Below are 47,669 nucleotides of genomic sequence, written 5' to 3'. Positions count from 1 at the left end.
GGTTCGATTCCCTTCACCCGCTCCAAACGGAAAGGGCCGCCTCATGTCGGCCTTTTTGGTTTGGCGTGGTTGGAGGTCATGGATTGGCCCCTCCGGTTCGACGTCTCGCCGTATACGGCGAGCGGACGTCGCCCTGGCGACGGTCCCGCGCTTGCGCGGGATGCCTCTGGCACATTCCCTTCACCCGCTCCAAAACAGCCTTGTGGTAAGGGCGTGAGGTGAACACAGGCATTTTACCTTTACTGTCACCTCTCCCCTGATCGCGGATTCGATAGGCCCCTTAATGTCTCTGAAAGGCAGGGTCAAGCTGGGTCTGGCAATGCGTTTTGGCCGAACCATTCGAGAATATCGTCACGTTGTTTCTCGGTGTGCGGATGCGCCAGAAGCCCTTCCACCAGAAAGGTTGCCACTGTAGCCAATATTCTGGCCTGTTCAGTACTAATGCCTTTTGCTTTCAACGTGTGGACCACTGCAGATTCCAGAGCGCGGTGAAAACGCTCGTGCCAGTCACGAATCAATGCCGACTGACTCAGCTTGCCGTGTACCGTATTCACCAGCGCACGGCTTTGTTCAAACTCTTGTAGCGCCCAGGATATCTGCTCTTTGGGGGAGGATCCCATTATTGGAGGCAACTGCTTCAGACTGTCTGATAGCAGGCGATTGAGCACCCCAACCAGGAGTTCATCTTTGCTGGCGTAGTACCAATATAGGGTATTGGGGGTAACTCCCAGCTCTTGGGCGATTCGGCTCATGGAAGTCGCTTCGTACCCACAGGTCATGAACAGCCGGGCTGCTGTTTCTTCCAGCGCCTTCTTTTTTACGTCCAGATCAATGTCACGCTTATTTTTGGCCATCTTGCCTGCTCCTGGGGTCGCTCAGGTCATTCTTGAATGAAATTCAAGAATGCTAAGATTGCATCTTGAATGCCATACAAGATAATTCTACCTCTGGAGCCACGCCATGGAAAAACTCAGACATAGCCCTGACAATCTTACGTGCCACAGTGAACGGGCAGGCTTCTATTCTGAGGGTGTCTGGTGTGCAGCCACGCTGCACCAGCCGGCAAATGATAGTCAGAATGCAAGGCCAGCCATTCTTATGCTGCACGGATGGGGCGGCATCCAGAACGCACTGACTGTGCCCTTCTACGAAGAGTTCACTCGGGCCGGGTATGCGGTCATGACTTTCGACTACCGCGGCTGGGGCGAGAGTGCGGGGCTTCCCCGGCAGACCATTTCGGTCCGTCAGCGCATGCGGGACGCAGATGCCGCTCTCGCATTCCTCAAGTCCCGTCGAGACATTGATCCCGCCAGAATCGTGGTTTGGGGGTCTTCGCTCGGCGGTGGTCATGCGGTAGAGCTTGCCGCTGATCACCCCGAGCTGGCTGGGGTGATTGCCCAGGTTCCGATGCTGGATGGCAGGGCCGCGGTACAGGCTGTGCCTGCCATCCGCTTAATGAGATTCGCACTTTGCAGTTTGGCCGATCTGGTTAAACCAGGGCGCCCGGTTTATATCCCGGTTGTCAGCGAATCCGGGGCCTTCTCTTCAATGGATAAGGACAATGCCAATACGGCGCTGCAATTGGCCGAGCGTAGTGTGGGACGTAAGTATGATAACCGTGTCGCTGCACGCTCCCTGATGACAATGGGCCCCTATCGTCCGCTCAAACGATTGAAGGATATTCAGGTGCCTACGTTATTGCTGGGAGCCACTGACGACACGGTGGCCCCTTTTGTGGGGTCGGCAATTCGCAAAGTGAACAACTCCTACATCACAGTAGAAACGGTCAAAGCCAACCATTTCGAACCTTACTTTGAACCTGTCTTCAGCGAGATCATACGCAAGGAACTGGAATTTCTGCAAAGCCTGGAATAGCGGGCTGAACAGCATTTTCTTCTTTTCAACCAGATCAAGAGGCACGGTTTATTTCGCCTCCCTCGGGCCGAAAGCGCTATTGACGGCGTTTTGGATCTGGTGTGGTTGGAGGCCATGATGCGCGCCACCAATAGGGTGGAACGGGCCCCGTCAGGATGCGGTATCCTTTCTTCCTGGAAAGCGACTCATGAAACCAATGGATGAAGGACGCGATATGAGGAAGTGGTTCTGGGGAGTGGCGGCGCTCTTCTTGCTCGCCGGTTGTGGTGGCAATGATCTGACGGCGGTCACGCTGGACAAGTTCACGGTGATGTTGATCGACGGCAAGGAGAGGAAGGCCGCGATCTGTCTCAGGAAGCTCAATGCCCAGGGTGATGGCATGATTGCCGGCTGTGGTGAGTGGACGCCGATCAATGTGGTGCATAAGACGCTTTAGTCGCGCGCTGGCAGTTCTGGCCGAACTTATCCGCATTTTCTCCCTTTTCCATGTTTGCCTCTCTTATAGTAACAATTGATGTTACAATAAGGCGAAACGGCATCCCTGGAAGCTTCCATGTCCTCTTTTTCCGATCCCCAATCCGTTGTCCGGTACGCCGATGGTCCGGTCAGACAGGTGCCGGGTTTCCATGCGCTGCAGAGAATGGCGGAATTGCTGCTGGCGGAACGCGTTCCCGAACAGGGGCATGTTCTGGTGTTGGGCGCTGGTGGTGGCCTGGAGCTAAAGGCCTTCGCGCAAGCCCGGTCCGGGTGGCGTTTTCTGGGCGTTGATCCCTCGGCGCGGATGCTGACGCTGGCGACGGATACGCTGGGCCCGCTCGCGGAACGTGTGGAGCTTCTCGAGGGCTATATCGACCAGGCGCCGGACATGGCCTTTGACGGTGCGACCTGTCTGTTGACCTTGCACTTTCTATCGATGGCGCAGCGCCGGCACACGCTCGAAGCGCTGCGGCGCCGCTTGAAACCCGGGGCGCCGCTGGTGGTGGCCCATCACAGTTTTCCCCAGGACGAGGATGAGAAACGGCGCTGGCTGAAGCGTTACGCTGCTTTTGCGGCGTCGTCCGGGGTTGCCGGAGTCGATGCCGAAAGAGCCATCGAAGCCATTGGCGCCCGGCTGCCCTTACTTGCCCCGGAGCAGGAGGAAGCTCTCCTGCGGGAAGCGGGCTTTGAAGGGGCTGAGCTGTTTTACGCCGGATTCACCTTCAAGGGCTGGGTTGCTTACGCTCCTTGAAGCCGGTTAGAGCCGGAATGCCTCCAGCCGTTCCACCTGCAAGCGCAGTCCGTTTTCACCCAGGTAGTGTGCGAGTTTGCCCTGTCTCACCTTTTCCAAACTCGTACGCAATGACGTCAACAGTGCTTGTTTTTGTTCCGGCAGGGTGGCGCGCTGCTGTACGGACAGCTGTTCGGCGATGCAGTGGGCACCGTCGGGGACACCATGGAGGACGCAGCGCAGTGTTGCCTGTACCGAGGCCTGATTGGGGTGGGTCAGCAGGCGGGCCACCAGTGCCTTGGGAACGGGACCATTAACGTCGTCCAGCAGCTGTTCGGGGAGCGGCGGATTTCGATCAAGCAGGGCCTGAAAGGCTGACCAGGCATTGTTAATGACGGCCAGGGAAAGCGGGCCCATGTCGCCGCGTAGCGGAATATCCGGCGCGACACCGCGGTCGAGCAATTGCGTGAGCAGGGCGGCATCGTCCTGTTGAATAGCGTGACTCAGAGCCAGCGTGGCAAGAAGAGGATTGTCGCTCAGGGTGCCGGCTTCGAGCGCGCCCCGCCAATCCAGCACGGCTTGCCGGTAAAAGTCGATCACCTTATCGGCCAGAGCGGCGGGCAAGTCATGATCCTGCCGGCGGCAATCCAGATACTCCAATAGTTCCAGACCTGTATCGGCGCTGTCGTCGGAGACAGGATCTTTTTCCAGCCCGAGGCATTGGAAAGCATCCCGCAGGGTCGGCGCGATGGTGGCCAGGCCGTCTTCGTGCATGGCGTGGCGCCAGGCTGGCGGCAAGCCCATTTTCCAAGCCAGGGTGTGGCCGTAATCCAGGGCGTTATGGTCGGTGACCACATAGATGCGGTCGCAGTATTCGAAGCCGCCGATGGGCAGGGCTTCAATTTTGCCGTCCCAATTATGTCCACGCGCCTCGGCGGCTTCTTCAGCAAGCGCCTGTTCGTGCTCGATCCAGCCGGGCAGATCACGATAGCCATCGCTGTCGTGATAAAACAGCTCGCCCCAGGAAATCGCTTCCTGATTGCCGTGCATGGTCAAGCGCAGATCGTAGTCCAGACGGCCGCCGGCGGTGAGCCGCCAGAGCGACAGCAGGTCTTCGGGCAGGGAGCCACGAATGCGCTGGCGAATGTCCCGCAACGCATCCTCGCTGATGGGAGGCTGCGCTTCAAAGATGACGCGGTCGGCCCAGATCACGATATCGTGCTTACGCAGTTGCTGAAGTTCATCCCGGGTGAAAGTGTCGGAGAGATCCATTCCGGTTCGGTGCGGTGTCCAATGGGAAAGTCAGCTTACCATAGCCCGGGCCAGGGTTTGCTGACCATGGCGGGGGGAGTTACAAGCCCGTCAAAAAGCCGAAGCCCGCGCGAACACGGACTTCGGTTGTTCAGGTCGCCGCTCTGACAGAGGGCGAAACGGTTCAGCTGGTTTTCGGCTGCTTGACCATGCGCAGGTAGGGCTTTTTCTCGTCCCAGCCTTCGGGGAACAGCTTTTGCGCGTCCTCGTTGCTGAGTGAAGGAACGATGATGACGTCGTCGCCGTCGTTCCAGTTCACCGGCGTCGCCACTTTGTAGCCATCGGTGAGTTGCAGGCTGTCGATGACCCGCAGAATCTCGTCGAAGTTGCGGCCGGTGCTGGCCGGGTAGGTAATGGTGAGACGGATCTTCTTGTTCGGGTCGATGACAAACACGCTACGCACGGTCAGGGTGTCGTTGGCGTTGGGATGGATCATGCCATACAGATTGGCGACCTTGCGGTCGGCGTCGGCCAGCAGCGGGAAGTTCAGAGCCTGTCCCTGAGTTTCCTCGATGTCGCCGCACCAGGCATTGTGATCATCGAGCGGGTCCACTGACAGACCGATGACCTTGGCGTTGCGTTTCTCGAATTCCGGTTTCAGCCGGGCCACTTCTCCCAGCTCGGTGGTGCACACCGGGGTGAAATCCTTGGGATGGGAAAACAGCACCACCCAGTTGTCCCCGGCCCATTGGTGGAAGGAAATCGGACCGTCGGTGGACTCCTGGTTGAAGTCCGGCGCGGTATCACCCAATTGCAGTGCCATGCTAAGCCTCCTTTTTATTTGGCTGATAGCTATGTTGGCTGACAGTTATGTTGGTTGACAGCTCCAGAGAACATAGAGGTTCATGATGACGCTTTAAAGGGGGGAGGCAAGACGGAATTGCGCTAAGCATCTTCTTCGCGCTTATAGGCATGGATGGGGAGGCGCTGAATTGGGGGCTTCTCAGGTCAAACGCCATCCCAGCATCGCCGCCGTGACCACCATGGCGATGGCCGCGCCCAGGCCAATCAGACACCAGGTAATGGTGTTCGATCGGCCGTGGTCCGTGCCATGGGCGCGCAGTACCATTCTCAAGCCACAGGCCAGATGGGCCAGTAGCAGAAAGACTCCCAACGAGTAGTGGGGGAGCAGCCGGATGTTCCAGGCATCGGCCAGCAGGCCGGCCGGTGCTCCCACTGCCCAGGCGTAGTCCGTTTCCACGCCGAAGTAGCGGGCCAGGGTGAATACGGAGTTGGCGTGGGTGGGAATGAACAGGGCCAGATAGGCCCCGGAACCGAGCTGGAGAGCGCCGAGCAGATCGAGTCGTCGCGGGTTCTTGCGAGTGAACAGCACCAGTCCACTGAGAATCTGGAACAACAGCACGGTCAGTAATACCGGCTCGACCAGCGGGTACCGGTAAAAGCCCCGCAGAACTTCCATCACCGCCTTGTGGGTATCGAAGCCGAAGACGCCGAGCAGGTGATTGACCAGATGCGGGCCGAGGAAGACCAACAACAGCAGTAACGCGGTGATGCCGTGCAGGGTTCTCAATATTTTGAGACGCGGGTTGGCCGGGCCGACTGGCTCACGGCCGGGCGTCGAGGTGGTGCCGGCCATCACGCTGATCGCGGCCACGGCCAACCATAGCACTGTCCATACGGCGATATCGGCGCCCTCGATGCGCATCAAATACAGCAACACTCCGACCAGGGTGAAGGCCGGAGGCGTGGCCAACGCCAGACAGGACAGGCGACCAGCGAGGAGAGGCCGGGCGACGGGAGCGGGGACGCCGACGCTGCCATATAAGCACAGGAAAGCTATGGCGGGGACGGCGTAGGCGGTGATCAGCCAGGTCACCGCGATGGTAACCCCGGACTCCTCGGTATAGGCGTGGTTGGCGAATCGCAGCGCCCAGGGGTAGTACAGCGAGCCAATCACCGGCGGCACCCAGATCCAGTTTAGTATGAGCTCCGGGCGGAACAGCAAGGGGCGTCGTAGCGTGGCGTCGGGGAGGGCATCGTGGTTCGAGATCGGCATGGCGGATCATCCATCGTGTCGGTCAGTTGGAGCGCGACACCATCCGGTCCCGGCTTCCTGGCGAAACGGTGATCGCCGTACCTGGGGGGCGGCGATCCAGTTTGGTGTTCAGCCTAGAAACAGGACGGCATAATGCGAAGGGCCATAAAATGACATTTGCATTGGGCCATGAGTATGACGCGTTTTGACAGGCTGGCTCCGCTGGAACCGGGTGCCGATGAACCGTTGTATCGCCAGTTGTATGACCGGTTCCGCCATGCGATCTCCACCGGCGTTTTGAAACCGGGCGACCGCATCCCCTCCACTCGTGCTTTGACCAGGGAGCTGGGGCTGGCCAGGGGCACTATCGAAGCGGCGTACGCATTGCTTGCGGCTGAGGGTTACGTGCAACCCCGAGGCCAGGCGGGCACTGTGGTGACACCGGGGCTGGCGTTGCCTGTGCCGCCGCCGGATCCTGTCCCGCCGATGTTGGATTCGGAGCAGACGTTTCCTGCGCCGCTGCCATTGCGGCCACCGTCGATCGTGCCATTGCAGATGGGATTGCCGGCGCTGGATGCGTTCCCCCGCAAGATCTGGGCGCGACTGGGGGCCCGTCATTGGCGTGCCGCCCAGGCCGATGATATGGCGTACCCCGCCGCCGCCGGCTTGCCATTGCTACGCAGTGAGATTGCCGCTTATCTTCAGGTTTCCCGTGGCATCGCCTGTTCGCCGGAGCAGGTTTTTGTCACCGCTGGATATCGGCAAACCCTGGCGATGATTCTGCGTGCCTTGTTCCAAACATCACAGCGCGTCTGGCTCGAGGATCCCGGGTACCCGCCTACTGTTGATGTGCTGCGGGCGGCGCGAATGGATGCGGTTTCGGTACCCGTGGACCAGGATGGCGTGGTGGTGTCCGCCGGCATCGAGGCGGCGGCGGACGCCAAGGGCGTCATCGTCACACCAGCGCATCAAAGCCCGCTGGGGGTGTCGTTGTCGCTGCCACGGCGGCTGGCCCTGCTGGACTGGGCCACTCGTGCCGGCGCCTGGATTATCGAAGACGATTATGACGGCGAGTTCCGTTACGTGGGGCGGCCTTTGCCGGCATTGAAGAGTCTCGATCACAGCGGTCGCGTGCTCTATGCGGGCTCATTCAGTAAGGTGCTGTTTCCGGGGCTGCGGCTGGCGTATGTGGTGGTTCCGGAAAGCGAAATTGAAACGTTCCGTCGCGTCAGCCAAATCTTTGGCGGCGATCCCCCGCATCATTCCCAGGCCGTAGTCACCGACTTCATCAAGCAAGGACACTTCGGACGTCATATCCAGCGCATGCGCAAGCTGTATGGTGAACGCCGGAGCACCACCGTGGCGGCGTTCGAGGCGGTGCTGGGCGGACAGGTCCGCATCGCGCCGCAGCCCGGCGGCATGCATCTGGTCGCGTATCTGAATGCTCCGCTTCAGGATACCGTCATCGCGGATCGCCTGTGGGCCAGCGGGCTTTACGCTCAGGCGCTGAGCCGCTGGAGCCGCACCGGGCGCGGGGAGTCCGCGCTGCTATTGAGCTTTACCAATGTGGCTTCCCGGGATGAGGCTGTACGGCTGGCCCGGCGCATTCGTGAGCTGCTCTGATCGCGCCGGGCCGTCGGGTGGGCCGTGTCAGTGCGACAGATCGTTGGCGCTGACGCGGCTGTGCTCCGGGTCGTCGGGGGAGTACGCCAGCTGCAGCCGGTTGAGAGTGCGCTCCTCCAATTGATCCAGCCGTTGGCGGCAGGCCAGGAAGGTCCGGCTGATGCGGGTGGAGTTGCCGATCATGTCGAGTTTCGGCCAGGTGGTGCGTTCGCCCAGACTGATGAAGTTGCGCACATCGTCCATGCTGGGGTTGCGCAATATGCGCAGCAGATTCAGCGGTTGGCGTGGCGGGATCAGATTGATGTCGCCGATGTAGCGTTGCTTGACCACGTTTTGCGCCTTGCTGATCAGCAGCCCCAGATCGTTGGAGCGCACCCGCCGTTGCGCCAGTTCCAGTGCGTAGTTCAGGTTCATGGACAGGTTGCGCACGCCCCAATCGGCCAGGGTGCTGAAGCTGGAATCGGTGCTCTCGCTGCGTGACAGGAAAGGCACTACGTGAGGATTGGTCTGGCTGACGATGGAGTGGTTGACGCCGAACAGACGCGCCAGGCGCCGTACAGGCAGGTCATCCTGGATCGAGCCGTCGACGAATTTGCGCCCGGGAATGTAAGGCACCCGCTCGCCGTCGATGTTCTTGGCCCACAGGCTCACTGGAGGGTAGATACCGGGAATCGCACAGCTGGCCAGGGAAGCCTTGCGGATCAAAACGTTGGGTGAGGTGCGCCAGTTCAGCAGCCGGCTATGTTGGTTGCGGTCATAGGGGCTGACGGTGATGTTGATCTCGCGGCCGGTCTTGCGATAGGCCTCCTCGAAGGTGAGGTCGGGAATGTTCTCTTCCAGGCAGGCTTCCAGATGATCGCCGTCCAGTACCGGCGTGCCGCGTACCAGGCCCTTCCAGCCGGCGGCTCGGAATGCTTCCAGGTAAAGGCTCTCCGGGCGCAGTTTTTCCGCCAGTTCGTCATTGTTGTGCGTGCCGACCACCGACGCGACGATACTGCCGGCACTGGAGCCGGAGATCACGCACGGTAACAGGCCCTGTTCCCACAGGCTTTTCACCACGCCCACATGGAACAGCCCGAGGGCGGCGCCGCCGGACAACATCAGGCCGCTCTGGCCGAACGCCTGGCCGGTGGTTTCGAAGAAATCCAGTTTCTGTTTCAGGCCGAATTGGTCGAAGGACTCGTCGCACAGATAGTTCAGGGCGGCGCAGACTTCGTCCAGATAGCGCTCGATCAGATGTTTGGTGCCGACCCGGCTGTGGCGGTACAGCGCCGGGTTGGAAATGTTGCCGAGATTGCCGTGCAGGCCCTCGTGGAGGTGGAACACCAGCTTGTTGACATTGTGCCGCTCGCGGGCCTGGCGGATCTGCCAGAGCCGGTTGCGGATCAGTTCGTAATCGTAGTGCGGGGAGCGGTCGATGTCCTTCCATTCATCGGCGCCGGATATCCGGTCGTGTTCCAGACTGGCTTCCATCCACGCCGGATAGGTGGTGGCGTTGGCGATGTCGCGCTCGAGCTGCTTGAGCGTCCGATTCATGCGGATCTCCCTGGCTGACGACCGGCCCGTGATTGGGCCGCCGATCTCGCTGCCGGCCCATCGACGGACCGGAGATATTTATTGTTGAGTGTTCCGTGTTGAGTACTTCGTGTTGAGTATTCCGTGGTTACGCCAATACATGATTAGCACAACCGGATTGCGATTCAGTGTAGCCGTCCCTTCCGGCGGCATCGCTTCTGGATTGTCGGACAATACCTTAAAAAGTGACATTGACCGATGGCAGGGTGAATGGCGGCGCCCCGGCCTGGCGGGAAGCCCCGGATCGTGTTCCCGCGCCGCCGGCGGCGCGGCTTATGCCTCGTCGAGAATAAGCGCCATGATGCGCTGGGCCATGGGCGATGGCGTGCGGTCCCGCAGGGCGACGATACCGAATGTGGCCTGCATCTCGGGGACGTCCCGCACCCGTAGCGGTACCAGGGTGCCGTCACGCAGGTCCGTGGCCACGGCTGCCTCGGTGGCGATCAGCACGGTGTCGGTGGTCAGGGCGACGGCGCGCAATACAGCGAAGTCATCGCATTCCAGGGCCAGGCCAGGGCCTTGCCCGCTCTTCAGCGGTAGTTGTTCGATAAAGCGGTCGCGGGTTTGCGCCGAGACGCTGACGGACCCCAGACCATATCGCCACACATTGGACAGGGTATTGTCACTGTTCGCCAGAGGATGACCGGAACGGACGTAGAAGCGAACGTCGCGATGGGGCAAGGGAGTAATCTCAAGAGTCGGCCCCGGCTTCAGGTGGCTGATGTCGGCAATGAAGAACTCAATGTCCTCACCCTGCAAATGGGTCAGTAACTGGGTGGTGTGACTCTGCTCGATGCGGAAAGTCGCGAGAGGGTGGCATCGCCGCAGTTCGCTCAATACCGGCGCCAGCATGGTGGCCGAGGCCATTGCCCCCACGCCGAAGGCGGTATCGCCCAACTGGTTGTCCCGGTAGAGATCCACTTCCCATTCCAGACTGCGCGCGTCAAACAGCAGCTTCCGTGCTCTCTCGATAACGAACCTTCCCGCCGGAGTAACGCGGACGCCGTCCGTGTCCCGGTCGAACAAGCGCATGCCAAGATCGTTCTCCATCGCCTGGATACTGCGGCTGAAGGCGGACTGGCTCAAATGCACGCGGGCCGAGGCCCGGGCGAAATGCAATTCGTCGGCCAGGGCGACCAGATGGGAAAGTCGGCGCAGATTCATGGCTTTGATGTTCCGAACTCTGTTGCATAAAACACAATAAAGTAAAGCATACTATGCATTGGACGCATTATGGGGCCAGTCAATACATTGATTTCCAGGGCCGGGCATTCGCCCACCAGCGGCTCCCGGCCGGAATTCATATGGAGATAGTCAAGGAGACCATCCATGAGCCTTTCCACGGCAGCCCCTGATATCACAACGGGGGAGCATGCATCCGAACAAGAACACCTGCCGTTCCGGATCAAACCGCTGTCCCCCACCATCGGTGTCGAGATCGAGGGCATCGACTTGCGGCAATCGCTGGACGAAGACACCTATAAAGCAATGCGGACGGCGCTGATCCGCCACAAATTGCTGGTGTTTCGCGACCAGGACATCACGCCGGCGCAACACGTGCGATTGGCCGCCCGCTTCGGCGAACTGGAAGTGCATCCGGTGTTTAAGCATCATCCGGATCACCCTGAATTGGTACTGCTTGGCGGCGATCAGAAGGTCAAAGCCCGGGAAAATATTTTTCACACCGACGTGTCCTGGCGGGAATGTCCTTCGATGGGGTCCATGTTGCGGTGTATTGAATGCCCCGAGGTAGGTGGCGATACCCTGTGGGTGAACATGGCCGCCGCTTACGCCAATTTACCGGAAGACGTGAAGGAGAGGCTGGCCGGGCTGTACGCGGTTCATGATGTGATGCCAGCATTCGGCGCGCGAATGACGCCGCAAGAGTGTGAAGTCAACCGCCACAAGTTCCCGCCGGCGATGCATCCGGTGGTCAGAACCCATCCGGAAAGCGGCGAGAAGATTCTCTATGTCAACGAGGCGTTCGTCACCCATCTGGCCAATTACAACCAGGTGGCGGAGGTGCGAATGGGCTTTGACTTCCGGCTTGGCGAGATGGACCTGCTCCAGTACCTGTATCGGCAGGCCGCGACGCCGGAGTATCAGGTCCGCCTACGCTGGCGTCCGAATACCATTGCGTTCTGGGATAACCGTTCAACGCAGCACTACGCCATTCAGGATTATTTCCCGGCGGTGCGCCGGATGATGCGGGCGACGATCATCGGTGACCGGCCGCGCTGACCGGGCCGTCGGCGGGGACGGTGACAACGCCGCCTTGCCAGGCGGCATTGTCACGGATGGGGTATCGATCAACGCAGTTGGAAGGTAACCATCACCTGAGCGCTCAGGTCCTGTTCGCCGGGGCGATAGCTTTCCTGTACCGCGTCCTTGGCCATGGCGGCACGCATCATCGGTACCGGATGGCTCTGGCTCTGCACATTGATGGTAATGGCCGGGCCCAGCTTGCGGTCCGCTGCCTTGGCGACGATTTCAGCCTTGGCGCGGGCGTCTTCCACCGCCGCTTCCAGCGCCTGCTGATTCAGTTCGGCGGCGTTGCTGATATCGGTGCCGGCCGGGGAAATGTCCTTCAGGCCCAGTTTGGTCAGGCCGTCGGCCAGTTCCGCATAGACCTCGATGCCCTTGACCTGGAAGCGCACTTCCCGCGCCACCTCATGGCCGATCAGCTTGCGTTCCGGCTGGTACTGCCACTGCGGGGTAACGCGAATATCGGTGGCGGTGACGTCCTTCTCCTCGATATCCAGGGAATCGGCCAGATCCAGCATGGCCTTGACCTGATCGTCCACGCGATCCTTCATGGTGGCGATGTCGTCACCGGTCTCCCGGGCCGTTGCCTGCAGATTGAAAATATCCGGCTGACCGCTGACTTTACCCTCGCCGGACACGGTGATGGTGTCGCGCTCGCCGGTGGCGGTGCCGCTGTCCGTGCCGCAGGCGCTCAGCCCCAGCACGGCCAGAGCGACGACGAAAAGAGCCGGTTTGTTGCGCATGGTGATACTCCCTTATTCATTGGTTATGAGGTAATTCCGGTTGCGACCTTGGTTGTGTTCCCGGGGAACTTTATCATTCCTGGTTCATCATCAGGAGGTTCCATGGCGGAAGTCGAACAGGCGGTTAGACAGGTTCTTGGCGATTTGATCCCGGAAGATTTGCAAACCGACCTGATCAGCGCCGGCGCCCTGTCGGCGCTGCGGGTGGATCAGGATCAGGTGCGGCTGGAGATTATCCTGGGCTACCCGTGCGCATCGGTGTTGCCGGCGCTGCGCGAGCGTATTCGCAGCGCGGTGGAAGCGGTAATCGAAGGCCGCCGTTTGCTGCTGGCGGTGACCGTGGCGATCAAGCCGCACCGCGCCCAGGGCGGCATGCCGGCCATGGCCCAGGTGACCAATGTGATCGCGGTGGCGTCCGGCAAGGGCGGGGTGGGCAAATCCACCACCGCGGTGAATCTGGCTCTGGCGCTGAGCCGGGAAGGCGCCCGCGTCGGTATTCTCGACGCGGACATCTTCGGCCCCAGTCAGCCACTGATGTTGGGGCTGCCGGAGGGCACGCGGCCACAGGTGCGTGACGGCAATCGGTTCGTGCCGGTGGAGGCCCACGGTCTGCAAAGCATGTCCATGGGCTACCTGATCACCGAGCAAACGCCGGTGGTCTGGCGTGGCCCCAAGGCCAGCGGCGCGCTGACGCAAATGATGCAGCAGACGTTGTGGCACCAACTGGATTATCTGATCGTCGATCTGCCGCCGGGCACCGGTGATATCGTACTGACGCTGGCGCAGAAGGTGCCGGTGGCCGGTGCCGTGGTGGTGACCACGCCCCAGGACATTGCCTTGCTGGACGCCACAAAAGGGGTGGAGATGTTCCGTAAGGTGGATGTGCGGGTATTGGGCATCATCGAGAACATGGCGGTGCATGTGTGCAGCCAGTGCGGTCATCAGGAACATGTGTTCGGGGAAGGCGGCGCGCGGCGGCTGGCGGACCGTTATCACACCGAGGTGCTGGGGGCATTGCCGTTGTCGCTGAAGATCCGCGAGCAGGCCGACGCTGGCCAGCCCACCGTGGCGGCCGAGCCCGACGGCCCGGAGGCCGCGCTGTATCTGGCGGCGGCCCGGCGTCTGGCGGCGCGGTTGTCGCTCACCGAGGAAGGCAAACGAGGTTTCCCGAAAGTGGTTACCCAGCATTAGTGGTCACCCAGCATTGAGGCCGAAGGGGCTCCTTCTGTACCATTGGCCGATTCACCCCATCACTGGACAAGGCTTGTCATGAGTATTAAATCCGATCGCTGGATCTCCCGCATGGCCCGCGAGCAGGGCATGATCGAACCGTTCGAGGCCGAGCAGGTGCGCGTCGACGGCGAGGGCAACAAGCTGATTTCTTATGGCGTGTCCAGTTATGGCTACGACGTGCGCTGCGCCGACGAATTCAAGGTCTTCACCAACATCCATTCGGCCACGGTGGACCCGAAGCACTTCGACGAGAAGAGCTTCGTCGATATCAAGGGCGATTCCTGCATCATTCCGCCCAACTCCTTCGCGCTGGCGCGGACGGTGGAGTATTTCCGCATTCCCCGCAATGTGCTGACCATCTGCCTGGGCAAATCCACCTATGCCCGGTGCGGCATCATCGTCAACGTCACACCGCTGGAACCGGAGTGGGAAGGGCACGTGACCCTGGAGTTTTCCAACACCACCACGCTGCCGGCGAAAATCTACGCCAACGAAGGCGTGGCGCAGATGCTGTTCCTGGAATCCGACGAGGAATGCGCGGTGTCCTACATGGACCGTGGCGGCAAGTATCAGGGCCAGCGCGGCGTGACGCTGCCTAAGGCCTAAAGCATTGCGGTCCACGGACCATTGCTGTCCCGTAGTTTGAGGCCGGCACGCTACACGCTAACACGCCTTATTCGCGAGCAAGCTCGCTTCCCACAGGGGGTCTACGAAGTCGCTGTGGGAAGCGAGCTTGCTCGCGAATACAGTGCGAATTCAGGCGCAAACGGGCCAAGGATTTGGCGTGCCAGCGAGTTGTGGGACACCAGTGGTCAACGGACCGCGCTGCTCTTCAATTCCCGTAGTCGATCATGATCAGCTCGCCGCGCAGCAGCGTGCTTTCGATATGGCGGGCTTTAACCACCATGTAGTCCTTGGCCGGTGCCACCCAGAACAGGGTGCGGCGTTTCTCCTTGCGGTCGCCTTTGCGGCGCTTTTCCACGATCAGCGTGTCCAGTTCCCCCATGGGGGTGTCCAGGGTTTCCCGGTCGATGACGATGAAATGATGCTGGCGGACACGATCGCCGTAGACGCTGGTGGCGGTGTATTCCTTGTCGCCGGTGGCGAACACGCAACGGGCCCGCAGCAACATGGTCAGCTCGTCCAGGGCATCGGCGGGAATATCGAAACTCTCCTTGCCCTCCTTACTGTCGCTGTTGACCGCCTTGGGCGGCGACCAGGAAAAGTCGGTGTGGTGATAGCGGTGCTTGCCGAACCCCTGGAACTCATGCACGTAACGTTCGGTGCGTGGCTCACAGTCGTTCCATTGGAACCAGCTCTCCTCGGTATTGGTGAGCATGAACGAGTCCGCTTCGAACAGCATGCGGTAACGGTCTTCTCCCGGCGCGGGTTCCAGTACCAGAGTCGCCTTGATCGGCGTTGGAATCTTGTTGACGTGAATGCGGTATTCGGCGGCGAACGGTGCCAGTGGCTCGGCCGCCAGAGCGGCACCGCCAGGTAACGCCAGAGCCAGTGCCAGGAGCGCGCCGCGCATCACGGTAATGCTCCCTGCAGCGTCATCACATGGCGGCCGTCCTCATTTTCCTGCACCAATTGCACCAGCGTGTAGCCGTATTCCGGTGCGAACCACAGCCAGGTCTGGCGGGGGCTGTTACCACTGCGGTCGCGGCGTACCTTCACCGTGGTGATCGGCTTGCCGTCGATGCTCAGGGTTTCCTCGCCCTCGACCAGATAATGCTGGCTTTCCAGTTCCCGCTCATCGGCCACATGCAAGGTCAGATCCCGCTCGCCCCGGGCCAGCCGGCACTGCAGGGCCAGGGTCAGGGAAATCTTGTCGGTGACCGCGGCCGCCGGCACCGGGTATTGGCGATCCGCCTTGCCGCTGCGTTTGGCGGTGGCGGTGGCGCCGCCCGCCGGAATGCTTACTTCCGCTTCCTTGAGCTGGCCGAGTCCCTTGCGCCGGTAACCGTAGAAGCGGCTCACCGGCGTGCACCCGTTCCAGACGAAACGGGAGGTCTCGCGAATTTCGCCGAGCACGTTGCTGGCCACCACTTCCATCTGCCATTGTCCGTCGCCGAGGGCTTTCAGCGTCCGGTTGGCGGTGACCGCGAAGGGAATGCCCTGGGCCTTGAGCCGGTATTGCAGTTGGAACGGGGTAATCGGTGGTTCGGCTGCGAGGGCCGGGGCCGTCGCCAGGGTCAGCAGCGCCAACAGGGCGCTAGTGAGAAACCGCCGGCGCCCATTGCCGGCCTTGTGGGGGTAGGATTTCGCCATCCAGTGCCACTCCCTGTGTGGTCAGACGCAGACGCCCGGCGGCCCGCCATTGCAGGACCTCCGGATAAAGTCCGTGCTCGCATTCCTGTACCCGTTTGGACAGGGTTTCCGGAGTATCGTTCGTCAGTATCGGTAAGCGCGCCTGAGCAATCAACGGGCCGCCGTCCAGTTCCTCGGTGACGAAGTGGATCGAACAGCCGTGTTCACGATCGCCGGCTTCCAGCGCCCGGGCATGGGTGTGGAGGCCGCGATGCAGCGGCAGTAGTGAAGGATGGATGTTGATCAGCCGGCCGTCATAGTGCCGCACGAAGTCACTGGAGAGGATGCGCATGAAGCCGGCGAGGACCACGGTATCGGCGCCATGGGCATCAAGCTCGCCGATCATGGCGTGATCAAACGCGGGCCGGTCCGGGTAGTCGCGATGGTCGATCACCGCCGTGTTCACGCCGGCCCGGTGCGCCCGCTGCAGGCCGCCGGCATCGGCCCGGTTACTCAACACCAGAGTAACGCGGGCGTCCAGGGAACCGTCATCGATGGCATCCAGAATGGCTTGCAGGTTGGTGCCGGAACCGCTGATCAGCACGGCCAGACGGTGGGTCACGGAGTGAGCCCCTCCATCACCACTTCCGGAGCGCCGTCGTGGGAACGGATATCGCCGATCAGAATCGGCTGTTCGCCGGCGGCTTCCAGCTCGGCCACCGCCTGATCCACGTGGTCGGCGGGCACCACCACCACCATGCCGATGCCGCAGTTGAAGGTGCGGTACATCTCCATTTCCGGTACCTGGCCCTGTTCCCGCAGCCACTGGAATACCGGCGGCCAGGTCCAGGTATTGGTGTCCACCACCGCGCGCGTGCTGTCCGGCAGCACCCGCGGCAGGTTTTCCGGCAGGCCGCCGCCGGTGATGTGCGCCAGAGCGTGCACCGGCACGGACTTGATCAGAGCCAGCAGGCTCTTCACATAAATGCGAGTGGGTTCCAGCAGATGCTCGATCACCGGCTTGCCGTCCAGATCGGCGTTGGCGTCACCTTGTTCGAGAATGCGGCGCACCAGGGAGTAGCCGTTGGAATGGGGACCGGAGCTGGCCAGACCGATCAGTTTGTCGCCGGCCTGGACGCGGCTGCCGTCGATGACACCGTCGCGCTCCACCACGCCGACGCAAAAGCCGGCCAGGTCGTAATCCTCGCCCTGGTACATGCCGGGCATTTCCGCGGTTTCGCCGCCCACCAGGGCGCAACCGGCCTGCACGCAGCCTTCGCCGATGCCTTCCACCACCCGGGCGGCGGTGTCCACATCCAGCTTGCCGGTGGCGTAGTAGTCAAGAAACATCAGCGGTTCGGCGCCGCCCACCACCAGATCATTCACGCACATCGCCACCAGGTCGATGCCGACGCTGTCATGGCGGTCGTGATCCATGGCCAGACGCAATTTGGTGCCGACGCCGTCGGTGCCGGCCACCAGCACCGGGTTCCGGTACCCTTCCGGCAGAGCGCAAAGAGCGCCGAAGCCTCCCAGACCGCCCATCACTTCGGGCCGGCCGGTGCGCTTGGCCACCGGTTTGATTCGTTTTACCAGCTCATTGCCGGCATCGATGTCCACGCCGGCGTCGCGGTAGGTCAGCGGCCGTTTCTGTTCGCTCATGGGGCACTCCAGATGGTGAAGGCGCGTATTCTAGCAATCGCGGACCAGGAGTGGAAACGGGCCGACGGACGGTTCGCCAGCAGCGTTCGGATAGGGGATAATGGCGCGCCCAATCGAGGCCCGCTGGACCGAACTGATGACCCGATTACTGTGCTGCGTACTGTTATTGCTGGCCCTGGCGCCGGGCGCGGGGGCCGATACCCTGGGGCAGGTGTCGCTGCCCGTGAACGATGGGCCCGGCGGCGAGGCGCCCGGCGACGAGGCGCTCCGTGAAGGGCTGGAAAGACTGACTCGGCGCCTGACCGGCCGGGCCGAGGTGGCCGACCTGCCTGGCGTGGCCGGAGCTCTGGCCGCGCCGGATCGCTGGCTGCAGGCTTACCGCTATCAGCAGGAGGGCGATGCCACCCGGCTGGAACTGGAATTTGACGGTGCCGCTCTGCGCCGTTACCTGGCCAACCAAGGCGCGCCGGTGTGGCGGGGAGAGCCGCCCACGGTGCTGGTGTGGATGGTGGCGGGCAGCGGGCGCGGCAGCGTGGTCAGTGCCGGCGATGACCTCGCCGATGCGATGGCGGACGTGGCGGCGCAACGCGGCGTGACGTTGCGCTTCCCGGCCTGGGACGAACAGGACCGAGAGGGACTCACGGTGGCGGACATCCGTGGCCGTTTCGATGAACCGGTGCTGGCGGCGTCGCGCCGTTACGGCAGTGATTGGGTGGCCACCGCGGTGTTGTACGACGGCCGTCAGGAGACCCTCAACTGGCGTTTGATGGAAGGCCGCGAAACGGTGACGCAGGATCGTGATAACGGGGAACGTGGGGCATTGCTCTCCGGTATGGTGACGGCGGTGGCTGATACTCTCAATGAGCGCTATAGCAATGAAGTCCGCTCCGCCGACGGCCAGCGGACGGGCCCATCGCCCGCGCCGCCTGCCACGTCCGTCGGCACCGGGCCGGTGATGGCCGATGGCTCGGCGCCGTCCGCCAGTGGGCCGGACAGTTTCGACGACATGACGTTGCTGGCGGTACGCGGTGTCAGCTCCCTGCGTGACCTGACCGCTTTGCGTCAGGCGCTGTCCCAGGCACCCGGCGTGGCGTCGGTGGAGGTTCGCTCCCTCGACGGCGATCAGGTGTTGATCCAATTGAGCCCCGCGGGGCTGACGCCGGCCCGTGATGTGGCCGGCCTCAGCGAATGCGGGGAGAGTCAGGGGCGCTCCCTGTATTGCTGGCAACCATGAGCAACCAGTTACCGCTGGCCCTGCAATTGCGTGAAGGGCATGACCTGGACAATTTTCACGCCGGTGACAATGGCCTGGCCCTGGCCTCGGTGAAAGCCGCGGCCCAGGGCGAGGAACATCAGATATTGCTGTGGGGCGGCGAGGGCCAGGGCAAGAGCCATCTGTTGGAAGGCGCGGTGCGTCATGCCCAGGCGCTGGGCCGTTCCGCCTGTCTGCTGCCGGCCAAGGAGTTGTTGCCGCTGGTGCCCGATGTCTTTGACGGCATGGAGCAATTCGCTCTGCTGGCGCTGGACGACGTCGACCATTTCGCCGGCCAGCCGCGCTGGGAAGAAGCCCTGTTCCACCTCTATAACCGCGTCATGGCCGGCGGCGGCGTACTGTTGTTTACCGCTTCCGCTTCACCGGCGGCAACGCCCTGGCAACTGCCGGATCTGGCCACGCGGCTGGCGGCGGGACCGGTGATCCGGCTACAACCCCTGGATGAGCAGGCGCTGACGGAACTGGTGGTAAGGCGCGCCGGTGAGCGAGGTTTGCGAATCAATGGTGAAGCCGCCCGTTATCTGGCCATGCGCAGCGAGCGCTCACCGGCGGCGCTGCTGGAGCGGCTGGCCACGCTGGATCATATGGCGTTGGCCCGTCAGCGTGCGCTAACCATCCCTTTCATCAAGGATGTTTTTGATTGGTGACCCCGGCGAGGATCCGCCTTTTTTCCTATACTAGCGAAACAGCACCGAACACCCTCGCGTGATCTCGTGATCACCACCAAGTCGATAAGGAGACGCTATGGATATCAGTTCCGGTTGGGATCTAGTCATCATCGGCAGTGGACCGGCGGGGGAGGCGGCGGCGATGCAGGCGGCCAAGGGCGGTCTGCGCGTTGCCATGATCGAGAGCCAGAACCGGGTTGGCGGTAACTGCACGCATTGGGGCACGATCCCCTCCAAGGCGCTGCGTCACCAGGTGCGTCAGGTGATCCGCTCGCAACGCAATCCGTTGCTGCGTGGTCTGATCAATCCGCGTCAGGTGCAGTGGCAGGACCTGATCCGCCGCAGCGGGGAAGTGATCGACTCCCAGGTGCAAGTGCGCACCGACTTCTATATTCGTAACCGGGTACGTTTATTTTCCGGGCTCGGTTATATCCAGGGGCCGGGCGAAGTGCGCGTGGATGATCCGGTTGGCCGTCAGTGGCTATTGCGGACCCGTAATATTCTCATCGCCACCGGCTCGCGGCCTTATCATCCGGCGGACGTGGACTTTGACCATCCGCGCATATACGACTCCGACACCATCCTCAACATGGCGCATACACCCCGCAACATCATCGTCTATGGCGCTGGCGTGATCGGCTGCGAGTATGGCTGCATGTTCACCGGCCTGGGCATGCGCGTGGACCTGGTCAATAACCGGCAGCATCTGCTGGATTTCCTCGACACGGAAATTTCCGATGCGCTCAGCTACCACCTGCGGGATCAGGGGGCCACGATCCGTCACAGCGAGGAATACTCGCGGATCATCGCTGACGACGACGGCGTTACTCTGGAATTGCAGTCCGGTAAACGGCTGCGCGCGGATGCGCTGCTATGGTGTAACGGCCGCTCCGGCAACACCCAGGATCTGGGTATCGAGAATCTGGGGCTGGAAGCCAACAGCCGGGGGCAGTTGAGTGTGGATGAGCGCTACTGCACGGCGGCGGAGAACGTTTACGCGGTGGGCGATGTAGTCGGCTGGCCGTCCCTGGCCAGCGCCTCCTACGACCAGGGACGGTTCTGTGCCGAGGGTATCGTCACCGGCGGCCCGGTGAAGCAGGTGGAAAATGTGCCCACCGGTATTTACACCATCCCCGGTATCAGTTCGGTGGGGCAGACCGAGCAGGAACTCACGGAATCGAAGGTGCCCTACGAAGTGGGGCAGGCGTTCTTCAAGAATCTGGCCCGGGCGCAGATCACCGGTGAGCGGGTCGGCATGCTGAAAATTCTGTTCCACCGCGAGACCCTGGCGGTGTTGGGGATTCACTGTTTCGGTTACCAGGCGATGGAAATCGTGCATGTGGGGCAGGCGGTGATGCGCCAGCCGGCGCCGAACAACACCTTGCATTATTTCGTCGACACCACCTTCAACTATCCCACCATGGCCGAAGCCTACCGGGTGGCGGCGATCAACGGTCTGAACCGGGTAAGGCGGTGAAAAAAGCCGGAGGATTTTGGGGTGCTCATGGCGGTTTAGGCGGAACTGGCATTGCCCTCCATCGTGGACAGCGGAGCCGCTAAGCGCGGGAGTCGTGCCGACCGCTGGTATCTCACAATCGTTGTTACGTTAAAGCCCAAGCTTGTTGCGGGCTTTGGAGAGGTAAATTCGGAGGACACTACGAAGCCGCTGTGGGAGCTTGCCTGCAAGCGAATCTTGGGGCCCGGAAGCTCATTCGCTTGCAGGCAAGCTCCCACAGCGGCTTCGTAGCTCCTTCTGTGCCCGCCGCGGCTACCTCTGCGCGCGGCTGCGCTCGTAGAAAAACTCCCGGTTTTTCTGTCGCGCGTCGCTGCTTTTCTTCAACAGCGCCAGGGTGACGCCGGCGCCGCCCTGATTCTGCGGCGCGCTATGGAAGGCCAGCACTTCCGGATACTCGGCCAGCCAGTGCAGCACGTAGCTTTTCAGCAGGCCGGGGCGTTCGCTGTGCTGGCCCTTGCCATGGCTGATTTGCACGGTGCGTAACCCCTGCGCCTGAGCCTCCTGGAGAAAGCGGAATACCTGCTCGCGGGCATCGAGCAAACGAACCCGGTGCAGGTCCAGATGGGCCTGAGTTTCGTACTTGCCCAACCGTAGTTTCCGGAACACCCCTTCCTGCACGCCGTTTTTCTTCTGCCCGACGATGTCGTGGGGGCCGGCTTCCCGAACAAACTCCGGCAAGGTTAGCGGATTGCCGTCCCGGGCGGCCCGGGCGGTGGCGGCGGCGCGGCGTTGCTGCTGGGCCAGGCTGGGGGGCTGAGGGCGGCTGAGGCGCACGCGGCCATCGTCCTTGAGCGGTGCCACACCGGTCATTTCTTTGCGAAATAAGTCATCGCGAAACAGATCGTCGTCATGGTCGTTCATGGCACCCTCCGGACACGGAACTTTATGGGGATAGTACACAAAGTAGGGGGCCGTGGCAGTGGCTGGATGGTCGTCGGCGATGGAGGCGCGTAGGGCGGAATTCGGGGAAAAGCACCACAGGGGGTATGCGAGCATACCCCTTGAGGACCGGGAGAAAAGGTCGATCAGTGCGAGGGACGCGGTGATCGGGGGCGACCGGGGGCTTCCAGAGCCTCGTCATCGGTTTGATGGCGATGCTTCTTGGCGTCCCGCTTGCGACGTTCCTTCGCTACCCGACTATGCTCTTCTTGCCATTCTTTGGCGTCGTAGTCATCAAAGTGGCGACGACTCATGTTCTGTACTCTCAAAAAAGATCCGTAATACAAACACTCGTAGTAACAGGCGCGGCAAAGCCGCAACACCTATATATCACTGAACCCGGCGGCGGAGAAGAGGCGCAACGCAATATTCATACGACCCTGTTCATACTGCCCGGGGCGCGGTATCGGGTTCCTGGTAGGCGTAATCCAGGTATTCCAGGATCGAAGCCGATTCATAACGCTCCTCGCCGGTGTTCGGATCCACCAGATACGGGATCGCCACCATGTCGGTGATGGTGATCAGACGCCGCCGGTTGCGCTGGCTGGGCCGGTAATTCAGGTTCAGGCGGTCGCGTACCGCCGGCAGCACCCAGTCCATCCACTGGTCCCGGCCGCACTGCCGGATCAGATACGGCAGTTGCATCTCACACAGCCGTTCCCGCACCAGGCGCGCGAACGGGCTGGCCTCGAAGGAGTACAACTCCAGCGGCCGTTCCGCCAGGCCCGCCGGGCGGGCGCGCAGTCCACGGCGGCCTCGGGGCACCGATGCGGTGAACGACGACACGAGTCGCAAGCGGGAGGCCAGCCCGCGCCCGGGCGGCAGGCGGTCGCCGTATTCCCGGTGCAGGTAATCGATAATATCCTCGGACTCATAGAGCGCCGCGCCGGTGTTTGGATCCATCAGGAACGGGAAGCGGGTTTGTCCGCCGAGATTTTCCACCAGAGGTCGGTAACGGTTGCCGCCTTTGGGACAAGGGAAAATCAGTACGTCCAGATCCAGCTCGGTGAGCGTTTCACGCACCAGCCGGCAATAGGGACAGGCTTCGATGTCGTACAATTCCAAAGGCTCTTCCGGCTGCTTGTCACGCGGGCGGGTGGCAATGCCCCGGCCATTTTGCGCGGCGCTGGAAGCCAGTGAGCGGACGATATCCAGATATGACATAAGGCTCCTCCTTGTTCCGCTCTACCTTGGCCATGACGCCACGGCGGAACAATGGCCCTGGCGCCGGTAGGATCATGAACAGGCTAAGGGGCGCCAGGAGCGATGCCGCCATCAGGCCGATTGTTGCCGCGGTGCCTGGGTCAGCGCTTCTTCGTACAGCCGGTTCACGTAGGGCCAGTTGACCACTTTCCACCAGGCGTCGATGTAGTCCGGGCGCTTGTTCATGTAGGTGAGATAGTAGGCATGCTCCCACACATCACAACCCAGAATCGGCGCACCGCGCACCTCGGCGGTGTCCATCAGCGGGTTGTCCTGATTACCGGTGGCGCTGATCGCCAGGTCCCCCTCCCTGGTAACCAAAAGCCAGGCAAACCCGGAGCCGAACTGATTGATGCCGGCGTTGGCGAAAGCCGTTTTGAACTCGTCGAAGGAACCGTACTTGGCCAGCAGAGCGTTCGCCAGCGCGCCCACCGGATCGCCGCCGCCATCCGGTGACATCACATTCCAGTACAGGGTGTGGTTGTAATAGCCGCCGCCGTTGTTGCGCACCGCCGGCGGGTGTTGGGAAACGCGGGCGAAAATGGTCTCCATTGGTTGTTGTTCCAGGTCGCTGCCACGAATGGCGGCGACGAACTTATCGTAGTAAGTACGATGGTGGCGGGTGTGGTGCACGCGCATGGTGGTCTCGTCGATCACCGGTTCCAAGGCGTCGTAGGCGTACGGTAAGTCCGGAAACTCATGAATCATGGTAACTACCTTCTAACGTTAAAAGACGTGTGGCGTCCTCCAGCGCCTGCTGCTGATGTGGATCGAGCGATCCGGCGCCGGATTGATGCAAAGCCAGCAACCGCATCCTCAGCCGGCCAAACTCGCCCAGCGCGCAGCCGCCGGTACCCCGCGACAACGCTCCGTTCATCCACAGGGCCAGATGCAGACAGCCTTCCAGCAGGACATCCCGGATCAACTCCGGCCGTTCGCGCCGGGCGTGGGTGTCCGCGAGGTTCTGAATGGCGATGGAATACAGGATCAGGGCGTCGGTGTCGGCGGGGCGCCGGCATTGGAGGGCGGTTGCCAGGGCGCTGATGGCCTGGCGGTAGCGGTCCTGAGCTTCGGCGTAGCGTTGCGTGGCGAAGGCTTCGTTACCTAGCCGGAGCAGGGCTTTGCTGTCCATTCCGTTAATCGTAATGCGAATTACTATTATTTAAAAGGGAGGCAAGAGACGGAATGCTGTCTTTTTCGCTCAGTATCCGTGATCGCTCCCGTCATTGTGGCCGTTTCGGCCCTGGGGCACTCTGTTCGCCTCAATATCTGTTCACCTCAATAATTATCGTTACCCCGGAACGCCGAGCCTGCTCAGGCCGCGAGGGCGAGAGGAACGCTTACATGACCGAAGCCTATATTTATGATGCCATCCGCACCCCCCGTGGGCGCGGCAAGAAGGATGGCTCCCTGCATACCGTCAAACCTCTGGATCTGGTGGTGGGTCTGATCGACGAACTGCGTGATCGCTTCCCCAACATGGACGTCAACCGCATCGACGATGTGTTGCTCGGCGTGGTCTCGCCGGTGGGGGACCAGGGCGCCTGTATCGCCAAAACCGCGGCCCTGGCCGCTGGTCTGCCGGAAACGGTGGCGGGCTATCAACTGAACCGGTTCTGTGCGTCCGGCCTGGAAGCGGTTAATACGGCGGCCCAGAAAGTGGCGTCCGGTTGGGATGATCTGATTCTGGCCGGCGGTGTTGAAGCCATGAGCCGGGTGCCGATGGGCTCCGACGGCGGCGCCTGGGCCATGGATCCGATCACCAACTACGAAACCGGCTTCGTGCCTCAGGGTATCGGCGCCGATCTGATCGCCACCATCGAAGGCTTTTCCCGTCGCGATGTGGACGAATTCGCCGCCGAATCCCAGGCCCGTGCCGCCAATGCCTGGGAAAAAGGCTATTTCCAGCGCTCCGTGGTGCCGGTGAAGGACCGCAATGGCCTGGTGGTGCTGGACCGGGACGAGCATGTGCGCGCGGGCACTACCGCCGATGTGCTTGGCAACTTGAATCCGTCGTTTGCCGTCATGGGCGAAATGGGCGGCTTCGACGCCGTGGCGCTGCAGAAATACCACTGGGTGGAGAAGATCGATCACGTGCACACCGGTGGCAACTCCTCCGGCATTGTCGATGGCGCTTCGCTGGTGGCCATCGGTAACGCCCAGGTGGGCAAGGATTTCGGCATGACGCCGAGAGGGCGGGTGGTGGCCACCGCCATCAGCGGCGCTGATCCCACCATCATGCTCACCGGCCCGGCGCCGGCCTGCCGCAAGGTACTGAAGAAAGCCGGCATGACCATCGATCAGATCGACCTGGTGGAAATCAACGAGGCCTTCGCCTCCGTGGCCATGCGTTTCATGAAGGACATGGGCCTGAGTCACGACAAAGTGAACGTCAACGGCGGTGCCATCGCCATGGGCCACCCGCTGGGGGCCACCGGTGCCATGATCATGGGCACCGTGCTGGATGAGCTGGAACGCCGTGACCAGAAGTACGGACTGTGCACCCTCTGCGTGGGCGGTGGCATGGGGATCGCCACCATCATCGAGCGCCTGTGAGCCGGACGGAGAGAAAAGAATCATGAATGAGCAAACCTCTAACGACAAAGAAAGCACCATCCGCTGGGAACAGGGCGCGGACAATATCGTCACCCTGGTCCTGGATGATCCCAAGCAATCCGCCAATACCATGAACGAGCGCTACATGCGTTCCATGGCCGCCACCGTCGAGCGGCTGGAAAAAGAAAAGGACAACATCACCGGGGTGATCATTACCTCGGCGAAGAGCACCTTCTTCGCCGGCGGCGATCTGAACGATCTGATCCAGGTAACGCCGGAGCGGGCGGCGGAATTTTCCGCCGGTGTGGAAACCGCCAAAGCACAGCTGCGCACCCTGGAAACCCTGGGGATTCCGGTGGTGGCCGCGTTGAACGGCACCGCCCTGGGCGGTGGTCTGGAAATCGCCCTGGCCTGTCATCGCCGTATCGCACTGAACAATCCCAAGGCGGTATTCGGGCTGCCGGAAGTCACTCTTGGGCTGCTGCCCGGCGGCGGCGGTGTGGTACGCACCGTGCGCATGCTGGGGATTCAGAACGCCCTGATGCAGGTTCTGCTGCAAGGCCAGCGCCACAAGGTGGACAAGGCCAAGGCACTGGGGCTGATCGACGAAGTCGTGGATACCCCGGAAGCGATGCTGGAACAGGCCCGTGCCTGGATCAAAGCCAATCCCAAAGCCAAACAACCCTGGGACGAGAAGGGCTACAAGATTCCCGGCGGGGCGCCGAACAACCCCGGTTTCGCGCAGAACCTGCCGGCCTTCCCGGCCAATCTGCGCAAGCAGCTCAAAGGCGCCAATTATCCGGCACCGCGCAATATTCTGGCGGCGGCGGTGGAAGGCGCCCAAGTGGACTTCGACAACGCCATCAAGATCGAGGGCCGTTACTTCGTTGAGCTGGCCTGTGGTCAGGTAGCGAAGAACATGACCACCGCCTTCTTTTTCAATCTGCAGGCCATCAACGCCGGCGCCAGCCGTCCCAAGGATGTGCCGAAATACACAGCGCGGAAAGTGGCGGTGCTGGGTGCCGGCATGATGGGCGCGGGGATCGCCTACGTCACCGCCCGTTCCGGTGCCGAGGTGGTACTCAAGGATGTCTCTTTGGAGAACGCGGAGAAAGGCAAGGCGTACTCCGAGAATCTGCTGGACAAGGTGGTATCCAAGGGCAAGATGAGCAAGGAAAAGAAAGAAGAAATCCTTGCCCGTATTACGCCCTCCGCTGACGTTAAAGATCTGCAAGACGTGGACTTCGTTATCGAAGCGGTGTTTGAAAACACCGAACTGAAGCACAAGGTGTTCCAGGAAATCGAGGACGTGGTCAATGCGGACGCGGTGCTGGGCTCCAACACTTCGACGCTGCCGATCACCGGCCTGGCGAAAGGGGTGAAGAAACAGGACAACTTTATCGGCATCCATTTCTTCAGCCCGGTGGACAAAATGCCGCTGGTGGAAATCATCCGTGGCGAGAACACCAGCGACGAAGTGCTGGCCAAGGTGTTCGATTACACACTGCAAATCAACAAGACGCCGATCGTGGTCAACGATTCCCGCGGCTTCTTCACCAGCCGGGTGATCGGCACCTTCATCAACGAGGCCATCGCCATGGTCGGCGAAGGGCAGAACGCCAACTCCATCGAGCAGGCCGCCACCCAGGCGGGCTATCCGGTGGGCGCGCTCAAGCTGATCGATGAGATCAACATGAAGCTGTCCCTGAAGATTGCCGGTGAGTACAAGCAGGCGGCGCAGGAGCAGGGCGGCAGCCCCCAGGCCCATCCCGCGCTGGCGGTGATGGAGAAAATGGTCAACCAACTGGATCGCCCCGGCAAGCTGGATGGCAAGGGCTTTTATGAATACCCGGATAATGGCAAGGCGCACCTTTGGGCCGGTTTGAAGGAGCAGTTTCCGGCCCGGGAAGCGATTCCGTTCCAGGATATGCAGGAGAGGATGCTGTTCGCCGAAGCCCTGGAAACGGTCAAGTGCTTCCAGGAAGGGGTGATCGAGTCCGTTGGCGATACCAACATTGGTTCCATCTTTGGCATTGGCTTTCCGGCCTGGTCCGGCGGTGTAGTGCAGTACATGAACCAGTACGAGGGTGGTCTGCGCGGCTTCGTGGCCCGTGCCGAGGAACTGGCTGATCGCTACGGTGAGCGTTTCAATCCGCCGCCGCTGCTGGTGGAAAAAGCGGAGAAGGGCGAGATCTTCAAATAGCCCGCCGCTTTCGTTGGAAACGCTGAAGCCCGGGTCGTTTGGTCCGGGCTTTTTTATTGAGGCGCCGGCACGCTGACACGCAATACGCTTGCACGCGAATGAGGGGGTGGCCACTTCATGGCCGCGCTGATGTCTATTGGAACGGCCATTGACGGGATGGCGGTGCATGGCAACCCTTTTGTTTGCGTGTTGCGTGTTGCGTGTTGCGTGTTGCGTGTTGCGTGTTGCGTGTCAGTATTCGATAACCATTCTGGTTGCGATTCGTTATTCCGCTAGCTGTTCTCTAACTCCTTGAATTAAATGATAAAATATTCGCCAGGACTGGCGTGTCGCGACAGGGCGCGTCATACTGCGCACGTTGTCCGGTTATCTGTAATTCGAGGAGTTTTTCCATGAAGGGCCATCCTGATGTGATCAAGTGTTTGCAGGAGCTGCTGCGCGGCGAACTGGCCGCCCGTGACCAGTATTTTCTGCATTCACGCCAGTACGAGGATCAGGGCTATGGCCGCCTCTACGAGCGCATCAACCACGAGATGCAGGAAGAGACCGAACACGCGGATGCCATTCTGCGGCGGCTATTGTTCCTGGAAGGCGTGCCGGATATGACGCCCCATGCCATGTCTCCGGGCCGCACCGTCATGGAGATGTTGGAGGCGGATCTGCGTCTCGAATACAAAGTGCGGGAGGATCTGGCCAGAGCCATGGCATTGTGCGAGTCGGTGGGGGATTACGTGACCCGCGAAATGCTGCGCCAGCAGTTGCAGGACACGGAAGAGGATCATACCCACTGGCTGGAACAACAGCTGCGTTTGATCAAGCACATCGGCGAGGAAAACTACCGCCAGTCGCAAATGTCCTGATGGGACTTCATCGGATCGCCGGGCGGCGCCACGGCGATCACTCCTTTCCTCATATTTGCACAAAGTCGGCACAGTGCTTGCGCATTACCGGCGCATCCTGGTTCCATCAAGACGAAACAGGAGCCGACTATGAAAGGCCGCAAAACTCTCGCTCTCGCCCTTGTTGGCAGCTTGCTGCTGTCGTCTTCTCTGGCCTGGTCGCAGCCGGGGAAAGGGCCTGACCAGCGATCCTCCGCGGGCAATCACGGGCCGGCTCAGCAGGCCCATCAAGGTCCTTCCCATGGTGGTGAGCATCGTCCGCACCATGCCGACTGGAAGGGAAAGCCGTTGCCCAAGCGTTATCGGGAACCTCGTTACGTGGTGAAAGAATACGGCCGTTATGGGTTGCCGGCACCGAAGCCGGGCCACCACTGGGTGAAAGTGGATAATGACTTTCTGCTCACCGCCATCGCTACCGGCGTCATTGTCTCCATCATCGCCGGCTCGTAAGGGCCGGTTTGTCACCACTCCCCTGTTAATGGAATGATGTTAGTATGGTTCCATTAACTTGTGTTGAGGGTGGAGAAGGATGGCGGCAGCAAGGAAACCCACGCGTCGTAAGAAGAGCAAGGCGGAAGAGATCTCCGGAACCAAATTGGAGCTGACTCTGGCGGCGGAGAAGGTTTTTGCCATGAATGGGGTGCAGGGGGCTTCTCTGCGCCAGATTCGTGAGGAAGCCGGGCAGAAAAACGAATCGGCGATTCACTATTACTTTGGTTCCCGGGAAGCGATCATTGAGTCCATTCTGGCGATGCGCTCCAAGCCGATAGACGCGGATCGCCATGCCATGTTCGAGGAGGCCCGCCGACAGTCGGCCGGTAAGCCTCTGTCCACGGAACAGATTATGCGCTGCGGGATGATGCCCCTGGCCCGTTATTTGTTTGGCACACAGGAACCCGGATATTACCTGCGTTTTTTGGTGCAATTGCGCATGGAGCGGAGTACCTGGCTTCACTTTAACGCAATGTATGGCGCGGGTATGGAAAAGTGTTTGGATGCGCTTAAGGAGGCCAAACCCTATTTGCCCAAGGCGATTGTAGAGCAACGTTTCCTCAGTATGTTATTCATGCACACCAATGGCATGGCGACGATCGAGCGGATTCAGTCGGAAAAAGGCGAGAGCTTTCGTCGCGAGGAGGCCTGGATTCGGATTGAGGACATCATTGCCTGCAGCGCTGCCATGTACGATGCGCCGTTATCGCCGGAAACACTGGAAGCGATTCGTGGAGCCTCCGAGTTGTATGACCTGCCTTCCTATACGGACATCGCCATGCTACAGAAAGCCGGCACCGGCGGCGATTAATAACGCCGCCGGTATCCCAACCCGTCTCAACCAATACCAACCCGGCGGCCGGGATAACCCGGGTCACCATCGTCGCCCAGTGCCTTTAGTGAGGCATTGGCGGCATCGGTAAAAATGCCTCTGGCCATCAGCGAGGTCTCCGCTTTTGCCCGTGCCTGATTCACTGCCGCGTGGACCCGGTGAGCCTCCTGATCATCCGGTTCCGCACGCACCGCCATTTCACTGAAGTGGCCAGCCAGGCGCAGATCACCCTGGTCAAGGTATCTGGCCGCGGCTTGCGTCAGCGCCTGTGCTCCGCCACAGAGCTCCGCCAGGGCACCGCTTAGCGCGTCCGGGTGTGCCGGCTTCAAGTGCGCTGGATTGCCGTCATACCAGCCACCGTACAAACGCCAGACATTGCGAATCAGAAACTCGGGGTCGTCGTAAGTGGGATGCAGGTAGGGTCTGTCAAGCAGGCCCTCGGGCAGAGTAACCTGTTGCACGATATCGGCCAGGGGCAAGCCCTGGTTCATGCCCTCCAGAGTCTGGTCATGGATGGTCTCCAGAAAAGTGGCGGTGTCGTCCAGTAACGTGGCGACACGGTCGGCACCGAATACCGCCGGTCCGTGGCCGGGCACCAGCACTTCCGGCTTCTTTGCCGCCATGGCGCGCAAGGCCTGCGCCCATTGGTGGGCAAAGCGCTGAACCTTTTGTGGGTTGCCGGCATTGGGCGCCGCCCAGATGATGAAATCCCCGGTGATAACGGTGCGGTCCTCTGCAATCCAGCTCCAGGTGTGGTCGTCGGTTTCACCCATGCCGTGGTTGAGCTCCACCTGGCTGTCGCCGCATTCCAGAATCATCTGTTCTTCATAGAAGCGGTCCGGGTAACGGTACTCCTCCGGCCAGTGGAAGCCCGCCACCTTGAACTGCCGGCCGTTGATGCGTGCATTCCATCCGGCGCTGCTCTGATAGCGCTCGAAACGGCGGCGGATATTGGCCTGGCCGATGACCTCGGGTTTGGGCTCTCCGGCCTGTTGCGCTTCCTGGTCGAACAGTGGTGTGCCAAAGGCGTGGTCCAGATGGCCGTGGGTATAGACGACATGACGGATGGGCTGGTCCGACCAGGCTCGGATCGCCTTATGAATGGCGGCGGCGGTATTGCGGCTGCCGCTGTCGAACACCACCAGGCCCTTTCCTGTATTGAGGACGGTAACGTTGCCCACCACGCCTTTGGACGCGATGTAAGCCAGGTGGTCGTTGATCGGTATGACCTGACTGCCATGCAGATGACGGTTCCAGTCGCGGCCGAAATCAAACCGCTCCCAGCAGGCATCGCCTATGGTTCTGAGTTCTTCGTTGATCACTTGGGGTCTCCTCCGAGGGTGAAAATCAGGAACAGAGTGTTACCTAAAGTAATGTCGTTGCATTAGAAAAGATAGATGAAATTCATGTTATCGCATTACTTTTTAGGAAAATCATGTTTGGTTCAGAGATGGATCTGGCGAGTCGAAGTTCTTTTGTTGTGAGATTCCGCACGCCGACATCTGTGCGTTTTTTGCATCTCATTTGAATATTAAGTCAAATAAATACAAGGAGTTATGGATTTTTTGGGATAAAAATTTACGTCTTGAACGAATGTTCACCTATGCCTTTGTGGACGGTGTTGGGCAATGAATAAATTGTCATGGCATTTTGGGTATTGATAACAATCTAATTGACAGTCATTAAATTGGCATGATCTGATGAGCGCACAAAAAAACCAAGGTGGACTTCGATGTCCGCGGGAGAGGGAGAGTGCTCACAGATTCAAGTCGTCGGCTTGGCCTGGCGATTGCCGTGGTTCTGGCCGCCATCAGTATTTATACGTCTCTTTTCGGGATCTTTGACCCGAGCTATCAGCGTCCGCTGACGTTCGCTGCTTGTATTCTCGTCGCCGTACTGGTCAAACCGCTGGTGGTGGTGAATCCGCCACGTACCGCATTGATTCGCACCTTGTTCTGGCTCATCGACCTGGTCCTGGTCGGTGCGATTCTGTTGGCGGTTGCCCGTTTCCTGGCCTTCGCCGGTGATATGGAAAACATGCTGGTTGACTACAGCCGCACCGATCAGTTGATCGCACTGGTGGGCGTAGTGGCGGTAATTGAACTGACCCGCCGGGAGTTCGGCCTCGGACTGTCCTTGTTCGCCGGTGTGACCCTGTTGTATTGCCTGTGGGGTGACCTGTTGCCTGACGCCTTGCGCCACGCCGGTTTTTCCCTGGATCAGATCATGCAGGGAATGTGGTACGGCTTCAGCGGCGTATTCGGCACGCCGGTGGCGGTGATGATCGAGTTGCTGTTCATCTACATCATCTTCGGCGTCATGCTTGAGGCTACCGGCGCCGGACCGGCGCTGGTGCGTATGTCCATTCGTGTCACCGGCCGTCTGCCCGGTGGTCCGGCCCACGCCGCGATCTTTGCCAGCATGCTGTTCGGCACCATGTCAGGCAGTGTTACCGCCAACGTGGCGGGGACCGGCGCTTTCACCATTCCGATGATCAAGAAACGCGGTTTCAGCCCCGCCTTCGCCGGTGCCGTTGAAGCCGCCGCGTCCACCGGTGGGCAGGTGATTCCGCCGGTAATGGGCGCCGCCGCGTTCATGATGGCGCAGCTTACCGGCACGCCTTATCTGCTGATTTGCGTGGCGGCGTTATTGCCGGCGGCGTTCTACGTGATCGCTCTGTTCGCGGCGGTGTACTACGAGGCTCGCCGGCTTGGTATCAAACCCACTCCGGAGCATGAATTGCCGGTCCTGACCAAGGACGACTGGCTGCGTTCGCTAATGTTCGTGGCACCGGTTTTGACGGTGATTCTGGTGCTGGCCGCGGGCCGCTCGCCGGCCATGGCCGGGGTGTGGGCGACGCTGGTGGCAATGGCCTTTGGTTTTCTCAATCCGGAAATTCGCCGCCGTCCCTGGGCGTTGATCGGCGCTTTGGCAAAAGGCGGCGTGGCCGGCTCGCGCATCATGATCGCGGTGGGGGCCATTGGTATCGTCATCGCCGGCATGGACCTCACAGGTCTGGGACTGAGCTTCGCGCAAGCGGTGGCCGGGCTGGGCGAGAGCAGCTTGCTATTGAGTCTGATATTGACCGCGCTGGGCTGCCTGGTTCTCGGTATGGGCATGCCGACTTTGCCGGCCTACCTGATCATCGTTTTGGTCATGGGGCCGGCGCTGACCAGCTTTGATGTGCCGCTGCTTTCCGTGCATCTGTTCGTTCTTTATTTCGGGGTGCTATCCGCCATCACGCCGCCCGTGGCCCTGGCGGCCTTTGCAGCGGCGCCATTGGCCGAGGCCAACCCGATGAAAGTGGCCATGCTCTCCGTACGTCTGACTCTGGTCGGATTTCTGGTGCCGTTCCTGTTCGTATTCAATCCGTCGCTGCTGTTGATCGTGGAGGGCTTTGATCCATTGGATCTGGCCTGGGGCGTGGTGCGCCTGACTCTGGTGGTGTGGGCGGTAACCACGGGATTCGCCGGGTTTGGCGGTGAGCGGCTGGGCATGCTGGCGCGGATTCTGAGACTGGTGGTAGCGGCATTGCTGATGGCGCGCGGCACCTCGGTGGAACTGGTCGGTCTGGCTCTGGCGCTGCTTATCCTGCTGTTCGATTTCATGCCGCACCGCAGGCCGCGTTGGCTTGGTTGCGCACCGGCGGATAAGTGAAAGACAGATAAGTAGAAGAGAGAGGGGCTCGGAGTCCCTGGAAGTAAGGGGCTCAGCAGAGCCCCCAAAAGGAGAAAAGAATGTTTGGATTGAGAACGATAAAACGGGCGGCCTGTGTACTGACCGCCACCCTGGCGCTGGGCCAAGCCGCTCAGGCGCAGGAGAGTCATCTGCGAATGCAGACTGCCACGCCCGGCTCGGGATACTACGTTTTCTCCGTTACCTTGCAGTCGATTCTGCAGAAGAAACTGCCGGTGAAGATCAATATGACGGCCGGTGTCACCGGGCCGCGCTCGCCCCTGGATGCCGCGCGCGGACAAACGGATCTGTTCATCAGCAGCCCGTCCATCAATCATTTCATGCGCTCCGGCACGGGCATGTTCGCGAAAATGAAAACGGCCCCGGAGCTGTACAAGAACGTCAGGCAGATCATGACGTTCCCGGCCGGACCCTACCATATCGTGGTGCACGAAAAGTCCGGTATTCGTTCCCTTGAGGACATCAAAGGGCGGCGCATCTTTCTCGGCGCCCCGGGCGGGGCGGCGACTCTGGTGGCCATCTCCATCGTCGAAGGCGCTACAGGCTATAAAGCCGGCCAGGACTACGAGCTGGCGAAACTGGATTGGAATTCCGGCCTGCAGGCTTTCCAGGATGGCCATGTGGACATGCTGGTGATGCCCACGCAACTGCCGTCCGCCTCAATGGAACAGATGGCGTTGCTCGAGAAGGTGCGCTTTCTGGGGATTCCCGATGCGGCCTTCGAGTCCGATCAGATGAAAGAAATCATGGCTCTGCCGGGAAGAACCCAGGCCACTATTCCGGCCGGTATCTACGGCGGCAATCAAACCAATGAAACGGATGTAAGAACGATTGGCTCCTGGGCCGGCCTCGGTACCCGCAAGGATCTCGATGAAGAGTTGGTGTACCAGATCACCAAGACCCTGTTCGAGAATCTGGATGCCTTCCACAGTGCCGCGAAGTTCATGAAGGAGATCACCCTGGAGAATGCTCTGACCGAGATGAGGACGCCGCTGCACGCCGGCGCGGTTCGTTACTATCGGGAGGCCGGCGTTGACCTTCCGGATCATCTGATTCCACCGGAGGCACGCTAATGAATGCGGCATCAGAACACGCCATTGAGGATCTGGATCGTCTCTTTCGACCCCGCTCGGTGGCGGTCATCGGCGCCAGCGCCACGCCGACGAAAATCGGCGGCCTGCCGATCGCGTTCCTGCTCGCCCAAGGCTTCGAAGGCCCCATCTTTCCGATCAACCCGAAGGCCTCGGAAGTGCAGGGGCTTAAGGCCTACGCCCGCATCGGTGAAGTAGCCGGGCAAGTGGATCTGGCCATCGTCGCGGTGCCGGCGGCGCTGGTCGATCAGGCTGTGGACGAAGCCATTGCCGCCGACGTCAAAGGTATTGTCCTGTTTTCATCCGGCTTCGCGGAGATCAGCGAGGAAGGGCGCCTGGCACAGGAAGCCCTGATGGCTCGTGCCCGCGCGGCCGGTGTTCGTATTCTTGGACCGAACTGTCTCGGTTTCATGAATCTTTCCGAGAAAGTGTTCGCGACGTTCTCACCCGTGGTGGGGCAAGGCGTGACGCCAAAAGGGCGTATCGGCCTGATCAGTCAGAGCGGTGCCTATGGCGCCTATGCCTTTACCTTGGCCCGTCAACGCGGTTTGGGGTTGAGCTACTGGATCACCACCGGCAACGAAGGCAACGTGGATTTCGCCGATTGCCTGAGCTGGCTGGCGCGGGATCCGGACACCGATGTGATCCTGGGCTATATGGAAGGTTGCCGCGACGGCCGGAAACTGGAAGCCGCCCTGGGCGAGGCCCGCGCCGCTGGCAAGCCGGTGGTGATGACCAAAGTGGGGCGCACCGATATCGGTGCCCAGGCCGCCGCGTCTCATACCGCCGCGCTGGCCGGCGAAGATGCGGTCTTTGATGCGGTGTTCCGCCAGTACGGCGTGTATCGGGCTTATTCCATCGAAGAGTTTTTCGATGTGGGCTACGCCTTTTCCGTGGCGGGTATCCCGGGCGGGGAAAACCTCGGTGTGTTCACGGTGTCCGGCGGTGCCGGCGTGCTGATGGCGGACGCCGCCGCCGATGAGGGGCTGGCTCTGCCGGAACTGAATCAGCAAGCGCAGGACCGCATCCGGGAATTGGTTCCGTTCGCCGCGCCACGTAATCCGGTGGACATCACCGGGCAGATCACCAACGACATCGGTCTGTTCGAGACCAGCCTCGACATCATGCTCGAGCAGGGTGATTACCACCTGGTCGCCGCCTTCCTGGCCGCGGCCGGTCAAGGTCCCATGGGGGAGCACATCGCCGAGCAGATCGGCCGGGTTCGCGACCGGTATCCGGATCGGGTGTTCTGTGCCGTATCGGTATTCAAGGAGCCGGTGCGCGCCTTGCTGGAACGTAATCGCTGTCTTGCCTTCGAGGACCCGACCCGTGCGATTCGCGCGCTGTCCGCCCTGGCCTGGTTTGCCCGGCAACAGCAAAAACCGGCGGTGCCGGTGGATTCGCGCGGGGCCGGCGTAACGTTGCGCACCGGCAGTTATTCGGAGGCGGACAGCTTCCAACTGCTGGCCGACTTCGGAGTGCCGGTGCCGGAATCCCATCTGGTCGCCGATGGGGCCGAGGCCCAGGTCCGTGTCGCACAAGACTCCCGCGTCTGGGTGGCGAAAATCGCTTCCCCCGACATTCTGCACAAATCCGACATCGGTGGTGTGCGCCTGAACCTGCGTGGCGCCGAGGCCGTTGGCCAGGCCAGCGATGAGGTGCTCGCCGCGGCTCGCCGCGCCTGCCCGGAGGCACGCATCGATGGCGTGCTGCTCTCGCCAATGGAAGAACAGGGCGTCGAATGCATCGTCGGCGTGCAGCGGGATCCTGCCTTTGGACCAGTGGTGATGCTGGGACTTGGTGGCGTATTGGTGGAGGTGCTCAAGGATGTCAGCTTCCGCAGTGCGCCGCTGAACCGGGACATGGCCATGGACATGATCAACGAACTGCGCGGTAGAGCGATTCTTGACGGTGTCCGCGGGCAGCCGCCGGCGGACGTCGGCGCCCTGGCCGATCTGCTGGTTAAAGTGTCGCACTTTGCCGTGGCCGCCGGGGACAGTCTGGAAAGTCTGGACATCAATCCGGTGCGCGTGCGTGCCGAGGGGCAGGGTGTGGTGGCATTGGATGCCCTGGTCATCGGGCGCTGATATAGGGCGCCCGGAATCAAGTAACAGCTAGATAAAACAACAAATCGGGAGATTGGAATGAAACTGAAACACCCTTTGATCCGCTGGGCGAGTGGTCTGGTACTCCTGGCAACCGCATCGCTGGCCAGTTATGCCAATGCTGATACCAACCTGCGCATGCATACCGCTCAGCCGGGATCATCGCCTTACGTCTTCTCGGTGACTCTGCAATCCGTGCTGCAAAAGCACCTGCCGGTTCGCATCAACATGACCTCCAGCATGGCGTCCACCCGCTCCACCCTGGACGCGGCGAAGGGGCAGGTTGATCTGTATATCGGAAGCCAGTCCATCAATCATTTCATGAGCACCGGCACGGGTATGTTCAGCAAAATGTCCAGCGCGCCGGAACTGTTCAAGAACATCCGTACCATCATGAGCTTCCCGCTCGGACCGTACCACATCATGGTGCACGAGAAATCGGGTATCCGTTCTCTCAAGGACATCAAGGACCGTCGTGTCTTCATCGGCCCGCCGGGCGGCGCCGCCACTCTGGTTGCCCTGTCGATCATCGAAGGGGCCACCGGTTACAAGGCGGGTGAGGATTACGAGATGGCAAAGCTGGACTGGAACTCAGGACAGCAGGCATTCCAGGATGGTCAGGTGGATATGTATATCGGCCCGACCCAGCTGCCGTCCGCCTCCATCGAACAAGTGGTGCTGCTGCAAAAGATTCGTTTCCTGGGCATCCCCGAGGAGGCTTTCGATAGCGAGCCGATGAAACAAGTGATGTCGTTGCCCGGCCGTACCGTTGCGGAAATTCCCGCCGGTATTTACGGCGAAAACCAGACCAACGAAGGGCCAGTAAAAACCGTCGGCACCTGGGTCACTCTGGGCACGCAGAAGGATCTGGATCCCGAACTGGGTTATCAGATCACCAAAACCATTTTTGAGAATCTTCAGACGTTCCATGACGCCGCCAAGTTCATGGACACCATCACGCTGGAGAACGCTCTCAACCAGGTGAACACCCCGCTGCAGGCCGGGGCCTTACGGTACTACCGGGAAATTGGCCTGGATGTGCCGGATACGATGGTGCCGCCGGAAGTTCGTTGAGAAGCGCAAAACAAAACCTGGACACCCTCCGAGACCTTGATGCCGACATTGAGCCCGGATGGCCTTGGGCAGTCCTTTGAAAAAGAGTAAGAGGAAGCAACATGAGCAGTGAATTTGCGCCGGTGTCACCGGCCGAGCTGAAATCCGCCGCCAAGCGCGCGTACATCTACACGGTTCCGCTGGTGATCATGGAAACCACCCGTAAATGGCGTATGGGCGCCGGGGCCAACATCTTCAATCATGCCCGCAAGTTGCTGACGCACCGCAGCCGCTGGGTAACCACACCGAACAACGACACCCTGTACTCCGATGCCTGGCTGGATCTTTCCAAAGGGCCGGTAAAGATTACCGTGCCGGCCACTGGCGACCGCTACTTCTCGCTGGCGTTCATGGACATGTACACCAACAACTTCGACATTCTCGGTACCCGCACCACGGGGAATAACGGCGGTGTTTATACCGTGGTCGGTCCGAATCAGGCGGTGCCGGAGGATGCCACCAATGTGGTCCGCGCACCGACGCCCAGAGTTTGGGCGCTGGCGCGTATTCTGGTGGATGGCCCCGACGATCTGCCAGCGGCCTGCGCTGTGCAGGATGGTTTGTTCGTTCACGACGGCGCCGCCCCCGAAGATGTCGCGCCGGGCGACCCGGTACAGCGCTCGGCCGACTGGCGTGAGTATCTGGCCACTGCAAATCGCCTGTTACGCCGTGAGCCGCCGCCGGTTACCGACGGCCTGATTCTGGAGCAGATCCGTGCACTGGACATCGGTCCGGACCAGATGTTCGACGCGGACGCTTTCGACCAGGAACAGGCGGAAGCGATTGAGCGGGGCGTGGAAGAGGCCAAGAACTGGCTGGTTCAGATCCAGCGCGCGCGCCGCAGCGCCATTGACGGCTGGACTTATCCCAGCATGCGCAATGGTGATTATGGCCAGAACTATACGCTGCGAGCAGTGGTATCGGTGGGTGGCCTTGGCGCCTTGCCGTTGGAAGAAGCCATCTATATGCGTGCCGAAGGGGATGCCGAAGAGGGGCTGTTCGACGGCAACCAGAACTATCGTTTGCATTTTCCCGCTGGCGCCATGCCGCCGTTGAATTCGTTCTGGTCGCTGACACTGTACGAAGCCATGGACGACGGGCAGTTTTTCTTCGCCGATACCCCGTTGCGCCGCTACGCCGTGGGGGATCGCAGCCCCGGCCTGCAGTACAACGAGGACGGCTCTTTGGATCTATGGATCGGTGCACACAGTCCCGGCGCGGACCGGGAGAGCAACTGGCTGCCGGCCAACGAGGGACCTTTCGCCCTGTTTTTCCGAGGTTATATGCCGAAGGCGGATCTGATGGAAGGCCGTTACCGGCTGCCGCGCGTCGAGCGCCTATAAGCACCGAATAACCCGGTTTTTCCTTTTTCCCAACGGCACCACCGGTGGCCGTTACGGGCGCCCCTGTGCCCGCCGCCGGTGATAACGCAGGAGATATGTCATGACGGGCAACAGCAACAAGCAGGAATCGCCGATCCTTGGTGAATTTCTGCTCGCCAACAAGGATCTCAAGACGATCGCTCCCGGTGTCCATTTGCTCGGAGGGCAGGGCAACAGTGTGGTGGTGGAAACCGCTAATGGCGTGGTGCTCACGGACTCCGGCCCCGGCGGCAAGATCACCCGGGCGATGATCGAACACATTCGCCAACTGACTGATAAGCCCGTGCTGGCCATTGTCTATAGCCACGGCCATTTAGGTTACAACCACGGTGCTCACAGCTGGCTGGCGGACGCCGCCGAGCGCGGTCACCCGCGGCCGAAAATGGTGGCTCAGGCCAACCTGCTGCGTCGCTATGACCGCTACCAGGAGACCTGGGGCTTGCAGGCGCATCTCAATGGGCTGCAGTTCAACTCCCAGTTTCCGGAAACCGCGCCGGAAAAATGGTTCACCTATCCGGATGTCACCTTCCGCGAACGCTATGTCATCGAGGGTGGGGACCGCCAGGTGGAGATCCTGGAAGCGCCTTCGGAAACCGATGACGCCATGGCGGTGTGGTTGCCGGAGGAGAAGATCCTTTATGCCGGACCGGCCTTCATCAAATCCATTCCCAATATCGGCACACCCTTGCGCACGCTGCGTGATCCGGTGCGCTGGGCGGAAACCATGGAAAGGCTGCTGGCGCTGGAGCCGGAAATGCTGATTCCCGAATTCGGCAGGCCGATTGAAGGCCGGGAAGCCGTTCGTGAAGCCATGACCCTCACCATCAAAGCTTTGCGCTATCTGCGAGAGGAAACCGTGAAGCGGATGAATCGCGGTATGACCGAAGCGGAGATCCTGCACGACATCGCCTACCCGGATGAGATCTTTGGCCATCCGTTGATGAAGCCCAGCTACGGCATGCCGGAGTACATCGTGCGCGATATCTGGCGCTCGGAGAACGGCTGGTGGGACCGCAATGCCACCCAACTGCATCCGGGGGAGCCTGATGCGGTGGCGGCCGCGCTACGCGAGGCAATCAGTGACCCCGAACAGGTGCTGACGGTGGCACGGCGCAAGCGGGAGGAAGGCCAGCCGCAACTGGCTTTGCATGTACTGGATCTTCTGTCTCCGGAGCGTAGCCAGGACGAAATCGGAGCTCGTGCCCGCGCACTGAAGGCGGAAATTCTGGAACAGCTGGCGGAGGCCTCTCCGTCTTTTGTCTCCGCGCAAATCTATCGTTCGGTGGCGACGCGACTAAACGAGAGATAACCCCGGGTTTTGACCCGTACTAATGAAACAACAAACAAATCGCCGGGAGCGATTTTTGACGCCGCGCCAGCGGCGGCCCGCAGGGTGGTCGCCATGGACGGTGGACCACAAAAAACGATTCGAGGAGAAACTAATGACAATCCGTCCTCTTTTCACTGCGGCAGGCTCCGGTCTGCTGATGGCTTTGCTGCCACTGTCAGCACAGGCTGCGGATATTCAAGTTCTGGAAGACGTTATTCATCCGGAACAGGCGATTAAAAAGAAAATGGAGTTGTATGGGGCGCTGCGCATGTCGGTGGACTACGTGGACTCCGATGTCAGTGATGCGCAAGCGGACACCTCGCCGCTGCTTTCCGAAGGCGGAATCGGTGTCTCCAGCAACACCACGATGATTGGCTTTCGCGGTGAGGTGCCTTACAACGAGGATTATACGTTCCTCTGGCAGTACGAGCAGCAGGTTGACATGGATGACACCGACGGTAATGACGTCTGGACCACCCGTGACAGCTTTCTGGGATTGGGTACACCAGTAGGTACTTTCCTGGTGGGACGCATCAACACGCCATTCAAGAACCTGGGAGTGTCGTATCTCGGTTATTTCAACACCACGGTGGCTGACTCCCACGCTATTCTCGGCGCACCCTCGGCGGGCGCCGGCGGCCGACTGGATTTGTTCGGCGCTAACAGCCTGAACTGGAAGTTCCGCCTGGCTGGTGTCAACGTGGCTTTGCAGTATGCGGCTGATCAGGCCGGCTCTGTTAATGGCGCGGATGATAATGATCGCGACAGTTCAAGCATTTGGTTGGACTGGAAGGGGGGCGGACTGCAGTTGAGCAGTGCCTATATTCATTACTCCGATTTTGCGACCACGGGGAGCCTTGATGCTTGGCGTGTGTTCGCCAAATATAAATTCTCGGCTTTGACTCTTGGTGCTATCTACGAGGATATCAGTCCGGATGATTTCGCTTCTCTTGATCGTGAAGCCTATGGATTGCAAGCCCAATATACGGTAGTGCCACGTTGGAATCTGGCTGCGCAATGGAATCATGCTGAAGAGTCGGAGGTCGGAGACGATGAAGCGGATCAATACAGCGTTGGTGTATTCCATTCCCTCAGTGATTCGGTACTGCTGCATGCCATGTACACGGTGACTAAAAACGGTGACAACGCCGCCTACCGAGGCGTGGATTATGCCCACGGCGACAAAGTGGGCACGTTGGCCGGGCGAGATCCGTGGGCTTTGTCCATCGGCGCCCAGTTGAAGTTCTGAATGCCGTTGTCCACTGGATGCGGTGTGTTCTCCGGACATCCTCCACGTTGTCCGGGCGGTGTCGAGACTCTCCGGGGCGGACGCTCTCCCCATCGCCGGAGGGGGGTCGAATGTAGTGTCGATGGGCCTTTGGCCGGCGCTTTTTTATGACCACCGTCCGTGGCGGTCCCCCTTCGGGCCGTCGCGGAGCAACGTTAAAAATTGCTCCCGGCAATTTTTAACCCTCCAGAGCAGACGGGGTCGGCTCAGTCGCCCCAAAACCAGTAAACCATCAACAGGAGTGCTTGAAGATGACGGATCTGAGCCGATCGGAGGAAATCCGATTCCGACAGGAGATTCGCGAGTTCGTGGCCAGTGAAGTGCCGGAGTCCATTCGCCTGAAAGTGGCGCAAGGCAGGGACGTCAGCCGTGATGAGACGATCGCCTGGCAACGCAAGCTGGTTGCTCAGGGCTGGGGTGCGGTGCATTGGCCGAAGCACTGGGGGGGCACGGACTGGAGTCTGCAAAAGCGATTTGTCTTTGAGGAAGAGATGGCACTGGCGGGAGCGCCATCCATACCGCCTTTCAATACCCGCATGCTGGGGCCTATCTTGCTGGAATACGGTACCGAGGAGCAGAAGGAGCGCTTTCTGCCCGGCGCCCTGAATATGGATCAATGGTGGTGTCAGGGTTATTCGGAACCTTCCGCCGGGTCGGATCTGGCGGCGCTGCGGACCCGGGCGGTTCGTGAAGGGGATTACTACCGCGTCAACGGTGGCAAGATCTGGACCAGCTATGCCCACTACGCCGACTGGATGTTCTGTTTGGTTCGCACCGATCCCGAAGCCAAGAAGCAGAAAGGTATTTCCTTCCTGCTGCTGGATATGTGCGATGAAGGGGTCAGTGTCGAGCCGATCCACCACTTCTATGGTGCGCACATACTCAATCAGGTGTTGCTGGAAGATGTAAAAGTACCCGTGAGTCAACGTATTGGTGAGGAGAACACCGGCTGGACCACCGCCAAAGCCCTGCTGGAACACGAGCGGCTCGCCACCTCCCGCCACGCCGAGGCACGGCGCAAGCTGGGGCGTCTGCTGGCGCTGGCCAAAGCCAACCAGGACGCATCCGGAGCGCTTCATCAAAGGGCTGATCTCAAAGCGCGCATCGCCGAGGTGGCGGTACAGGTGAAGGCTCTGGAATTCGCCACCCGCCGCGGTTTGGAAATGCTGATTCGCGACGGCCGTATCGGTGTCTTCGCCTCATCACTCAACCTCAAAGGGGTGGCCATTAACCAGGCGGTGGATGAAGCGATCATGGACATCGCCGGTGTTGATGCGCTCGCCGCCGATGCCGCCTATGACGGCTTGCCCCGGGACCTGTTGAACGATGGCGGTGATGCCCGCTATGTGGCGGAGTCCCGCTACTACCTGCGAGGGCCGGCCATCGCCGCCGGCTCCAATGAAGTGCAGCGCAATATCATCGCCAAGCACGTGCTCGATCTGTGAGGTATCCCATGGAGTTTATGTTGACCGAAGAGCAGCAACTCATCGAAGACACGGTGGCGCGGTTGCTGGAAAAACAATGGGACCCGCGCCGGGATCAGGCGCTGCTGTCCGCCGACGTGGCCCGCCTGCCCTTGTGGCATGAACTGGCCGAGTTGGGTCTGTTGGGGATCGCGTTGCCCGAGGAGCACGGCGGTGGTGGTATGGGGCCGGTGGAGCTGACGGTGTTGTGCCGCCGTTTTGGTCGGGACCAGCTGCGCTCGCCTTTTCTCTCCTCGTTGATCCTGGCCGGCACCGCGTTGACGTGCTCGCCGCTGAGTGCCTTGCGGGATCAATGGTTGCGACGGTTAGCCACCGGCGACGCCGCTCTGACACTGGCCACATTGGAAGATGGGGCCGGGTATGACCACCATCACACGGCAATCGAGGGTCAGCGATGCCAGCAGGGCTATGTATTGAGCGGCCGTAAAAGAGCGGTGATGGATGCCACAGGTGTCGACGCGTTCATCGTGTCCTGCCGATTGAATGGTGAACTCGCGCTGGTGCTGCTGGCGCCGGAGACAGAGGGAATGGCGGTGGCTTCCTACGCGGCCTTTGATGGCAGCAGTCTGGCGACGCTCACCTTCAATGATGTTTTGCTACCGGAAGAGGCGGTGCTGGCCCGCGGGGCGGAGGCACGGGCGGCACTGGATGCGGCGCTGGCCCATGGTGCCCTGGCTGCGGCGGCGGAAACCCTGGGCGCGTGCGAAGGAGCCCTGGAGCGCACTCTGGACTATCTGCGATTGCGCGAACAGTTCGGAACCAAGCTGGCTCGCTTCCAGGCTTTGCAACATCGCGCCAGCGATCTGCATGCAGATCTGGAAATGCTGCGCTCCCTGGTGTCCGGTGCGGCGCAAAGTCTGACCCACGAACCGGCCCACGCCGACGCCTTCGCGGCAATGGCGCTGGCGGTACCGGTGGGTGACCGCGTATGCCGGGAGGCGATTCAGATGCACGGTGGCATCGGCATGACCCTGGAACTCGGCATCGGCCGTTATCTGTTGCGCGTGAACGCACTAAGCCGGTTGCTCGGTGACGCCACGCATAACGGACGACTTTATCTCGAACGTATGGAGGCCTGAGACGATGACGGAACAAGCGGTATTGATGGAAACCCGGGAGGCGGTGGCGGTAGTCACCATCAACGCCTACGCCATGCGAAACTCCATGGGCGCGCCTGGAGTGCGTGAGGGACTGTTGGAGGCCATGGAACGGTTTGAAAACGACGACGGCTTGCGCGTCATGGTGTTGACCGGAGCGGGGGGAGTGTTCTCCGCCGGCGGTAACCTGGATGCGCTGCGCCGCATCCGCGACGTGGAAAAAATCCGCCAGCGTCTGGAAGCAGGGGGCCCTTTGCTGCAACGCATATTGACGTCGGAAAAGCTGTATATAGCGGCGGTGGAAGGTCCCGCTTTCGGTGCCGGTCTGGGGCTGGCCGCCTGCTGTGATCTGATGGTGGCCGCGGAGGGGGCCCGTTTCTGCGCCGCTCAGATTCGTGTCGGCGCGGCGCCGGATGGCGCCCTTTGGTGGGCACTGCCATTTCGCGTTGGCGCTGGCCGGGCGCGGAGGATTCTGCTCACCGGTGAGGAAGTGTCACTGGACGAAGCGATTCATATCGGTCTCGCTGACGTGCGCGCGGAGCAGGGCGCGGCTCTGGAAGCCGCACTGAAACACGCCCGCCGTCTCGCCGCCGGGCCGCCGTTGGCTCAGGCCACGATCAAACGGCTGTTCACCGCGCTGCCGGCGGATCTGGTGGAGCGCCTGCGGGTGGAGCGGGAAACCGCGGCGGAGACGTTCGCCTCCGAGGACTTCGTCGAAGGCGCCAGCGCCTTTCTGGAAAAACGCCGGCCTCACTTTAGAGGATGTTGAGCGGCTGGACGTGAAAGCATCGCGCCCCTTTCTCAATGTGAGGGGCCCCTATTTTTCCACAAAATTCGGGTGGCTTCGGTGTTTGCTCGCTGCATTCGCTGGCAAGCCAGCTTCCCACGGCGGCTCCGTAGCTCCCGCCTGTGGGAAGCTGCCTTGGCAGCGAATCGGCGTGCAAGCGGCTTGCTGCGCTGCCCTGAAAAGAAAAACCAAGCCTCTAGCCGGGGCGTTGCCGTCGCCTTGCTTTGGGGCAGTGTCCTGTCTTTGACCCAGACGTTCGCCAAACAACCAAGGACCTTCGACTTGACCTTTATGGTAATTGAGAATTATTCTCATATCCTGAATTGGCTATAGCGTACCAACGACGGAATCCCGCAGGGGAGGGGCGAACGGATGGGGGCGACGAGCTACCTGAAACGCGATCTGGTGGCGGTGCTGTACAGCGATCACCACGGCTGGCTGCTGGGTTGGTTGAGAAAGAAGCTGGGCTGTTCGCAGCGCGCGGCGGATATGGCCCATGATACCTTCGTAAGAGTGCTGACCAGCTCCTCGGATTTGCAGGGCGTGCGTGAGCCGCGCGCCTTTCTCACCACCATCGCCGGTCGTCTGATCATCGACGATGCCCGGCGCAAAAAGGTGGAGCAGGCGTACCTGGAAACCTGGATGGCGCTGTACGGGGACTGCGCCTCGGCGCCATCGTCCGAGGAACTGGTGACGGTGGTGGAGCTGCTCACGGAAGTGGCGGGCTGGTTGGAGAGCTTGCCGGAGAAGCCCCGTCAGGCCTTTATAATGAGCCGTCTGGACGGACTGTCCCATGCCGAGATCGGCGAACGGCTCGGCGTATCGGTGAGCATGGTGAAGAAATACGTGGCGCAGGCGTTATTGCACTGCCTGGCTCTGAACGAGACCGATTGAAGCATGACAGTGGGAGACGAAGGGCCCTTTTTGCGTGAGGCGGCGGAGTGGATCGCCACTCTGCACTCCGGGGCCGTCACCGAGGAAGAGCGGGAAGCCTGCCGCCGCTGGCGCCGGGCTGACGTCCGTCATGAGCGTGCCTATGTGCGCGCCGAATCCCTGTGGCATCGTCTCGAACCGGTGTCCGGGCGGCATCGCCCGGAAGCCGGCCCGGTGCTGGGTAAAGTGCTGGGGCCGGTGCGCCGCAACCGCCGTACCAGTTTGCTGGCGCTGGCCGGGCTGCTTGGGCTGGGCCTGGCCTGGTGGCCGCTATCGTCGTTGAATCTGACTTCCGATTACCGCGCCGCCGTTGGGGAACAGCGTCAGGTGACCTTGCCGGACGGCAGTTCGCTGATACTGAACAGCGGCGCTGCCGTTGATGTGGATTACGATGGCGACGAGCGTCGGGTGATTTTGCGCGATGGCGACGTCTACGCCACGGTGGCGCCAGACCCCGACAGACCCTTCGTGGTGGCCACCGGCCTGGGGTCGGCCCGTGCCCTGGGAACCCGTTACGCCGTCAGTTTGCGTGACCGGAACATGGCGGTGGTGGTGACCGAATCCAGCGTGCAGCTGTGTGCCGCCACACCGCCCCCGCCGGCCCGCCACGCCTGCGTCGATGCTCATGCGGGTCAGCGCACCGCCACCGACGGGAAGATCATCAAATCACCGCGCGGCGTCGATGTGCGCCTGGCCACCGCCTGGCTGGACCGGCGTCTGGTGGCCGACGACCAACCGTTGACGGCGGTGTTGGAGGAATTGGCGCGTTATCGATCCGGGCTGTTGCGATTCGACGATCTGGAACTGGCGGGGTTGCGTGTGTCCGGTGTCTTCCCGCTCGACGATACGGACCAGTCCTTGGCGCTGCTGGCCGACTACCTGCCGATTCAAGTGACCAACTACACCCGCTGGCTGACCGTGATCGGCCGTCGCTGAATGGCTAGAAGTCGCTGTGGGAGCTTGCCCGCAAGCGAATTGTGTATTCGATCTCCAAGAGATTCGCTTGCGGGCAAGCTTGTATGGTTTCCCGGCAAGTCTT

The 47,669-nt window shown here is 61.0% G+C and carries 44 protein-coding genes; 27 read left to right on the top strand and 17 right to left on the bottom strand.

The annotated features are described in order from the left end of the window. Positions 1 to 302: 302 nt before the first annotated feature. A complete protein-coding gene (locus tag MA04_RS19705; RefSeq protein ID WP_163123911.1) occupies positions 303 to 854 on the bottom strand; it encodes a TetR/AcrR family transcriptional regulator in 552 nt (183 codons plus the stop codon). Positions 855 to 960: 106 nt separating this feature from the next. Here MA04_RS19705 and MA04_RS19700 point away from each other — a divergent pair, with 106 nt between their 5' ends. The 3 genes from MA04_RS19700 to MA04_RS19690 all read left to right on the top strand — a co-directional run bounded on the left by MA04_RS19700 (position 961) and on the right by MA04_RS19690 (position 3,103). Next, complete coding sequence (locus MA04_RS19700; RefSeq protein ID WP_163123916.1) at positions 961 to 1,875, top strand: alpha/beta hydrolase; 915 nt, start codon at positions 961 to 963, stop codon at positions 1,873 to 1,875. A 187-nt stretch (positions 1,876 to 2,062) separates the two neighbouring features. After that, positions 2,063 to 2,311 carry a hypothetical protein gene (locus MA04_RS19695; RefSeq protein ID WP_262462386.1) on the top strand — a complete coding sequence of 83 codons (249 nt, stop codon included), beginning with the start codon at positions 2,063 to 2,065 and terminating at the stop codon, positions 2,309 to 2,311. Between the two features lie 117 nt (positions 2,312 to 2,428). Then, positions 2,429 to 3,103: a class I SAM-dependent methyltransferase gene (locus MA04_RS19690; RefSeq protein WP_262462385.1), complete on the top strand. Its 675-nt coding sequence runs from the start codon at positions 2,429 to 2,431 to the stop codon at positions 3,101 to 3,103. Between the two features lie 6 nt (positions 3,104 to 3,109). Here MA04_RS19690 and MA04_RS19685 read toward each other — a convergent pair whose 3' ends face one another. From MA04_RS19685 to MA04_RS19675, 3 genes are all read right to left on the bottom strand, one after another. Beyond that, entirely contained in the window at positions 3,110 to 4,354 is a 1,245-nt protein-coding gene (locus MA04_RS19685; RefSeq protein ID WP_262462384.1) for an SMI1/KNR4 family protein, read from the bottom strand. Between the two features lie 163 nt (positions 4,355 to 4,517). Beyond that, complete coding sequence (locus tag MA04_RS19680) at positions 4,518 to 5,156, bottom strand: peroxiredoxin (RefSeq protein WP_080531198.1); 639 nt, start codon at positions 5,154 to 5,156, stop codon at positions 4,518 to 4,520. A gap of 180 nt (positions 5,157 to 5,336) precedes the next feature. Next, complete coding sequence (locus tag MA04_RS19675) at positions 5,337 to 6,410, bottom strand: hypothetical protein (protein WP_205475375.1); 1,074 nt, start codon at positions 6,408 to 6,410, stop codon at positions 5,337 to 5,339. Between the two features lie 174 nt (positions 6,411 to 6,584). On the opposite strand from MA04_RS19675, the gene pdxR reads away from it, so the two are divergent. Next, on the top strand, positions 6,585 to 8,012 hold the full coding sequence (gene pdxR / locus MA04_RS19670; RefSeq protein ID WP_205475376.1) for a MocR-like pyridoxine biosynthesis transcription factor PdxR: 1,428 nt from the start codon (positions 6,585 to 6,587) through the stop codon (positions 8,010 to 8,012). Between the two features lie 27 nt (positions 8,013 to 8,039). Here pdxR and MA04_RS19665 read toward each other — a convergent pair whose 3' ends face one another. Together MA04_RS19665 and MA04_RS19660 are read right to left on the bottom strand one after the other, a co-directional pair. Continuing rightward, positions 8,040 to 9,548 (bottom strand): DUF3336 domain-containing protein, encoded by a 1,509-nt coding sequence (locus MA04_RS19665; RefSeq protein ID WP_163123930.1) that lies wholly within the window; start codon positions 9,546 to 9,548, stop codon positions 8,040 to 8,042. 312 nt (positions 9,549 to 9,860) lie between these two features. Continuing rightward, positions 9,861 to 10,751: a LysR family transcriptional regulator gene (locus MA04_RS19660; protein WP_163123933.1), complete on the bottom strand. Its 891-nt coding sequence runs from the start codon at positions 10,749 to 10,751 to the stop codon at positions 9,861 to 9,863. A 165-nt stretch (positions 10,752 to 10,916) separates the two neighbouring features. On the opposite strand from MA04_RS19660, the gene MA04_RS19655 reads away from it, so the two are divergent. Beyond that, on the top strand, positions 10,917 to 11,828 hold the full coding sequence (locus tag MA04_RS19655) for a TauD/TfdA dioxygenase family protein (RefSeq protein WP_262462376.1): 912 nt from the start codon (positions 10,917 to 10,919) through the stop codon (positions 11,826 to 11,828). 68 nt (positions 11,829 to 11,896) lie between these two features. Here MA04_RS19655 and MA04_RS19650 read toward each other — a convergent pair whose 3' ends face one another. Next, on the bottom strand, positions 11,897 to 12,595 hold the full coding sequence (locus tag MA04_RS19650) for an SIMPL domain-containing protein (RefSeq protein ID WP_163123940.1): 699 nt from the start codon (positions 12,593 to 12,595) through the stop codon (positions 11,897 to 11,899). Positions 12,596 to 12,697: 102 nt separating this feature from the next. Here MA04_RS19650 and apbC point away from each other — a divergent pair, with 102 nt between their 5' ends. Continuing rightward, the gene (gene apbC, locus MA04_RS19645) at positions 12,698 to 13,786 is read left to right on the top strand and encodes an iron-sulfur cluster carrier protein ApbC (RefSeq protein WP_262462373.1); all 1,089 of its coding nucleotides are present in this window, start codon (positions 12,698 to 12,700) and stop codon (positions 13,784 to 13,786) included. Between the two features lie 78 nt (positions 13,787 to 13,864). Continuing rightward, positions 13,865 to 14,434 (top strand): dCTP deaminase, encoded by a 570-nt coding sequence (gene dcd, locus MA04_RS19640; RefSeq protein WP_014995252.1) that lies wholly within the window; start codon positions 13,865 to 13,867, stop codon positions 14,432 to 14,434. 226 nt (positions 14,435 to 14,660) lie between these two features. Here dcd and MA04_RS19635 read toward each other — a convergent pair whose 3' ends face one another. From MA04_RS19635 to purM, 4 genes are read right to left on the bottom strand one after another with little or no spacing between them, the layout of a single operon-like run. Continuing rightward, entirely contained in the window at positions 14,661 to 15,362 is a 702-nt protein-coding gene (locus MA04_RS19635) for a DUF3108 domain-containing protein (RefSeq protein WP_163123949.1), read from the bottom strand. After that, a complete protein-coding gene (locus MA04_RS19630; RefSeq protein WP_163123952.1) occupies positions 15,362 to 16,102 on the bottom strand; it encodes a DUF3108 domain-containing protein in 741 nt (246 codons plus the stop codon). Before MA04_RS19630 ends, MA04_RS19635 begins: the two co-directional genes overlap by 1 nt. Further along, positions 16,047 to 16,703, bottom strand: coding sequence for a phosphoribosylglycinamide formyltransferase (gene purN / locus MA04_RS19625; RefSeq protein ID WP_262462370.1), 657 nt, complete (start codon positions 16,701 to 16,703; stop codon positions 16,047 to 16,049). The genes MA04_RS19630 and purN overlap by 56 nt, the downstream gene beginning before the upstream one ends. Beyond that, positions 16,700 to 17,743, bottom strand: a complete 1,044-nt coding sequence (gene purM / locus MA04_RS19620; protein ID WP_262462368.1) for a phosphoribosylformylglycinamidine cyclo-ligase — start codon at positions 17,741 to 17,743, stop codon at positions 16,700 to 16,702. Before purM ends, purN begins: the two co-directional genes overlap by 4 nt. A 100-nt stretch (positions 17,744 to 17,843) precedes the next feature. On the opposite strand from purM, the gene MA04_RS19615 reads away from it, so the two are divergent. The 3 genes from MA04_RS19615 (at position 17,844) to sthA (ending at position 21,161) form a co-directional block, all read left to right on the top strand. Further along, positions 17,844 to 18,977, top strand: coding sequence for a DUF2066 domain-containing protein (locus MA04_RS19615; protein ID WP_262462366.1), 1,134 nt, complete (start codon positions 17,844 to 17,846; stop codon positions 18,975 to 18,977). Next, on the top strand, positions 18,974 to 19,663 hold the full coding sequence (gene hda / locus MA04_RS19610) for a DnaA regulatory inactivator Hda (protein WP_262462364.1): 690 nt from the start codon (positions 18,974 to 18,976) through the stop codon (positions 19,661 to 19,663). The genes MA04_RS19615 and hda overlap by 4 nt, the downstream gene beginning before the upstream one ends. A gap of 97 nt (positions 19,664 to 19,760) precedes the next feature. Further along, complete coding sequence (gene sthA / locus MA04_RS19605; RefSeq protein ID WP_022996488.1) at positions 19,761 to 21,161, top strand: Si-specific NAD(P)(+) transhydrogenase; 1,401 nt, start codon at positions 19,761 to 19,763, stop codon at positions 21,159 to 21,161. Between the two features lie 291 nt (positions 21,162 to 21,452). Here sthA and smrA read toward each other — a convergent pair whose 3' ends face one another. The 5 genes from smrA to MA04_RS19580 form a co-directional block, all read right to left on the bottom strand. Further along, positions 21,453 to 22,061: a DNA endonuclease SmrA gene (smrA, locus tag MA04_RS19600; protein ID WP_022996489.1), complete on the bottom strand. Its 609-nt coding sequence runs from the start codon at positions 22,059 to 22,061 to the stop codon at positions 21,453 to 21,455. Positions 22,062 to 22,225: 164 nt separating this feature from the next. Continuing rightward, complete coding sequence (locus MA04_RS19595) at positions 22,226 to 22,393, bottom strand: hypothetical protein (protein WP_155854813.1); 168 nt, start codon at positions 22,391 to 22,393, stop codon at positions 22,226 to 22,228. A 130-nt stretch (positions 22,394 to 22,523) separates the two neighbouring features. After that, on the bottom strand, positions 22,524 to 23,303 hold the full coding sequence (locus tag MA04_RS19590) for a glutathione S-transferase N-terminal domain-containing protein (RefSeq protein ID WP_035450928.1): 780 nt from the start codon (positions 23,301 to 23,303) through the stop codon (positions 22,524 to 22,526). 111 nt (positions 23,304 to 23,414) lie between these two features. Then, positions 23,415 to 24,050, bottom strand: coding sequence for a superoxide dismutase (locus tag MA04_RS19585; RefSeq protein WP_055099283.1), 636 nt, complete (start codon positions 24,048 to 24,050; stop codon positions 23,415 to 23,417). Beyond that, complete coding sequence (locus tag MA04_RS19580; RefSeq protein WP_262462357.1) at positions 24,040 to 24,474, bottom strand: hypothetical protein; 435 nt, start codon at positions 24,472 to 24,474, stop codon at positions 24,040 to 24,042. The genes MA04_RS19585 and MA04_RS19580 overlap by 11 nt, the downstream gene beginning before the upstream one ends. A gap of 212 nt (positions 24,475 to 24,686) precedes the next feature. On the opposite strand from MA04_RS19580, the gene MA04_RS19575 reads away from it, so the two are divergent. The 5 genes from MA04_RS19575 to MA04_RS19555 all read left to right on the top strand — a co-directional run bounded on the left by MA04_RS19575 (position 24,687) and on the right by MA04_RS19555 (position 30,303). Then, a complete protein-coding gene (locus tag MA04_RS19575; RefSeq protein WP_022996494.1) occupies positions 24,687 to 25,898 on the top strand; it encodes an acetyl-CoA C-acetyltransferase in 1,212 nt (403 codons plus the stop codon). A gap of 22 nt (positions 25,899 to 25,920) precedes the next feature. Further along, positions 25,921 to 28,101, top strand: a complete 2,181-nt coding sequence (locus MA04_RS19570) for a 3-hydroxyacyl-CoA dehydrogenase NAD-binding domain-containing protein (protein ID WP_262462356.1) — start codon at positions 25,921 to 25,923, stop codon at positions 28,099 to 28,101. Positions 28,102 to 28,493: 392 nt separating this feature from the next. Next, positions 28,494 to 28,961, top strand: coding sequence for a bacterioferritin (gene bfr, locus MA04_RS19565; RefSeq protein ID WP_163123985.1), 468 nt, complete (start codon positions 28,494 to 28,496; stop codon positions 28,959 to 28,961). A 129-nt stretch (positions 28,962 to 29,090) separates the two neighbouring features. Next, entirely contained in the window at positions 29,091 to 29,450 is a 360-nt protein-coding gene (locus tag MA04_RS19560) for an RcnB family protein (RefSeq protein ID WP_262462354.1), read from the top strand. A gap of 79 nt (positions 29,451 to 29,529) precedes the next feature. Next, the gene (locus MA04_RS19555; protein ID WP_262462352.1) at positions 29,530 to 30,303 is read left to right on the top strand and encodes a TetR/AcrR family transcriptional regulator; all 774 of its coding nucleotides are present in this window, start codon (positions 29,530 to 29,532) and stop codon (positions 30,301 to 30,303) included. Positions 30,304 to 30,329: 26 nt separating this feature from the next. On the opposite strand, the gene MA04_RS19550 is transcribed toward MA04_RS19555, so the two are convergent. Continuing rightward, on the bottom strand, positions 30,330 to 31,646 hold the full coding sequence (locus tag MA04_RS19550; protein WP_262462350.1) for an alkyl sulfatase dimerization domain-containing protein: 1,317 nt from the start codon (positions 31,644 to 31,646) through the stop codon (positions 30,330 to 30,332). A 430-nt stretch (positions 31,647 to 32,076) separates the two neighbouring features. On the opposite strand from MA04_RS19550, the gene MA04_RS19545 reads away from it, so the two are divergent. The 12 genes from MA04_RS19545 to MA04_RS19490 all read left to right on the top strand — a co-directional run bounded on the left by MA04_RS19545 (position 32,077) and on the right by MA04_RS19490 (position 47,566). Next, positions 32,077 to 33,981 carry a TRAP transporter permease gene (locus tag MA04_RS19545; RefSeq protein ID WP_163124006.1) on the top strand — a complete coding sequence of 635 codons (1,905 nt, stop codon included), beginning with the start codon at positions 32,077 to 32,079 and terminating at the stop codon, positions 33,979 to 33,981. An 80-nt stretch (positions 33,982 to 34,061) separates the two neighbouring features. After that, on the top strand, positions 34,062 to 35,093 hold the full coding sequence (locus MA04_RS19540; RefSeq protein WP_163124009.1) for a TAXI family TRAP transporter solute-binding subunit: 1,032 nt from the start codon (positions 34,062 to 34,064) through the stop codon (positions 35,091 to 35,093). After that, entirely contained in the window at positions 35,093 to 37,198 is a 2,106-nt protein-coding gene (locus MA04_RS19535; RefSeq protein ID WP_262462348.1) for an acetate--CoA ligase family protein, read from the top strand. Before MA04_RS19540 ends, MA04_RS19535 begins: the two co-directional genes overlap by 1 nt. A gap of 57 nt (positions 37,199 to 37,255) precedes the next feature. Continuing rightward, positions 37,256 to 38,290 (top strand): TAXI family TRAP transporter solute-binding subunit, encoded by a 1,035-nt coding sequence (locus MA04_RS19530; RefSeq protein WP_262462347.1) that lies wholly within the window; start codon positions 37,256 to 37,258, stop codon positions 38,288 to 38,290. Positions 38,291 to 38,391: 101 nt separating this feature from the next. Next, positions 38,392 to 39,672: a DUF1254 domain-containing protein gene (locus MA04_RS19525; protein WP_163124018.1), complete on the top strand. Its 1,281-nt coding sequence runs from the start codon at positions 38,392 to 38,394 to the stop codon at positions 39,670 to 39,672. A 100-nt stretch (positions 39,673 to 39,772) separates the two neighbouring features. Next, positions 39,773 to 41,020: an alkyl sulfatase dimerization domain-containing protein gene (locus tag MA04_RS19520; protein WP_262462345.1), complete on the top strand. Its 1,248-nt coding sequence runs from the start codon at positions 39,773 to 39,775 to the stop codon at positions 41,018 to 41,020. 133 nt (positions 41,021 to 41,153) lie between these two features. Beyond that, positions 41,154 to 42,290 (top strand): porin, encoded by a 1,137-nt coding sequence (locus MA04_RS19515; RefSeq protein WP_262462343.1) that lies wholly within the window; start codon positions 41,154 to 41,156, stop codon positions 42,288 to 42,290. 290 nt (positions 42,291 to 42,580) lie between these two features. Further along, positions 42,581 to 43,774 (top strand): acyl-CoA dehydrogenase family protein, encoded by a 1,194-nt coding sequence (locus MA04_RS19510; protein ID WP_262462341.1) that lies wholly within the window; start codon positions 42,581 to 42,583, stop codon positions 43,772 to 43,774. A gap of 8 nt (positions 43,775 to 43,782) precedes the next feature. Beyond that, a complete protein-coding gene (locus MA04_RS19505) occupies positions 43,783 to 44,892 on the top strand; it encodes an acyl-CoA dehydrogenase family protein (RefSeq protein ID WP_262462340.1) in 1,110 nt (369 codons plus the stop codon). A 4-nt stretch (positions 44,893 to 44,896) separates the two neighbouring features. Next, complete coding sequence (locus MA04_RS19500; protein ID WP_262462339.1) at positions 44,897 to 45,679, top strand: enoyl-CoA hydratase/isomerase family protein; 783 nt, start codon at positions 44,897 to 44,899, stop codon at positions 45,677 to 45,679. Positions 45,680 to 46,069: 390 nt separating this feature from the next. After that, positions 46,070 to 46,591: a sigma-70 family RNA polymerase sigma factor gene (locus MA04_RS19495; RefSeq protein WP_163124033.1), complete on the top strand. Its 522-nt coding sequence runs from the start codon at positions 46,070 to 46,072 to the stop codon at positions 46,589 to 46,591. Between the two features lie 3 nt (positions 46,592 to 46,594). Next, on the top strand, positions 46,595 to 47,566 hold the full coding sequence (locus MA04_RS19490; protein WP_262462336.1) for a FecR family protein: 972 nt from the start codon (positions 46,595 to 46,597) through the stop codon (positions 47,564 to 47,566). Positions 47,567 to 47,669: the final 103 nt, after the last annotated feature.

Origin of the sequence: Alloalcanivorax balearicus MACL04, from assembly GCF_025532145.1 — a bacterium.
GTDB classification, from domain to species: domain Bacteria; phylum Pseudomonadota; class Gammaproteobacteria; order Pseudomonadales; family Alcanivoracaceae; genus Alloalcanivorax; species Alloalcanivorax balearicus.
This window is presented reverse-complemented; position numbering and strand designations above follow the sequence as displayed.

Bases quoted from the DNA above. Each gene is read 5' to 3' on its own strand.
- MA04_RS19705 (WP_163123911.1), bottom strand. From the start codon at position 854: ATGGCCAAAAATAAGCGTGACATTGATCTGGACGTAAAAAAGAAGGCG.
- MA04_RS19700 (WP_163123916.1), top strand. From the start codon at position 961: ATGGAAAAACTCAGACATAGCCCTGACAATCTTACGTGCCACAGTGAA.
- MA04_RS19695 (WP_262462386.1), top strand. From the start codon at position 2,063: ATGAAACCAATGGATGAAGGACGCGATATGAGGAAGTGGTTCTGGGGA.
- MA04_RS19690 (WP_262462385.1), top strand. From the start codon at position 2,429: ATGTCCTCTTTTTCCGATCCCCAATCCGTTGTCCGGTACGCCGATGGT.
- MA04_RS19685 (WP_262462384.1), bottom strand. From the start codon at position 4,354: ATGGATCTCTCCGACACTTTCACCCGGGATGAACTTCAGCAACTGCGT.
- MA04_RS19680 (WP_080531198.1), bottom strand. From the start codon at position 5,156: ATGGCACTGCAATTGGGTGATACCGCGCCGGACTTCAACCAGGAGTCC.
- MA04_RS19675 (WP_205475375.1), bottom strand. From the start codon at position 6,410: ATGCCGATCTCGAACCACGATGCCCTCCCCGACGCCACGCTACGACGC.
- pdxR (WP_205475376.1), top strand. From the start codon at position 6,585: ATGACGCGTTTTGACAGGCTGGCTCCGCTGGAACCGGGTGCCGATGAA.
- MA04_RS19665 (WP_163123930.1), bottom strand. From the start codon at position 9,548: ATGAATCGGACGCTCAAGCAGCTCGAGCGCGACATCGCCAACGCCACC.
- MA04_RS19660 (WP_163123933.1), bottom strand. From the start codon at position 10,751: ATGAATCTGCGCCGACTTTCCCATCTGGTCGCCCTGGCCGACGAATTG.
- MA04_RS19655 (WP_262462376.1), top strand. From the start codon at position 10,917: ATGAGCCTTTCCACGGCAGCCCCTGATATCACAACGGGGGAGCATGCA.
- MA04_RS19650 (WP_163123940.1), bottom strand. From the start codon at position 12,595: ATGCGCAACAAACCGGCTCTTTTCGTCGTCGCTCTGGCCGTGCTGGGG.
- apbC (WP_262462373.1), top strand. From the start codon at position 12,698: ATGGCGGAAGTCGAACAGGCGGTTAGACAGGTTCTTGGCGATTTGATC.
- dcd (WP_014995252.1), top strand. From the start codon at position 13,865: ATGAGTATTAAATCCGATCGCTGGATCTCCCGCATGGCCCGCGAGCAG.
- MA04_RS19635 (WP_163123949.1), bottom strand. From the start codon at position 15,362: ATGCGCGGCGCGCTCCTGGCACTGGCTCTGGCGTTACCTGGCGGTGCC.
- MA04_RS19630 (WP_163123952.1), bottom strand. From the start codon at position 16,102: ATGGCGAAATCCTACCCCCACAAGGCCGGCAATGGGCGCCGGCGGTTT.
- purM (WP_262462368.1), bottom strand. From the start codon at position 17,743: ATGAGCGAACAGAAACGGCCGCTGACCTACCGCGACGCCGGCGTGGAC.
- MA04_RS19615 (WP_262462366.1), top strand. From the start codon at position 17,844: ATGGCGCGCCCAATCGAGGCCCGCTGGACCGAACTGATGACCCGATTA.
- hda (WP_262462364.1), top strand. From the start codon at position 18,974: ATGAGCAACCAGTTACCGCTGGCCCTGCAATTGCGTGAAGGGCATGAC.
- sthA (WP_022996488.1), top strand. From the start codon at position 19,761: ATGGATATCAGTTCCGGTTGGGATCTAGTCATCATCGGCAGTGGACCG.
- smrA (WP_022996489.1), bottom strand. From the start codon at position 22,061: ATGAACGACCATGACGACGATCTGTTTCGCGATGACTTATTTCGCAAA.
- MA04_RS19595 (WP_155854813.1), bottom strand. From the start codon at position 22,393: ATGAGTCGTCGCCACTTTGATGACTACGACGCCAAAGAATGGCAAGAA.
- MA04_RS19590 (WP_035450928.1), bottom strand. From the start codon at position 23,303: ATGTCATATCTGGATATCGTCCGCTCACTGGCTTCCAGCGCCGCGCAA.
- MA04_RS19585 (WP_055099283.1), bottom strand. From the start codon at position 24,050: ATGATTCATGAGTTTCCGGACTTACCGTACGCCTACGACGCCTTGGAA.
- MA04_RS19580 (WP_262462357.1), bottom strand. From the start codon at position 24,474: ATGGACAGCAAAGCCCTGCTCCGGCTAGGTAACGAAGCCTTCGCCACG.
- MA04_RS19575 (WP_022996494.1), top strand. From the start codon at position 24,687: ATGACCGAAGCCTATATTTATGATGCCATCCGCACCCCCCGTGGGCGC.
- MA04_RS19570 (WP_262462356.1), top strand. From the start codon at position 25,921: ATGAATGAGCAAACCTCTAACGACAAAGAAAGCACCATCCGCTGGGAA.
- bfr (WP_163123985.1), top strand. From the start codon at position 28,494: ATGAAGGGCCATCCTGATGTGATCAAGTGTTTGCAGGAGCTGCTGCGC.
- MA04_RS19560 (WP_262462354.1), top strand. From the start codon at position 29,091: ATGAAAGGCCGCAAAACTCTCGCTCTCGCCCTTGTTGGCAGCTTGCTG.
- MA04_RS19555 (WP_262462352.1), top strand. From the start codon at position 29,530: ATGGCGGCAGCAAGGAAACCCACGCGTCGTAAGAAGAGCAAGGCGGAA.
- MA04_RS19540 (WP_163124009.1), top strand. From the start codon at position 34,062: ATGTTTGGATTGAGAACGATAAAACGGGCGGCCTGTGTACTGACCGCC.
- MA04_RS19535 (WP_262462348.1), top strand. From the start codon at position 35,093: ATGAATGCGGCATCAGAACACGCCATTGAGGATCTGGATCGTCTCTTT.
- MA04_RS19530 (WP_262462347.1), top strand. From the start codon at position 37,256: ATGAAACTGAAACACCCTTTGATCCGCTGGGCGAGTGGTCTGGTACTC.
- MA04_RS19525 (WP_163124018.1), top strand. From the start codon at position 38,392: ATGAGCAGTGAATTTGCGCCGGTGTCACCGGCCGAGCTGAAATCCGCC.
- MA04_RS19520 (WP_262462345.1), top strand. From the start codon at position 39,773: ATGACGGGCAACAGCAACAAGCAGGAATCGCCGATCCTTGGTGAATTT.
- MA04_RS19515 (WP_262462343.1), top strand. From the start codon at position 41,154: ATGACAATCCGTCCTCTTTTCACTGCGGCAGGCTCCGGTCTGCTGATG.
- MA04_RS19510 (WP_262462341.1), top strand. From the start codon at position 42,581: ATGACGGATCTGAGCCGATCGGAGGAAATCCGATTCCGACAGGAGATT.
- MA04_RS19505 (WP_262462340.1), top strand. From the start codon at position 43,783: ATGGAGTTTATGTTGACCGAAGAGCAGCAACTCATCGAAGACACGGTG.
- MA04_RS19500 (WP_262462339.1), top strand. From the start codon at position 44,897: ATGACGGAACAAGCGGTATTGATGGAAACCCGGGAGGCGGTGGCGGTA.
- MA04_RS19495 (WP_163124033.1), top strand. From the start codon at position 46,070: ATGGGGGCGACGAGCTACCTGAAACGCGATCTGGTGGCGGTGCTGTAC.
- MA04_RS19490 (WP_262462336.1), top strand. From the start codon at position 46,595: ATGACAGTGGGAGACGAAGGGCCCTTTTTGCGTGAGGCGGCGGAGTGG.